Origin of the sequence: Streptomyces ardesiacus, assembly GCF_003112575.1 — a bacterium.
GTDB classification, from domain to species: Bacteria; Actinomycetota; Actinomycetes; order Streptomycetales; family Streptomycetaceae; genus Streptomyces; species Streptomyces ardesiacus.
The window spans coordinates 911,187-966,845 of record NZ_BEWC01000002.1; the positions used below are offsets into that span (position 1 = coordinate 911,187).

Consider the following 55,659-nt stretch of genomic DNA (forward strand, 5'->3'; position numbering starts at 1 on the left):
CATGACACAGACACCGGGTGCCACGGCTAGGGGAAGCGCCATCACCAGATATCTCTTCCGCCGTTCAGGCGGACCACCGCCCCGGCACGGTTCGCACAGCAAGGACCGAAGCCGGACAGCACAACCGGTCGCCGAGCCAGACAGGCCGACGTCCGCTCCAGGGAAGGACCCTTCGTGAGCGACACCACCGATCTGATGGGCGCACGTGTCGAGGAGACCGCTGCCGCGCCCGCCACGGACGCCTCCGCGCCTGCCACCGGTGCCGGCTCCCGGCGGCGCCGCGGTACCGGCCTCGAGGGCATGGTGCTGGCCGAGCTGCAGCAGGTCGCATCCGGCCTCGGCATCAGGGGCACCGCGCGTATGCGCAAGAGCCAGCTGATCGAGGTCATCAAGGAGGCGCAGGCCGCGGGGGGAGCCCCCGCCAAGGCCGCGCCCGCCGCCGCGGACGCCGCCGGCGAGACCAAGCCGAAGCGCCGCAGCACCTCCCGGGCCCGTACGGGCGACGAGGCCCCCGCCGAGAAGGCGGAGCGGGCGGAGAAGGCCGGCAAGTCCGGCAAGAAGGCGGACACGGCGGACGCCGACAAGGCCGCCGCCCAGCAGCAGATCGACATCCCCGGTCAGCCGTCCCCCAAGGTCGACGCCGCCGCCGAGCAGGCCGCGCCCGCCGCCGACGCCCCCTCCGAGCGCCGTCGCCGCCGGGCCACCGCCGACGCGGGCAGCCCGTCCGGCGGCACCGAGACGGTGGCCGTCGAGACCCGCGCCGAGCAGAAGGCCGACGCGTCGGCCCAGCAGCAGGGCCAGGGCCACCAGCAGGGCCAGGGCGACGCCCGTTCCGACGGCGAGGGCGGCGAGGGCCGCCGTCGCGACCGCCGTGACCGGGGCGACCGCAGCGACCGGGGCGACCGCGGTGACCGCGGTGGTCGCGACCGCCGCAACAAGGGCGACGACCAGCAGCAGGCCGGCGGCCGCCAGGACCGCCAGCAGCAGGGCGGCGGCCGTCAGGACCGTCAGCAGCACGACGACGGCTACGACGACGACGGCGGCGGCCGCCGCGGGCGCCGGGGCCGTTACCGGGACCGCCGGGGCCGTCGCGGACGCGACGAGATCCAGGAGCCGCAGATCAACGAGGACGACGTCCTCATCCCGGTCGCCGGCATCCTCGACATCCTCGACAACTACGCGTTCATCCGGACCTCCGGCTACCTGCCCGGTCCCAACGACGTGTACGTCTCCCTCGCCCAGGTCCGCAAGAACGGCCTGCGCAAGGGCGACCACCTCACCGGTGCCGTGCGCCAGCCCAAGGAGGGCGAGCGCCGCGAGAAGTTCAACGCGCTGGTGCGCCTGGACTCGGTCAACGGCATGGCGCCCGAACACGGCCGCGGACGGCCGGAGTTCAACAAGCTGACGCCGCTGTACCCGCAGGACCGCCTGCGCCTGGAGACGGACCCCGGCGTCCTGACCACGCGCATCATCGACCTCGTCGCGCCCATCGGCAAGGGCCAGCGCGGTCTGATCGTGGCCCCGCCGAAGACCGGCAAGACCATGATCATGCAGGCGATCGCCAACGCCATCACGCACAACAACCCCGAGTGCCACCTGATGGTCGTCCTGGTCGACGAGCGTCCGGAAGAGGTCACCGACATGCAGCGGTCGGTCAAGGGCGAGGTCATCTCCTCGACCTTCGACCGCCCGGCCGAGGACCACACCACGGTCGCCGAGCTGGCCATCGAGCGGGCCAAGCGCCTGGTGGAGCTGGGTCACGACGTCGTCGTGCTGCTCGACTCGATCACGCGTCTGGGCCGTGCGTACAACCTCGCCGCCCCGGCCTCCGGCCGCATCCTGTCCGGTGGTGTCGACTCGACCGCCCTGTACCCGCCGAAGCGCTTCTTCGGTGCGGCCCGCAACATCGAGGACGGCGGTTCGCTGACCATCCTCGCCACCGCCCTGGTGGACACCGGGTCCCGCATGGACGAGGTCATCTTCGAGGAGTTCAAGGGCACCGGCAACGCCGAGCTGAAGCTCGACCGCAAGCTCGCCGACAAGCGCATCTTCCCCGCGGTGGACGTCGACGCGTCCGGCACCCGCAAGGAGGAGATCCTGCTCGGCAACGAGGAGCTGGCGGTCACCTGGAAGCTGCGCAGGGTGCTGCACGCCCTCGACCAGCAGCAGGCGATCGAGCTGCTCCTCGACAAGATGAAGCAGACCAAGTCGAACGTCGAGTTCCTGATGCAGATCCAGAAGACGACGCCGACGCCCGGCAACGGCGACTGAGTCACCGCCGGACGGCCCGCCGTACGGAAGAAGTCCCGCTTCGTCACTCGTGTGACGGGGCGGGACTTCTGGCGTACGGGGCTTGTAGGATCAGCGCACTGCAGTGGGGGGGAACGTATTTTCGGATACGCCCACAGGGCGATCAGTGCTGCCTTCACCGGCCCGCGCCCGGGGGCGGTTCTCTCCTGCCTGCGTCTACAGCGACAGGAGATCTGAGTGACATCTACTCCTCGAAGAGCCCGGCTGGCTCTTCCCGCGGCCACCGCCGCACTCGCCCTGTCGGGCGCGGTCCTCGCGGCCGCCCCCGCCCACGCCTCCGGCGGGGCACCCGTCCCGCCCCAGCCGGCCGCCACCGAACGGCCCGCCGGCGCGTCCCCGGCCGAGCTGGCACAGCGGATCCAGGACTCCGCGGCCATCCTCAAGGGGCACACCGCCACCGCCCCCGGCGCGCAGCCGGAGGCCACACCGAGCGCCGGGGCCCCGTCCGGCAGGATCGACCCGAAGATCATCGGCGGCAAGGACGCGTCGATCTCCGAGGCGCCGTGGATGGTGCAGCTGCACTACTACGACGACAAGGGCACCCAGGACCCGGGCGACGACGAGGGCTACTTCTGCGGGGGCACCCTGGTCGCCCCGGCGAAGGTCCTGACCGCCGCGCACTGCGTGTACGGCCTGGACTGGTCGGAGAACGGAGCCGTCCTCGGCGGCACCGCCCAGCTCCCCGACGAAGAAACCGGCGACCTGCACGGCGGCCGGGTGGCCGGCGTGTGGAGCCAGTGGGTCAACCCCACCTACCGGCCGAGCACCACCTCCGGCGGTGACGTCGCGGTGCTCACGCTGAGCGAGGCGCTGCCGTACAAGACGCTGCGGCCCACGACGAGCGACGACACCGCCTCCTACACCAACGGGGCCCCTGCGACGGTCTACGGCTGGGGGCGCACCAGTTCCGCCAGCCAGGAGATCTCGCCGACGCTGAAGAAGGCGACCGTGCCGATGCGCTCGGACGCCTCCTGCACGTCGTACTGGGGCTCCGACTTCGTGCCGGGACAGATGGCCTGCGCCGGCAACCCGGCCTCCGGTCAGGACGCCGGGACGGTCTCCCCGTGCAACGGCGACTCCGGCGGTCCGCTCGTGGTCAACGGCCGGATCGCCGGCGTGGTGTCCTGGGGTGTCGAGGACTGCGTCGCCTCGGGCGCCTACGGCGTCTACGCCAAGGTCAGCTCCTACGTCGCCGAAATCAACTCCCGCGTCGACGACACCGACCTCGACTTCGACGGCCTCGCGGACCTCTTCGCCCGCACCCCGGGCGGCGCGGCGTACGAGTACTACTCGCTCGGCGACCAGTGGCCCTACCTGGGCAACCGCTTCGAGCTCGAGGGCTGGGGCAACCTGAGTCTGGTGCGCCAGGCCGACCTGGACCGCGACTCCTGGCAGGACTACGTGTTCCGTGCCCCGGACGGGGTGCTGTACACGTTCGCGTTCAACGGGGCCGACCGCTACGAGACGATCCGTGTAGGCGGCGGCTGGAACGCGATGAGCGACCTCCGCGTCCCGGGCGACCTCTCCGGCGACGCCCTGCCCGACCTCGTCGCCAAGGACAAGGACGGCGTCCTGTGGCTCTACCCCGGCAAGGGCGACGGCACCTTCGGCAGCCGGGTCCGCGTCGGCGGCGGCTGGTCCACGTACACGATCACCGGCAAGGGCGACTACAACCGCGACGGCAGGCCCGACCTGCTGGCGCGGGACGGCTCGGGCGTCCTGTGGCTGTACCCGGGCACCGGCAAGGCCTCCCCGGCGTTCGGCAGCCCGGTCAGGGTCGGCGGCGGCTGGTCCGTCTACAGCGCCCTCGCCACCGCGGGTGACACCACCGGCGACGGCAGGCCCGACCTGCTGGCCCGCGACACCTCCGGTGTGCTGTGGCTCTACAAGGGCACCGGCAAGTCCGGCACGGCGACGTTCCAGACCCGCGTCCGGGTCGGGGGCGGCTGGAACGCGTTCAACCTCTTCGGCTGAGCGAGCGGTCCCGGCGGGGGCCGCCTCCCTCCCAGGGGGCGGCCCCTTCGCCGTGCCCGGGCCCGTGGCTGCGACCTTCGCCACACGGGGCGCCCCGGACGGCGTCCGCGCCGGTCCGGGGCGGGGCTGGCGGATGCCCAGGTCAGCGGCGCGGGCCACGAACCGGTGAACACGCTCCGTCACCGTTTCCGCACCAGGTCGCCACAGTCCGTTGTGCAACCCTGTCCCGAGTTCCGCCGTCTGAGCTACGGAGGGACCATGGTGAGGAACCGGTGCCAATCCGCTGGAACCGACCGACCCGACCCTGAGCGCAGGGGGTAACCGACCGGACGAACACCGAGGAGCCCATGCCAGCCGAGAACAAGCCGGACCCCGCGATACCCGGCCCCGGCCCGTCCCGCCCCACCGGACCCGGCCACCGGGGCAAGGGGCGCCGACGCAGGCCCAGAACCGGCCGGCGCAAGGCGCTGCTCGTCGCCGCCTGGAGCGCCGCCGGCATCGTGCTCCTCGGGGGCACCGGAGCGGGAGTCCTCTACCTCAAGCTCAACGGCAACCTCAGCAGCGTAAACATCAACCAGGCCCTCGGCGGCGACCGCCCCGCGAAGGCCGACAACGGCTCCGAGAACATCCTGGTCCTCGGCTCCGACACCCGCGCCGGCGGCAACAAGAAGCTCGGCGGCGGCACCGACGACGGCACCGCCCGCTCGGACACCGCGATGATCGTGCACGTCTACAAGGGCCACAAGAAGGCCAGCGTGGTCTCCATCCCGCGCGACACCCTCGTCGACCGCCCCGAGTGCACCGGCACCGGCGGCGACGACCACCCCGCCGCCGACGGCGTCATGTTCAACTCCGCCTACTCCACCGGCGGCGCCGCCTGCGCCGTGAAGACCGTCGAGTCGCTCAGCGGCCTGCGCATGGACCACTACCTGGAGGTCGACTTCGACGGCTTCCAGCACCTCGTCGACGACCTCGGAGGCGTCCAGGTCACCACCAACGAGAACATCAAGGACCCCGACAGCCACCTCGACCTCCGGGCCGGCACCCACCGGCTCGACGGCGAGCAGGCCCTCGGCCTGGTCCGCACCCGGCACGGCGTCGGCGACGGCTCCGACCTCGGCCGCATCCAGCTCCAGCAGGCCTTCGTCAAGGCCCTGGTCCACCAGGTCAAGGACATCGGCCTGCTCGGCAACCCCAAGAAGCTGTACGACATCGCCGACACCGCCACCAAGACCGTCACCACCGACTCCGACCTGGGCTCGGTGAACTCCCTGATGTCCTTCGCGAGCGGCCTGAAGGGCATCGGCCCGGACAAGATGCACATGGTCACCATGCCGGTGGTCTACGACCCCGCCGACGGCAACCGCGTCCTGGTCGAGAAGGACAAGGCCCAGCAGCTCTGGACGGCCCTGAAGAACGACCGCCCGATCCCGGGGTCGGTGACGCGGGGAACGGCGACGGGCGAGGCGAACGGCGTGGTGAACGGCGCCCCGTAAGGGCCCGCGGCCGTGACACGGCGGCTCGGCCGCACGGGCGCGGGCACCCGCCGCCGGCCCGCGGGGAATAGACGGCGCCAACCCCCGGTTTGGGGAGATGGCACCAGTCCTGGCAGACTGGTTCGTCGGCTCCGGTTCACGCTCCCGCATCCCGCGGCGGCGACCCGGCGCCCTCCAGGAACAGTAGGAGACACCTTGAAGCGCGACATCCACCCCGAGTACGTCGAGACGCAGGTGAGCTGCACCTGTGGCGCGTCGTTCACCACCCGCAGCACCATCGAGTCCGGCACCATCCGGGCCGAGGTCTGCTCCGAGTGCCACCCGTTCTACACGGGCAAGCAGAAGATCCTCGACACCGGTGGCCGCGTGGCCCGCTTCGAGGCCCGCTTCGGCAAGGCTGCCGCCGGCTCCAAGAAGTAGCGAGCCTCCAACCGCCGGTCCACGGCCGCATCCCCTGCCCGGGGAGCGCCGGGACCGGCGTTTTTGGTCGCCCGTCTTCCCTTCCCACGCAGTAGCAGGAGCCCAAGATGTTCGAGGCCGTCGAGGAACTCGTCGCCGAGCACGCCGACCTGGAGAAGAAGCTCGCCGATCCGTCGGTCTTCGCCGACCAGGCGAACGCGCGCAAGCTGAACAAGCGGTACGCCGAGCTGACCCCGATCGTCGCCACGTTCCGCTCCTGGAAGCAGACCGGCGACGACATCGAGACCGCGCGCGAACTGGCCGCCGACGACCCGGACTTCGCCGCCGAGGTCAAGGAGCTGGACAAGCAGCGCGAGGAACTCACCGAGAAGCTGCGCCTGCTGCTCGTCCCGCGCGACCCCAGCGACGACAAGGACGTCATCCTCGAGATCAAGGCCGGCGCCGGCGGCGACGAGTCGGCCCTCTTCGCCGGCGACCTGCTGCGCATGTACCTGCGCTACGCGGAGCGGGTCGGCTGGAAGACCGAGATCATCGACTCCACCGAGTCCGAGCTGGGCGGCTACAAGGACGTCCAGGTCGCCGTGAAGACCAAGGGCGGGCAGGGCGCCACCGAGCCCGGGCAGGGCGTGTGGGCGCGGCTCAAGTACGAGGGCGGCGTGCACCGCGTGCAGCGCGTGCCCGCGACCGAGTCCCAGGGGCGGATCCACACCTCGGCGGCGGGCGTCCTCGTGACCCCCGAGGCCGAGGAGATCGACGTCGAGATCAACCCCAACGACCTCCGCATCGACGTCTACCGGTCCTCCGGGCCCGGCGGCCAGTCCGTCAACACCACCGACTCCGCCGTGCGCATCACGCACATCCCCACCGGGGTCGTCGCCTCCTGCCAGAACGAGAAGAGCCAGCTCCAGAACAAGGAGCAGGCGATGCGTATCCTGCGCTCCAGGCTGCTCGCGGCGGCGCAGGAGGAGGCGGAGAAGGAGGCCGCGGACGCCCGGCGCAGCCAGGTCCGCACCGTCGACCGCTCCGAGAAGATCCGCACGTACAACTTCCCGGAGAACCGCATCTCGGACCACCGCGTCGGCTTCAAGGCGTACAACCTGGACCAGGTCCTGGACGGCGACCTCGACTCGGTGATCCAGGCCTGCGTCGACGCGGACTCGGCGGCCAAGCTCGCCGCCGCGTAAGCGCCGCCGTACCACCCGCACCGGACCACAGCTCAGCCCCGGAGGACCAGCGTGCCGCTACATCACGGGGGGCGACCCCCGAGCCCCCGCAGTGTGCTGCTCGCGGAGGTGGCCCAGGCCACCCAGCGGCTGGCCGACGCCGGCGTGCCCTCGCCGCGCACCGACGCGGAGGAGCTCGCGGCGTACCTGCACGGCGTCAAGCGGGGCGAGCTGCACACCGTGCCGGACGCGGACTTCGACGCCCGGTACTGGGAGGTCGTCGCCCGCCGGGAGGCGCGCGAGCCGCTCCAGCACATCACCGGCCGCGCCTACTTCCGCTACCTGGAGCTCCAGGTCGGCCCCGGCGTCTTCGTGCCCCGCCCCGAGACCGAGTCGGTCGTCGGGTGGGCCATAGACGCGGTCCGGGCCATGGACGTCGTCGAGCCCTGCATCGTCGACCTGTGCACCGGCTCGGGCGCCATCGCGCTCGCGCTCGCCCAGGAGGTGCCCCGCTCGCGCGTGTACGCCGTGGAGCTGTCCGAGGACGCCCTGAAGTGGACGCGCAGGAACATGGAGGGGTCCAGGGTCGAACTGCGCCAGGGCGACGCCCTGACCGCCTTCCCGGACCTCGACGGCCAGGTCGACCTCGTCGTCTCCAACCCGCCGTACATCCCGCTCACCGAGTGGGAGTACGTCGCCCCCGAGGCCCGCGACCACGATCCCGAGCTGGCCCTGTTCTCGGGCGAGGACGGTCTCGACCTCATCCGCGGCCTGGAACGCACCGCGCACCGCCTGCTGCGCCCCGGCGGCGTGGTCGTCGTCGAGCACGCCGACACCCAGGGCGGCCAGGTGCCGTGGATCTTCGCCGAGGAGCGGGGCTGGGCCGACGCGGCCGACCACCCCGACCTCAACAACCGGCCCAGGTTCGCCACCGCCCGCAAGGCGCTGCCGTGAACACCCCGACGACTCTCAAACCGCAGTACGTGTACGAGGAGGCCCGCTAAATGGCACGGCGTTACGACACCAACGACGCGACCGACCGAGTGACCGGTCTGCGCGAGGCCGCGTCCGCCGTCCGCCGTGGCGAGCTCGTGGTGCTGCCGACGGACACCGTGTACGGCATCGGCGCCGACGCCTTCTCCGCGGAGGCCGTCGGCGACCTGCTGGAGGCCAAGGGACGGGGCCGCACCATGCCCTCCCCGGTCCTCATCGGCTCGCCCAACACCCTGCACGGCCTGGTCACGGACTTCTCCGAGATGGCCTGGGAACTCGTCGACGCCTTCTGGCCCGGCGCGCTGACCCTGGTCGCCAAGCACCAGCCGTCCCTGCAGTGGGACCTCGGCGAGACCCGCGGCACGGTCGCCGTCCGGATGCCGCTGCACCCCGTCGCCATCGAGCTGCTCACCGAGGTCGGCCCCATGGCCGTCTCCTCGGCCAACCTGACCGGCCACCCCGCCCCCGAGGACTGCGACGCCGCCCAGCGGATGCTCGGCGACTCCGTCTCCGTCTACCTCGACGGCGGCCCCACCCCCGGCAACGTCCCCTCGTCCATCGTCGACGTCACCCGCGAGGTGCCGGTGCTGCTGCGGGCGGGCGCGCTGTCGGCGGAGGAGCTGCGCAAGGTGGTACCCGACCTCGAGGTGGCGAATTGACGGCCCCTGAGACGGGGCGTGGCATAGGCAACGGGGAACGCGCCGCGGAGATCACGACCACGTTCGTGGGCCTTCCGCGCGACAGCTTCCGCATCCTCCACGTCAGCACCGGAAACGTCTGCCGCTCGCCCATCACCGAGCGGCTGACCCGGCACGCGGTGCAGGAGCGGCTCGGCGTGCTCGGCGGCGGCCTGATCGTGGAGAGCGCCGGCACCTGGGGCCACGAGGGCGCCCCCATGGAAGCGAACGCCGAGACCGTCCTCACGGACTTCGGCGCGGACCCGGCCGGGTTCACCGGCCGCGAGCTGCTCGACGAGCACGTGATCCGCGCGGACCTGGTCCTCACCGCGACCCGGGACCACCGCGCCCAGGTCATCTCCATGGGTCACTCGGCGGGCCTGCGCACCTTCACGCTCAAGGAGTTCACCCGCCTGGTGAACGCCATCGACCCGGCGACGCTGCCTCCCCTGGAGGACGGCGTGGTCACCCGCGCACGCGCCCTGGTCCGCGCGGCCGCCGCTCTGCGCGGGTGGCTCCTCGCGCCCACCGCGGAGGCGGACGAGGTCTACGACCCCTACGGCGCCCCGCTGACCTTCTTCCGCTCCATCGGCGACGAGATACACCAGGCGCTGGACCCCGTCGTGACGGCGCTGACGGGGGTCCCCGCGCGGGCGTGAGGCGGCGACGGCCCCCCGGGCGGGTCTCCCGGCCGCGGCGGCGCCGACGGGGGCCCCGCGCGAGCACGGGCCGCAGGCGCGCCCACACCGGGCGGCTTCGCCGGGCCGGGCCTACATTGGTCGTACGTCACCGTCGACGCACGCCCGGAGCGCACCATGTCGGTCACCCACGACATCATCGAGGCCGATGACGGCTCGCTCGGAGTCCTGTCGCGCCAGGATCCCGAGCTGGCCGAGATCCTGTACGCCGAAGGCCGCCGCCAGTCGACGACCCTGCAGCTGATCGCCGCCGAGAACTTCACGTCCCCCGCCGTGCTGGCCGCCCTCGGCTCACCGCTCGCCAACAAGTACGCCGAGGGCTACCCGGCCGCCCGTCACCACGGCGGCTGCGAGATCGTCGACGTCGCCGAGCGGCTGGCCGTCGAACGCGCCCAGGGCCTCTTCGGCGCCGAGCACGCCAACGTGCAGCCCCACTCCGGCTCCTCCGCCGTGCTGGCCGCCTACGCCGCCCTCCTGCGCCCCGGCGACACCGTCCTCGCCCTCGGCCTGCCCCACGGCGGACACCTCACCCACGGTTCGCCCGCGAACTTCTCCGGCCGCTGGTTCGACTTCGTCGGCTACGGCGTGGACGCGGAGACCGGGCTGATCGACTACGACCAGGTGCGCACCCTGGCCCGCGCCCGCCGGCCCAAGGCGATCGTCTGCGGCTCCATCGCCTACCCCCGCCACCTCGACCACGCCGCCTTCCGCGACATCGCCGACGAGGTGGGCGCCTACCTCATCGCGGACGCCGCGCACCCCATCGGGCTCGTCGCCGGGGGAGCGGCGCCCAGCCCGGTGCCGTACGCCGACATCGTCTGCGCCACCACGCACAAGGTGCTGCGCGGACCCCGCGGCGGCATGATCCTGTGCGGGAGCGAACTGGCGGAACGCGTCGACCGGGCCGTCTTCCCGTTCACGCAGGGCGGTGCGCAGATGCACACCATCGCCGCCAAGGCCGTCGCCTTCGGCGAGGCGGCCACCCCCGCGTACGCCGCCTACGCCCACCAGGTGGTCGCCAACGCCCGGGCCCTCGCCGCCCACCTGGCCGCCGAGGGCCTCGTCGTCACCACCGGCGGCACCGACACCCACCTGATCACCGCCGACCCCGCCCCGCTGGGCGTCGACGGGAAGACCGCGCGGGGGCGGCTCGCGGCGGCCGGGATCGTCCTGGACTGCTGCGCGCTGCCGCACGGCGACGCCCGCGGCCTGCGCCTGGGCACGGCGGCGGTCACCACGCAGGGCATGGGGGAGCGGGAGATGCGGGCGGTGGCCACGCTGCTCGCCGGGGTGCTGCGCGGGACGACGGACCCGGCCGCGGCGCGGGCGGACGTACGGGACCTGACCGCGCAATTCCCGCCGTACCCGGACTGAGGACGGGTAGGAGTACGGGCGTACACGGCCACACGTGCAACCATCGTCGCTACCCGTAAGTCCTCCACCGTATGCGTTGCATTGCCAGGCGCATCGCTAGGGTGTGAGGTTGAGGATGGCCAGCGAGACCTGTGGGGAAGCCCGTGCGTGAATACCTGCTGACGCTCTGCATCACGGCCGCGGTGACGTATCTGCTGACAGGGCCGGTACGCAAGTTCGCGATCGTGGCGGGAGCGATGCCGGAGATCCGGGCACGTGACGTGCACCGGGAACCCACTCCGCGGCTCGGCGGGATCGCCATGTTCTTCGGACTCTGCGCCGGCCTGCTGGTCGCCGACCACCTCACCAACCTCAACGAGGTCTTCGAGAAGTCCAACGAGCCGCGCGCCCTGCTCTCCGGAGCCGCCCTGATCTGGCTGATCGGCGTCCTGGACGACAAGTTCGAGATCGACGCCCTGATCAAGCTCGGCGGCCAGATGATCGCCGCCGGCGTGATGGTGGTCCAGGGCCTGACCATCCTGTGGATCCCGGTACCGGGCGTCGGCACGGTCGCGCTCACGCAGTGGCAGGGCACGCTGCTGACGGTGGCCCTCGTCGTCATCACCATCAACGCGGTCAACTTCGTGGACGGCCTGGACGGTCTCGCGGCGGGCATGGTGTGCATCGCCGCGGCGGCGTTCTTCATGTACGCCTACCGGATCTGGTACTCGTACGGCATCGAGGCGGCGGCACCCGCGTCGCTCTTCGCGGCCATCCTCATGGGCATGTGCCTCGGCTTCCTCCCGCACAACATGCACCCGGCCCGGATCTTCATGGGCGACTCCGGGTCGATGCTGATCGGGCTGGTGCTGGCGGCCGGCGCGATCTCGGTCACCGGGCAGGTCGACCCGGACGTGATGAAGCTGTTCTCCGGTTCCGAACGCAACGCCGTGCACCAGATGGTGCCCGTGTACATCCCGTTGCTGATGCCGCTGACCATCATCGCCATCCCGGCCGCCGACCTGATCCTGGCGATCGTGCGCCGCACCTGGCGCGGTCAGTCGCCGTTCGCCGCGGACCGGGGGCACCTGCACCACCGCCTGCTGGAGATCGGGCACTCGCACAGCCGCGCGGTGCTGATCATGTACTTCTTCTCGGCGTTGATCGCCTTCGGCGCGCTCGCCTACTCCGTGAACGCGGCGTCGATGTGGATCGTGCTGAGCGTCGTCTTCCTCAGCGCGATCGGGCTGGTGCTGCTCCTGCTGCCGCGCTTCACCCCGCGCGCCCCCCGCTGGGCGGAGAGCTTCGTCCCGCCGCGCTACCGGCGCCGCAGGGCGGCTGCCGTCCCCGTGAGCGAGGACGGCGGCGCGGCGGTCGCGGACGAGGAGGAGGAGCGCGTCCCGGTCACCGCGGGCGTCTCGGGCGTCAACGGGGCGACCGCGGTCGGGCACCGTACGAGGGGGGTCAGGTAAGGGCGGCAAAACGCCGCATTACCAGACAAGTTGACCCCGTGATGGCACAAACGCGCACGGTCACACTCACGTGTGACAGCAAGCACACCCAGAGGTAAAGACCTCATCAAATAGTTTGTGATACGGTTCACGAGTATCCCCCGGGTAGAGCCCAAGGGCCGTAGTGCGACGGCCTCTTGTAAGTGAGGACCTCGTCCGGCTCGGGGCTACGCTCGTCCATGACGACACCTGCCCCCTGTGTGTTGAAAGCGGAGTTGCCGCCATGCCGTCCAATGACGTCCGGATCCTGCTTCAGGCTGCCGTGCCCACGGCTGCCGTCGGCGCCGTCGCCGCCGTCGTCAGTGCCGTGGTGGCCGGCGGCAAGGGCGCGGTCGGAGCCGTCGTCGCGACCGTGGTGGCGATGCTCTTCATGGGAATCGGGCTCTACGTCCTGCAGCGCACTGCCAGATCGCTTCCGCACCTTTTCCAGGCGATGGGCCTGATGCTCTACGCGGCACAGATCCTGCTGCTGTTCGTCTTCCTCGCCGCGTTCAAGAACACGACGCTGTTCAACCCCCGGTCCTTCGCGATCACTCTGGTCGCCGTCACGCTCGCGTGGATCGCCGCGCAGACGCGGGCGCACATGAAGGCCAAGATCCTCTACGTCGAGCCCGAGTCGTCGACCGAGAAGCCCGAGAAGACGGGCCACTCGTCGTGAGGGGTAGGGCCGGGATAAAGAGGCATGTGAACTCCTGCTATCGTCCGGTGCCAACTGCGGCATCGCGGGCGCGGGCATCCGAGCCGACGCCTGTTGAATCGCGAGGCGAGATGCCCCACTGCCGCCCCCACACCCGAAACACCAGTCCCGTGCCGAACAGCGGCCCCGCGCCGCGCCGACACAACGAGGTTGCCGTATCCATGCGCCACGCTGAAGGAGCCCGCGGTGAGTGCTGACCCGACGCAGGTGCTCGCCTTCGAGACCGACTGCCACATCTTCGACGGCTGTGGCTTCCCGGCTCCCGGCCTGCACTCGTTCCTGTTCGAGCCCCTTTGGGGCGATGCGGACAGCAACCTGTACTTCAACAAGCCGATGCTGCTGGCCCTGCTCGGTTCCATCGTCATCGTCGGCTTCTTCTGGGCGGCCTTCCGCAAGCCGAAGGTCGTGCCGGGCAAGCTGCAGATGGTCGCCGAGACCGGTTACGACTTCATCCGTCGCGGCGTTGTCTACGAGACCATCGGCAAGAAGGAAGGCGAGAAGTACGTCCCGCTGGTCGTCTCGCTCTTCTTCTTCATCTGGATGATGAACCTCTGGTCGATCATCCCGGTCGCCCAGTTCCCGGTGACGTCGATCATCGCCTACCCGGCGGTGCTGGCCCTGATCGTCTACGTCCTCTGGGTCTCCCTGACGTTCAAGCGGCACGGCTTCGTCGGCTTCTTCAAGAACGTCACCGGCTACGACAAGTCCCTGGGCGCTGTTCTGCCGTTGGCCATGCTCATCGAGTTCTTCTCGAACCTGTTGGTGCGGCCCTTCACGCACGCCGTCCGGCTCTTCGCGAACATGTTCGCAGGCCACACGCTGCTGCTGCTCTTCACGATCGCCAGCTGGTACCTGCTGAACGGCGTCGGCATCGCCTACGCCGGGGTCTCGTTCGTGATGACGATCGTCATGACGGCCTTCGAACTCTTCATCCAGGCACTTCAGGCGTACGTCTTCGTGCTCCTCACGTGCACGTACATCCAGGGCGCGCTCGCCGAGCACCACTGAGCGCCCCGCACCACACCCCTGATCGTCCGGTGGCCAACCCCCACCGGTCCGTAAAGAAAAGGAAGAACTGGCATGTCCCAGACCCTTGCCGCTGTTTCCGGCTCGCTCGGCTCCATCGGTTACGGCCTCGCTGCCATCGGCCCCGGCGTCGGCGTCGGCATCATCTTCGGTAACGGCACCCAGGCCCTGGCCCGTCAGCCCGAGGCGGCCGGCCTGATCCGCGCCAACCAGATCCTCGGCTTCGCCTTCTGTGAGGCGCTCGCCCTGATCGGTCTGGTCATGCCGTTCGTCTACGGCAAGTAATCGCGGATCAACTTCCCGCCGACTAGACGAAAGGCAAACCCATGAGCCCGATGCTCCAGATCGCGGCCGAGGAGATGGAGAATCCCCTCGTCCCGCCGATCCCCGAGCTCGTCATCGGCCTGATCGCCTTCGTCATCGTCTTCGGCTTCCTCGCCTGGAAGCTCCTCCCGAACATCAACAAGGTTCTGGAAGAGCGTCGCGAGGCCATCGAGGGCGGTATCGAGAAGGCCGAGGCCGCGCAGACCGAGGCCCAGAGCGTCCTCGAGCAGTACAAGGCCCAGCTCGCCGAGGCCCGGCACGAGGCCGCGCGACTGCGCCAGGAGGCACAGGAGCAGGGCGCCACGCTCATCGCCGAGATGCGCGCGGAAGGCCAGCGGCAGCGTGAGGAGATCATCGCCGCCGGTCACGCCCAGATCCAGGCCGACCGCAAGGCCGCCGCGTCCGCGCTGCGCCAGGACGTCGGCAAGCTGGCCACCGAGCTGGCCGGCAAGCTGGTCGGCGAGTCCCTCGAGGACCACGCCCGCCAGAGCCGTGTGATCGACCGCTTCCTGGACGAGCTGGACGACAAGGCGACGACGGCAGAGGCAACCCGATGAGTGGGATGCACGGAGCGAGCCGCGAGGCTCTTGCCGCCGCACGTGAGCGTCTCGACGCGCTGACGGACTCCACGTCCGTCGACGCCGGCTCGCTCGCCGACGAGCTGGCCGCCGTCACCGCGCTGCTCCACCGCGAGGTGTCGCTGCGTCGGGTCCTCACCGACCCGGCGCAGTCCGGCGAGGCCAAGGCCGAACTCGCCCAGCGTCTCCTCGGCACCCAGGTCAGCGGCACCGCCGTCGACGTGGTGGCCGGCATGGTGCGCTCCCGCTGGTCGCAGTCCCGCGACCTGGTGGACGCGCTGGAGGAGCTGGCGAACATCGCCGACCTCACCGCCGCCCAGAAGCGGAGCCGGCTCGACAACGTGGAGGACGAGCTGTTCCGGTTCGGCCGGATCGTCTCGTCCAGCACGGAGCTGCGCGCCGCGCTCACCAGCCGGTCGGCCACCACCGCGGCCAAGAGCGAGCTGCTGCGCGGCCTGCTCGGCGGCCGGGCGGAGCGGACCACCGAGCGTCTGGTGACGCGCCTTGTCACCGCGCCGCGGGGACGTAGCCTGGAGTCGGGACTCGAGTCCCTGTCCAAGCTCGCCGCCGACCGGCGCGACCGGATGGTCGCCGTGGTCACCTCGGCGGTGCCGCTGAGCGACACGCAGAAGCAGCGCCTCGGCGCGGCCCTCGCGAAGGTCTACGGCCGTCCGATGCACCTCAACCTCGACGTGGACCCCGAGGTCCTCGGCGGGATCCGGGTGCAGGTCGGTGACGAGGTCATCAACGGCTCCGTCGCGGACCGCCTGGAGGACGCCGGCCGCCGTCTGGCGAGCTGACGGCCCCGAGACAACAGCACAGCAAGCAGTAGCAGTACGTACTTACGACGGCCCTGGTTGGGCCGTGCAGAGGATTCACCTCTCATTGGGGGGAGTCCCGACTCGTGGAATACCCCCCAAGTGAAACTTCGGGCCCAACAAGGAGAGCAGGGAACTCAGATGGCGGAGCTCACGATCCGGCCGGAGGAGATCCGGGACGCACTGGAGAACTTCGTCCAGTCGTACAAGCCGGACGCGGCCTCGCGCGAGGAGGTCGGTACGGTCACCCTTGCCGGCGACGGCATCGCGAAGGTCGAGGGCCTGCCCTCGGCCATGGCCAACGAACTGCTGAAGTTCGAGGACGGCACCCTCGGCCTCGCCCTCAACCTCGAGGAGCGCGAGATCGGTGCCATCGTCCTCGGTGAGTTCAGCGGCATCGAGGAGGGGCAGCCGGTCTCGCGTACCGGTGAGGTCCTCTCCGTGGCCGTCGGCGAGGGCTACCTCGGCCGCGTCGTCGACCCGCTCGGCAACGCGATCGACGGCCTCGGCGAGATCGAGACCTCGGGCCGCCGCGCCCTCGAGCTGCAGGCCCCCACGGTCATGCAGCGCAAGTCGGTGCACGAGCCGATGGAGACCGGCTACAAGGCCGTCGACGCCATGACGCCGATCGGCCGCGGCCAGCGTCAGCTCATCATCGGCGACCGCCAGACGGGCAAGACCGCCCTGGCCGTCGACACGATCATCAACCAGCGCGACAACTGGCGTACCGGCGACCCGAACAAGCAGGTCCGCTGCATCTACGTCGCCATCGGCCAGAAGGGCTCCACCATCGCGTCGGTCCGCCGCGCGCTGGAGGAGAACGGCGCGCTGGAGTACACGACCATCGTGGCCGCCCCGGCGTCCGACCCGGCCGGCTTCAAGTACCTGGCGCCGTACACCGGCTCGGCCATCGGCCAGCAGTGGATGTACGAGGGCAAGCACGTCCTGATCATCTTCGACGACCTGTCGAAGCAGGCCGACGCCTACCGCGCCGTGTCGCTGCTGCTGCGCCGCCCGCCGGGCCGCGAGGCCTACCCCGGCGACGTCTTCTACCTGCACTCCCGTCTGCTGGAGCGCTGCGCGAAGCTCTCCGACGACATGGGTGCCGGCTCGATGACCGGTCTGCCGATCGTCGAGACCAAGGCCAACGACGTCTCGGCGTTCATCCCGACCAACGTCATCTCCATCACCGACGGCCAGTGCTTCCTGGAGTCCGACCTGTTCAACGCCGGTCAGCGCCCGGCCCTGAACGTCGGTATCTCGGTCTCCCGCGTCGGTGGCTCCGCCCAGCACAAGGCGATGCGCCAGGTCTCCGGCCGACTGCGCGTGGACCTCGCCCAGTACCGCGAGCTGGAGGCGTTCGCCGCCTTCGGTTCCGACCTGGACGCGGCCTCGAAGGCGCAGCTCGAGCGCGGTCAGCGCATGGTCGAACTGCTCAAGCAGAACCAGTACGAGCCGATGGCCACCGAGGACCAGGTCGTCTCCGTCTGGGCCGGTACCAACGGCAAGATGGACGAGGTGCCGGTCGCCGACATCCGCCGCTTCGAGAAGGAGCTGCTGGAGTACCTGCACCGCCAGGAGCAGGGCCTGATGACCTCCATCAAGGAGGGCGCCAAGATGTCGAACGACACGATCCAGGCCATCGACGACGCCGTCGCCGCGTTCAAGAAGCAGTTCGAGACCTCGGACGGCAAGCTGCTCGGCGAGGACGCCCCGTCCACCGCCAAGTGACGTAAGGAAGGGACCTGACTCATGGGAGCCCAGCTCCGGGTCTACAAGCGTCGCATCCGATCCGTCACCGCGACCAAGAAGATCACCAAGGCGATGGAGATGATCGCCGCCTCGCGCGTCGTCAAGGCGCAGCGCAAGGTGGCGGCCTCCACGCCGTACGCGCAGGAACTGACCCGCGCGGTCACGGCGGTCGGCACCGGGTCGAACACGAAGCACCCGCTCACCACGGAGGCGGAGAACCCGACCCGTGCCGCGGTCCTGCTCCTCACGAGCGACCGCGGTCTGGCCGGCGCCTTCAACTCCAACGCCATCAAGGCGGCGGAGCAGCTCACCGAGCGCCTCGAGCGTGAGGGCCGGCAGGTCGACACGTACATCGTCGGCCGGCGTGGCCTGGCCCACTACAACTTCCGCGAGCGCAAGGTCGCGGAGTCGTTCACGGGCTTCACCGACGAGCCCTCGTACGCGGACGCCAAGCAGGTCGCGGCGCCGCTGATCGAGGCCATCGAGAAGGACACGGCCGACGGCGGCGTGGACGAACTCCACATCGTCTACACCGAGTTCGTCTCGATGATGACGCAGACGGCGGTCGACTCCCGGCTGCTGCCGCTGAGCCTCGACGAGGTGGCCGAGGAGTCGGGCACGAAGGACGAGATCCTTCCGCTGTACGACTTCGAGCCGTCGGCGGAGGACGTCCTCGACGCCCTGCTGCCGCGCTACGTCGAAAGCCGGATCTACAACGCGCTGCTGCAGTCGGCTGCCTCCAAGCACGCCGCCACGCGGCGCGCGATGAAGTCGGCCACCGACAACGCGGGCGAGCTGATCAACACGCTCTCCCGTCTTGCCAACGCGGCCCGCCAGGCCGAAATCACCCAGGAAATCAGCGAGATCGTCGGTGGCGCCAGTGCCCTGGCCGACGCGACCGCGGGGAGTGACAACTAATGACCACCACTGTTGAGACCGCGACGGCCACGGGCCGCGTCGCCCGGGTCATCGGCCCGGTCGTCGACGTGGAGTTCCCCGTCGACGCGATGCCGGACATCTACAACGCGCTGCACGTCGAGGTGGCCGACCCGGCCAAGGAGGGTGAGCTCAAGACGCTGACCCTCGAGGTCGCCCAGCACCTCGGTGACGGCCTGGTCCGCACCATCTCCATGCAGCCCACCGACGGCCTGGTCCGCCAGGCCCCGGTGACCGACACGGGCACGGCCATCTCCGTCCCGGTCGGCGACTTCACCAAGGGCAAGGTGTTCAACACCCTCGGTGAGGTGCTGAACGTCGACGAGCAGTACGACGGTGAGCGCTGGCCGATCCACCGCAAGGCCCCGAACTTCGACGAGCTCGAGTCGAAGACCGAGATGTTCGAGACCGGCGTCAAGGTCATCGACCTGCTGACCCCGTACGTCAAGGGCGGCAAGATCGGTCTGTTCGGCGGCGCCGGCGTCGGCAAGACGGTGCTCATCCAGGAGATGATCTACCGCGTCGCCAACAACCACGACGGTGTCTCCGTGTTCGCCGGTGTCGGTGAGCGCACCCGTGAGGGCAACGACCTCATCGACGAGATGAGCGAGTCGGGCGTCATCGACAAGACCGCGCTGGTCTTCGGTCAGATGGACGAGCCGCCGGGCACCCGTCTGCGCGTCGCGCTGGCCGGCCTGACCATGGCCGAGTACTTCCGTGACGTCCAGAAGCAGGACGTGCTGTTCTTCATCGACAACATCTTCCGCTTCACCCAGGCGGGTTCCGAGGTGTCGACCCTGCTCGGCCGCATGCCCTCCGCGGTGGGCTACCAGCCGAACCTGGCCGACGAGATGGGTCTCCTCCAGGAGCGCATCACCTCGACCCGTGGTCACTCGATCACCTCGATGCAGGCGATCTACGTCCCCGCGGACGACCTGACCGACCCGGCCCCGGCCACCACCTTCGCCCACCTCGACGCGACGACGGTTCTGTCCCGTCCGATCTCCGAGAAGGGCATCTACCCGGCCGTGGACCCGCTGGACTCGACGTCCCGCATCCTCGACCCGCGGTACATCGCGGCGGACCACTACCAGGCCGCGATGCGCGTGAAGAACATCCTGCAGAAGTACAAGGACCTGCAGGACATCATCGCGATCCTCGGTATCGACGAGCTGGGCGAAGAGGACAAGCTCGTCGTCCACCGCGCCCGTCGCGTGGAGCGCTTCCTGTCCCAGAACACCCACGTCGCCAAGCAGTTCACCGGCGTCGACGGGTCGGACGTCCCGCTGGACGAGTCGATCGCGGCCTTCAACGCGATCTGCGACGGCGAGTACGACCACTTCCCGGAGCAGGCGTTCTTCATGTGCGGTGGCATCGAGGACCTGAAGAACAACGCCAAGGAGCTGGGCGTCTCCTGAGCCTCGGCTCACGGTGAGCCGCACGGCTCGCCATCCGGAGGGGGCGGGCGCGTCCCGTCCCCTCCGGCACGCCCCTTAGACTTGTAACCAACACCCGGCTCTCCCGCCGGGTGGTGACCCGAGGAGCCACCTTGGCTGCTGAGCTGCACGTCGCGCTGGTCGCGGCCGACCGAGAGGTCTGGTCCGGCGAGGCCACCCTGGTCGTCGCGCGCACCACGTCCGGCGACATCGGCGTCATGCCCGGTCACCAGCCGCTGCTCGGTGTGCTGGAGTCGGGCCCGGTGACCATCCGTACGAGTGACGGCGGGACGGTCGTCGCCGCGGTGCACGGCGGTTTCATCTCGTTCGCCGACAACAAGCTGTCGCTGCTGGCCGAGACCGCCGAGCTGGCGGACGAGATCGACGTCCACCACGTGGAGCGCGAGCTCGAGCGCGCGAAGGCGGAGGGCGACGCCCACGCCGAGCGCCGCGCGGACGTCCGACTGCGCGCTGCGGCGGGACGCTGATCCACAGCACAGTGCGATAGCGTCATGCCATGACGTCACTCAGCCGCGGCTGGGACCGGAGCCATCCGGACCCGGCCGCGGCTGAGGCAGATCCGGGTGTTTTTTCCGTTCCGTTACCTAGGAGACGAGGAGGTCGGTGTCGATGGCCCTCGCTCTGACTGTGTGCGGAATCGTGGTCGCCCTGGTGGTGATCGGGCTCTTCGTCTTCGGTCTGCGCCGCCGGCTGATCCAGCGATCGGGCGGCACCTTCGACTGCTCCCTGCGCTGGGAGGCCCCCGAGGAGAGCGACGCCGGCGGCAAGGGCTGGGCGTACGGCGTGGCCCGCTACAACGGCGACCGGGTCGAGTGGTACCGGGTGTTCTCGTACTCCCCCCGCCCGCGCCGCGTGCTGGAACGCTCCGCGATCGAGGTGGCCGGCCGCCGGATGCCGGACGGCGAGGAGGAGCTCGCGTTGCTCTCCGACGCCGTGGTCCTGGCCTGTCTGCACCGGGGCACACGGCTCGAACTGGCAATGAGCGAAGACGCGCTGACCGGATTCCTCGCGTGGCTGGAGGCAGCCCCGCCCGGTCAGCGCGTCAACGTCGCTTAGGGCCTGTGGCCCTTCGGGACTACTTCAGACCGCTGTCGATGGCGCTCACCAGCTCGCCGTTGGCGGTGTCGCCGCTGAACTCCCAGAAGAAGGCGCCGCCGAGGCCCTGCTGCTCCGCCCAGTCCATCTTGGACTTGATGGTGGCCGGGGTGTCGTAGGACCACCAGTTGGTGCCGCAGTGGGCGTACGCGGTGCCGGCGACGGTGCCGGTGGACGGGCAGCTGTTCTTGAGGACCTTGTAGTCCTCGATGCCCGCCTCGTAGGTGCCGGCCGCCGGGCCGGTGGCGGTGCCGCCGGGCGCGGACTGCGTGACGCCGGTCCAGCCGCGGCCGTAGAAGCCGATGCCGATCAGGAGCTTGGTGGCCGGCACGCCCTTGGACTTGAACTTCGCCATCGCGTCCGCGGTGGTGAAGCCCTGCTGCGGGATGCCGTTGTACGAGGTCAGCGGCGAGTGCGGGGCGGTCGGGCCCTGCTTGTCCCATGCGCCGAAGAAGTCGTACGTCATCACGTTGTACCAGTTGATGTACTTCGACGCCTCGCCGTAGTCGGCGGCGTCGACCTTGCCGCCCGCCGAGCCGTCGGCGGTGACGGCCGCGGTGATCAGGTAGTCCTGGCCGAACTCGGCGCGCATGGCCTTCATCATGCTGCTGAAGGCGTTGGGGGCGCTGGTCTCGTCACAGCTCAGACCGCAGGCGTTCGGGTACTCCCAGTCCAGGTCGATGCCGTCGAAGACGTCGGCCCAGCGCGGGTCCTCGACCAGGTCGTGACAGGACTTCGCGAACGCGGCCGGGTTCTTCACGGCGTCCGGGAAGCCGCCGGACCAGGTCCAGCCGCCGAAGGAGTAGAGGATCTTGATGTGCGGGTACTTGGCCTTCAGCTTGCGGAGCTGGTTGAAGTTGCCGCGCAGCGGCTGGTCCCAGGTGTCGGCGACGCCGTCGACGGACTGGTCGGCGGTGTACGCCTTGTCGTAGTCGGCGTAGGAGTCGCCGATGGTGCACTTGCCGCCCTGGACGTTGCCGAAGGCGTAGTTGATGTGCGTGATCTTGTCGGCGGAGCCGGAGGTGACCAGGTTCTTCACGTGGTAGTTGCGCCCGTAGACGCCCCAGTTGGTGAAGTAGCCCATCTTGACCTCGGCACCGGGGTTGGGGTTGCCGCCGTCCCCGCCGCCGGTGGTCGTGACCTTCACGGCGCCGCTGACCGGACCGGTCTGGTCGGCGGTGTCGCGGGCCTTGACGGTGTACGAGTAGTCGGTGCCCTTGGTGAGGCCGTTGTCGGTGTAGGTGGTGCCGGTGACGGTGGCGACGGTCGCGCCGTCGCGCAGGACGTCGTAGTTCTTGATGCCCTTGTCGTCGGTGGCCGCCGTCCAGGACAGCTTCACCGAGGTGTCGGTGATGTTGGAGGCGGTGGGCGTGCCGGGCGCCGAGGGGGCCTGGTCGCCGGGGACCGAGCTGCCGTCGCAACTGCCGCCGTTGAGCTTGCAGTTGGCCGGGGAGCCGGGGCCGCTGCCGTTGAAGCCGAAGGAGACCGAGGCGCCGGGGGCGAGCGTCCCGTTCCAGCCGACGTTCTTGGCGGTCCAGTGGTCGCCGGAATTGGTGACGGTGGCGTCCCAGGCGGAAGTGACCTTGGTGCCGGCGGGGAAGTCCCACTCGACGGTCCAGGAGCTGAGCGAGGAGGTGCCGGTGTTCTTCACCGTCCACTGGCCGCCGAAGCCCGAGCCCCAGTCGGAGGTCTTCTGGAAGGTGGCCGTCGCGCTGCCGGCCGCCTGCGCCGGGCTCGCGAGTCCGACCAGTCCGGCGAGGGGGAGCGCCAGGGTCGCTGCGAGCGCCGCGGCCTTGTGTCTGAAGCGCATGTGCGCCTCCTTTTATGGGGATGTTGTCGAGGGCATGACTGAGCCTCATGCCCGCAGTGCGGCGAGAATAGAAAGGTCTGGACCATCGGTCAATAGGTCTGGACCAATGTGACAGCGCGTGGTTGAGGGCGGAACTAGATGCCCAACTCCTGCGCCAGCACCGCCGCTTGCACCCGGCTGCGCAGTCCCAGCTTTCCCAGCAGTCGGCTGACGTGCGTCTTCACCGTGGCCTCCGCCATGTCCAGCCGCGCGGCGACCGCCGCGTTGGACAGACCCTCGCCGAGGCAGGAGAGCACCTCGCGCTCACGCCGCGTCAGGTCCCGCAGCACGGCCGGGTCCGCGGCCGGCTCCCGCACCGGCTTCGCGGCGAACTCGGCGATCAGCCGCCGGGTGACGGCCGGCGCGACGATGCCCTCGCCGCCCGCCACCGTGCGCACGGCCGCGATCAGATCCTTGGCCTCGGTGTTCTTCAGCAGGAACCCGGCGGCCCCCGCCCGCAGTGCCCCGAAGACGTACTCGTCCAGGTCGAAGGTGGTCAGCACCAGCACGTCGGCGAGACCTTCCCCGACCACGATCCGGGTCGCCGACACCCCGTCCAGGCGCGGCATCTGCACGTCCATCAGCACCAGGTCGGGACGCAGCTCGCGGGCCAGTGCCACCGCCTGCTCGCCGTCCGCGGCCTCCCCGGCCACCTCGATGTCGGGTGCGCTGCCCAGGATCAGCACCAGCCCCGCGCGGACGGCGGACTGGTCCTCGGCGACGAGGACGCGGATCATGCGAGATCTCCTTCGGTCAGGGGGAGGGTGGCACGTACGGCCCAGATCCTGTCGCCCGCCGGGCCGGGGCCGGCCGTCGCCCCCGCCTCGAAGGTGCCGTGCAGCAGGGCGGCCCGCTCCCGCATCCCGACGAGACCGGCGCCGGAGCCCGGGGCCCGCGGCGCGTCCCGCTCGCCGCAGGGGCTGGTCACCCGGATCCGCAGGGAACCCTCGTGCCGGTCGAGCCGCACCCGGACGGTGCCCTGCGACGCGTGCTTGAGGGCGTTGGTGAGCGACTCCTGCACGATCCGGTACGCGGCCAGCTCGACCGGCGCGGGCAGGTTCTCGCCGGGGTCCGCGTCCAGGACGACGTCCAGCCCGTTGGCACGGGCGCCGTCGACCAGTGCGCCGAGCCCGTCGAGGGTGGGCGCCGCGGCGGGCTCCGCGTCCCCGCCGTCGTCGCGCAGGATGCCGATCAGGCGGCGCATTTCGGCCAGTCCCGCCACGCTGTTCTCGCGGATCACGCCGAGCGCCTGCCGGGTGGTGTCCGCGTCGTCCAGGGAGAGCGCGGCCGTGGAGTGGATGGCGATCGCGGAGAGGTGGTTGGCGACCATGTCGTGCAGCTCGCGGGCCATCCGGGCGCGCTCCGCCGTCACCGCCTGGACCCGGTCCGTCTCGGCCAGCAGCGCGGTCTGCTCGGCCCGCAGCAGGGCGGCGTCGGCGGCCTCGCGGTGGTTGCGGACGATGAGCCCCGTGGAGGCGGGCGCGAACGACACGATGCCGACGGCGACACCGACGAGCAGCGCCTCGGGCACCCGCCACAGCGCGAACGGCACGACCGTGCCGGCCACGGTGAGCAGCCCCGTGATCCACGGGATGCGGCGGGCCGAGGCGGGCGGACCGTAGAGCACGGCGGCGTACATCAGGTCGGTGTACATGATCACCGTGACCAGGCTGCCCTGCGTGAGCGTGTCCGCGACCAGGGCGGCGGTGCCGATCAGGAGCCCGGTGCGCGGCGCGGCCCGGCGCAGCAGTTCGCAGCCCGCCATGACGGCGAGCGGCGCCAGCAGCGGCCAGCGGCCGTCGAACAGCACGACGGGGTCGTCCGCCCGGCGCACGCCCAGGCCGATGCCCCACAGCAGCAGTCCGCCCAGCAGCCCCGCCGACGCGGCGTACACGTCGAAACGGCGCGGGCGGGGGAGTCGTACGGCCATGCCACCATCCAACACGGACCCCGCCCGGCCCGCCTGATCCCGCGGGAGGGTTGGGCACTGCATCTTTCGATGTACCGGAGGTTCGTCACCCGCGACGACGAACGCGGCGTTTCCCCGCGGGAGCCTGGGAGGGCGAAGGAAGGGAGTGCGTCGTGGTCGTCGCGTTGATCATCGCCTGCGAGGTCGGTTTCTGGGTGCTGCTCGCCCTCGGCCTGGGCGCCCGCTACCTGCTGAAGTGGCGGCGGACCGGTGCGGTCCTGCTGCTGTGCGAGCCCGTGCTGGAACTGGTGCTCTTCGCGGTGACGGCCTGGGACCTCAAGAACGGCGCCGACCCGGGCTGGCAGCACGGTCTGGCCGCGCTGTACATCGGCTACACCGTCGCCTACGGCCACTACACGGTCCGCTGGCTCGACGGCCACGCCGCCCACCGCCTGGCCGGCGGCCCGCCACCGGTCAGGCCCCCGCGCCACGGCATGCCCCGGGCGCGGCACGAGGGCGGACTGTGGCTGCGCACGGTCCTGGGCGCCGCCGTGGCCTACGCGCTGCTCCAGGGCGCCGTCTGGTACGTCGGCGACGACGGCGACACCTCCTCGCTGCGGTCCTTCCAGTGGACGGTGCTGCGCGTCGTCGCCCTCCACGGCCTGATCGCGCTGACGTACCTGATCTGGCCGAAGAGGGGGCCGGCGGGCAGTGCCCCCGAGGGGCGCGGGGAACTGCGCGACCAGCCACGATGAGGCGCCGGGCGACCGACGGCCGTCACGCCCCTGTCCCGGGGGTGCTCAGCGCTCCCCGCCCGGCACCCACAACACGTCGCCGACCTCCTTGTTGGCCACGCGGGCCAGGATGAAGAGGAGGTCGGAGAGGCGGTTCAGATAGGTGGCGGTGAGCGGGTTCATCGTCTCGCCGTGGACCTCCAGCGCCGCCCAGGTGGAGCGCTCCGCCCGGCGGACCACCGTGCACGCCTGGTGCAGCAGGGCCGCGCCGGGGGTGCCGCCGGGGAGGATGAAGGAGCGGAGCTTCTCCACCTCGGTCAGGAAGCGGTCGCAGTCCGCCTCCAGCTTGTCGACGTAGAACTGCTCGACCCGCAGCGGCGGGTACTCCGGGTCCTCCACCACCGGCGTGGACAGGTCCGCGCCCACGTCGAAGAGGTCGTTCTGGACGCGGACGAGGACCTTGGCGACCTCCTCGGACAGGCCGCCGAGAGCGAGGGCGGTGCCGATCACCGCGTTCGCCTCGTTGGCGTCGGCGTACGCGGAGATCCTCGGGTCGGTCTTGGGGACCCGGCTCATGTCGCCGAGGGCGGTGGTGCCCTTGTCGCCGGTGCGGGTGTAGATGCGCGTCAGGTTGACCATGGGGTCAGCGTAGTTACGCCCCGGCGGTCCGGAACACGCGTGTGCCCACCGTCACGGCCAGTGCGGTGAGACCCAGGGCGACGAGGAGGCCGTACAGCATGTGCGCCGTCGCGTAGGAGCCGACGTACGCGTCCCGCACCGCGTCCACCAGGTAGCGGAACGGCATCAGGTGCGAGAGCACGTCCAGCCAGGCCGGCCCGAGCGTCATCGGGAGCATCAGGCCGGACAGCAGCATCGAGGGCATGGTGAGGGCGTTGACCGTGGGCCCGAACTCCTGCGGGGTGCGGACCTTCATCGCCAGCGCGTACGACAGCGAGGCCAGCGACACCGTGAGCAGGACGACGAACGCGAAGCCGATCAGCACGCCGGGCAGCGGCGCGCGCAGGCCCATGGCCCCGGCGGCGAGCACCAGCAGCACCGCCTGGAAGGCGAAGACGGTGGCGTCCCGCAGCACCCGCCCCAGCAGCAGCGCCAGGCGGCTGACGGGAGTCACCCGCATCCGCTCGACCACGCCCTGGCCGTTCTCGATGATGACCGAGAACCCCGCGAAGGACGCGCCGAACAGACCGAGTTGGAGCAGCAGGCCGGGGACCAGCAGCTGCCAGGAGCTGCCCCGCCCGCCGAGCGGCAGGCCGGTCAGCAGCGGGCCGAAGAAGAGCAGGTACAGCAGCGGCATCAGCACGCCGAACAGCAGCGCGAAGCGGGAGCGCAGGGACTGGCGCAGATAGCGGCCGTAGACCAGGCCGGTGTCGTGGAGCAGCATCGGGGATTCCCAGGGGTGCTAGACGGCGACGGGGGCGGCGTCGGCCGCGGGGGCGGTGCGGCCGGTGACGGCCAGGAAGGTGTCCTGGAGGGAGGCGTCGCGGGAGCCGCCGTACTCCCGTTTCAGGGCGGCCGGGGTGCCGTCGGCGACCACCACCCCGCCGTCCACGACCACCAGGCGGTCGGAGAGGGCGTCGGCCTCGTCGAGGTAGTGGGTGGTCAGGAAGACCGTGGTGCCGTGCTCGTCGCGCAGAGCGCGGACCAGGTCCCACAGGTCGGCGCGGCTGCCCGGGTCCAGGCCCGTCGTCGGCTCGTCCAGGAAGAGCACCGCCGGGCGGTGCGTGAGCGCCATCGCGATGTCCAGGCGGCGCCGCTGTCCGCCGGAGAGCGCGCCGCACTTGCGGTCGAGCAGCGCGGAGAGGCCCAGGTCGCGGGCCAGTTCGTCGGCGCGCTCGGCCGCCCGCGCCCTGGACAGCCGGTACAGGCGGCCCTGGGTGACCAGCTCCTCCCGCACGGTGATCTGCGGGTCCACCCCGCCCGACTGCGCCACGTACCCGCACACCGCGCGCACCCCGGCCGGGTCGGTCGCCAGGTCGTGCCCAGCGACGGTGGCCGCGCCGCCGGTGGGGGCGAGCAGGGTCGTGAGCATCCGCAGGGTGGTGGTCTTGCCGGCGCCGTTGGGGCCCAGGAAGCCCAGGATCTCGCCCTCCCGGACGGTGAGGTCGATGCCGCGCACCGCCTCCACCGGACCGCGTCGGGTCGTGAAGGTACGGGCCAGCCCGGCCGTACTGATGATTGCCATGCGTCCCAGAAAAACAGAGTCACTTAAATTTTGCAATGCCCCCAAGTTTTCAGCGGCACCAGTGAGGAGGGCGGGCGCGGCTAGGATGCGGGCATGGCCGAGGGACTCAGGGAACGGAAGAAGCGGCAGACCCGGCAGTACATCTCGGATGTCGCCACGGGGCTGTTCCTGGAGCGCGGCTTCGAGGCCGTGACGGTGGCGGAGGTCGCGGACGCCGCGGACGTCTCCGTCAACACCGTCTACAACTACTTCCCGGCCAAGGAGGACCTGTTCCTCGACCGCTCCAAGGGCGTGGTCGACCGGCTCTCGCGCTGGGTGCGCGGCCGGCGCGGCGGGGAGTCCGCCGCGAGCGCCGTCCTGCGGGAGCTGCGCGAGGAGGTCGAGTCGGTGTCGCCGCGCGTCGGCCTGATGGACGGGTACGCCGCCTTCATGAGGGTCGTCCAGGAGTCGCCCGCCCTGCGGTCCCGGATGTGGGCCATCGGCCAGGAGGTCCTCGCCGACCTGGAGCGGACCCTGCGGGAGGAGACCGGCGCCCCGGCCGAGGACCCGCTGCCCACGCTGATGGCCGGTCAGATCAACTGGCTGCACGGCACGGTGATGACGGAGATCGGCCGGCGCATGGTCGCCGGCGGCAAGCCCCCGGAGGTCTCCCGCGAGGTGCTCCTGCTGCTGGACGAGATGGCGGACCTGCTGAGCGAGAAGGTGCTCAACTACGCCGTACGGGGCGCGGGGTGACACCCGAATGGCACCCCTCGGTGTGACGTCCGTCATTTGAGACGTGACGCGCGTTACTAACCGGTCACACAGCGCCCCACGCCCGCTAATCTCCGGCCGAGAGACGAGAATCAGCGCGTATCAGGGGAGTCGCACAGTGGCACGGAAGCTCGCCGTCATCGGAGCCGGTCTCATGGGATCGGGCATCGCCCAGGTCTCCGCCCAGGCGGGCTGGGACGTCGTCCTGCGCGACGTCACCGACGAGGCGCTGCGGCGCGGCACGGACGGTATCAAGGCCTCCTACGACAAGTTCGTCGCCAAGGGGAAGCTCACCGCCGACGACGCCGGGGCCGCGCTCGGGCGCATCACCGCGACCACCGACCTGGAGGCCGCCGCCGACGCGGACGTCGTCGTCGAGGCCGTCTTCGAGAAGCTGGACGTCAAGCACGAGATCTTCCGTACCCTGGACAAGCTGGTGAAGGACGGGGCGATCCTCGCGTCCAACACCTCCGCCATCCCGATCACCAAGATCGCGGCCGTGACGGAGCGCCCCGAGCGGGTCGTCGGCACCCACTTCTTCTCGCCGGTCCCGATGATGCAGCTGTGCGAGCTGGTGCGGGGCTACAAGACGAGCGACGAAACGCTCGCCACCGCGCGGGAGTTCGCCGAGTCCACCGGCAAGACCTGCATCGTCGTCAACCGCGACGTCGCCGGGTTCGTGACCACCCGTCTCATCTCCGCCCTCGTCGTCGAGGCCGCGAAGCTGTACGAGTCGGGCGTGGCCACCGCCGAGGACATCGACCTCGCCTGCAAGCTGGGCTTCGGCCACGCCATGGGACCGCTGGCCACCGCCGACCTCACGGGCGTCGACATCCTGCTGCACGCCACCGGCAACATCTACACCGAGTCCCAGGACGAGAAGTTCGCCCCGCCGGAGCTGATGCGCCGGATGGTGGACGCCGGTGACATCGGCCGCAAGAGCGGGCAGGGCTTCTACAAGCACTGAGGCCGCACCGGCCCCGGCGAACGTCACACGCCGGGGTGAATTCGGTATCGGTTCGCTTACAGGCGGCAACCTCCGGTCGTTTCGGCCAGTCAGAGGGTGCAACACCTGATATCGCCGAGAGACCACCACGCACGGACGACACGCACGGACGACGAAGACAAGACGCACGCCGGGGAGCGCATATGCACATCAGGGGCGACCACGTCGAGCTGGTCGTCGGGGGCCGCCTCGACGTCCGCAGCGCGGCGGACGCCCGTACGGTCCTGCACTCGGCCGTCGACGACGGAGTCGGCGACCTGGTGCTCGACCTGTCAGAACTGGACTCCTGGGACGCCACCGGTCTCGGCGTGATCATGGGGGCCCACCGGCGGGCCGGCCGCTGCGGCCGGCGCCTCGTGCTGCGCGCCGTGCCGCCGCAGATGCAGCGCCTGCTGGTGGCCACCCGGCTGCACCGGATCCTGGCCATCGAGGGCGGCATCGGTGTGGAGACCCTGCCCCGCGTGTAAGTGAAGGTTCACACCTCCGACACACGCAATCCTCACGAGACCGTGACCTCTCGGACGGCCCGGCACCCCGGACTGTCGGAGATACTGGGCGAAGGTTTAGGGTCTGGCTGCCCGCTGCCTTTGCAAACCCGCCGGCGGGCCCGGACCAGAAGCGACAGCGCGGTGTGCGGCAAGGCCGGGAGGGTGGTCCCTGCCGGGGGCCTGCACACGACGCTTTTGGGGGCTTGAACCAATGGACCCGAACACCCGGGGCCCTGAGGACCACGGCCAAGACGGCGGCCAGCAGACGCCGCGCCCGCGCCCGCCCAGGGACCCGCTCACCTCCGACTTCGGACAGCACGCACCCGCGCTCGCCCGCACCGTGCAACTCGTGTCCGGCGACCTCCTGCTCACCGTGAACCCCGTCGACGGCAGCGAGATCGAGGTCTGCCCGCCCGCAGACCGGCCCGCCCGGCCCGAGAAGCTCACTGCCGCCGAACGCGCCGAGGCGGAGCGCGCCGCACGGCCGCCCGTCCCGCCGGGCCCGGTCCGCACCGTCCTGGGCCTGCTGGCCCGCGAGGACGAACGCGAACGCCTGGTCCGGCTGCTCGCCCGAGGCCGCTCCGTGCGCCTCACCGGCCCCGCCGGCTCCGGCCGCACCAGCCTCCTCGACGTCGTCGCCGAGGACTGCGCGGGCCTCGCGCCCGACGGCGTCGTCCGCCTGAACGGCCACCACCGCACCGCCGACGACCTGCTCCACGACCTCTTCCACGCCGTCCACCACGCGCCCCTGCACCGCCCGGACCGCACCGAACTCCGCGCCCGCCTGCGCGAGGTGGGCGCGGTCGTCGTCCTGGACGACGCCGAGTTCGGCGGCACCGCCCTCGACGAGCTCCTCGACGCCACCCCCGAGTGCGCCTTCCTCATCGGCGCCACCCCGGACGTGCCCGCGCCCTCCGCCGAATCAGGCGTCGAGGAGGTCTTCCTTCCCGGCCTGGACCGCTCGGACGGCGTGGAGCTGCTGGAGCGCGCCGCCGGCCGGACCCTCACCGAGGAGGAGGCCAACTGGGCCGGCGACCTCTGGTTCGAGTCCGAGGGCCTGCCGCTGCGCTTCGTCCAGGCCGGTGCCCTGCTGCGCCGCCGGGACCGGGAGCGGGCCGGCGCCGACGCCGTCGACGAGTTCGGCGTCTTCGCCGACGCCCACCAGGGCGACGACACCCCCTACGAGGCCACCGAGGCCGACGACGACGTGCCCCTGCCGTCCCTCGGCGAGGCCGCCGCGCCCGCACCGCTGCTCGCCTCCCGGTTGAGCGCCTCCGCCCGCGCCACCCTGGAGTTCGCCGTCGCCCTCGGCGGCGAGGTGCCGCACCAGGCGCACCTGCCAGCCCTGGTCGGCGACACCCACGCGGACGCCGCCCTCGGCGAACTGGCCGACTGCGGACTGGTCTCCCCGGTCGGCTCCCGCTACCGGCTGGCCGCCGGGGTGCTCGCCCAACTGGAGAGCGCCGGATACGCCGACGACGTGCCGGAGCGCGCGCGGGCCGCCGCCCAGCACTACGCCTGGTGGGCCGGTCACCCCTCGGTCACCCCCGAGCGGGTCTGCGCGGAGGCCGACGCCGTCCTGGCCGCCCTCGCCGTCCTGGTGCCGGCCACGACCCCGACCGCCGAGGACGAGGACAGCCCGGCCGTCCAGTTGGCCCGCACCGCGGCGCCCGCGTTCGCCGCCGGACTGCACTGGGGCGCCTGGGAACGGGCGCTGCGCTCGGGCACCGAGGCCTCCCGGCTCGCGGGCGACGTCGCCGAACAGGCCTACTTCCATCACGAACTCGGTGTCCTCGCCCTGTGCCAGGACCAGTTGGACCGGGCACGCGCCGAGCTGGAGGCATCCATCGGGCTGCGCGGCGCGCTCTCCGACAAGCGCGGCGCCGTGGCGGGCCGCCGCGCCCTCGCGCTGGTCGCCGACCGCACCGGGGACACCCCGGGCCTGGGCAGCGGCGCGGGCGCCTTCGGCGTACCGGGTGCCGCCGCCGGACTCGGTGCCGCCGGCGCCGGTCTCGGACCGACGGTGGGGGAGGAGGTCCCCGTCGCCCGCACCGAGGAGTCGGTGTCGCCGTCCGCGGGGGTCCCCTCGCCCTTCCCGCCGCTCCAGCCGCCGCCGCAGTCCCCGACCCTCGTCACCCGCCGCGAGCCCGACGAGGAGCCGTCCCGCACGGTCGCCGGCGGCATCAAGGGCTTCGCCCGGCGCAACCTCGTGGCCGCCGGAGCGGGCGCGCTGCTCGTCGCCGTGCTCGGCACGGTGGTGACCCTCGGGGCCACCTCCGAGAACGACGCGGGCGACCCCTCCAACGAGGTCGGCGGCACCCCCTCGGCGAGCCAGGGCGTCGACGACGGCAGCCTGGGCGCGGACCGGCCCTCCGACGACGGCAAGGACCAGCAGGTGACCGGCGGCCCCACCGGCCCGGGCACGGGCACCCCCGGCCCGTCGGACGATCCGCCACCGACGGAGTCCGACGGGCCCTCCGACGAGCCGAGCGACTCCGGGCAGCCCGGCGACCCCGGTTCCGGCGACCCGAGCCGCCCGAGCGACCCGACGACGTCGTCGAAGCCCCCCACCTCGCCGAGCCCGTCGAAGTCGACGCCCACCGACCCCCCGTCGTCGCCCTCGCCCTCGCCGGACGAGTCCGAGACGGAGCCCGACCCGCCGGAGTCCTCGGACCCCGGTACGCCGCCCGAGCCGCCCTCGAACAGCGCCGGCGAGATCACCGGTCCCACGGCCGCCCACTCGCCCGCGGACACCCCGGCCGCCGCCGCGAGCGGCAGCGCGGACCCCGGCACCGGGACAGAAACGCCGGTCCGCTCCGACCCGGAGGCCGGCGGGATCATCTGACCCCGGCCGGTCCGCGACGCACGCAGCAGGGCCGGGTCCGCCCGTCGGACCCGGCCCTGCCCACGTCGTGCGTGACGCCCCCTCAGAACAGCCGCAGCTTGTCGTCCTCGATGCCCCGCAGGGCGTCGTAGTCCAGCACCTGGCAGCCGATGCCGCGGTCCGTGGCGAGCACGCGGGCCTGCGGCTTGATCTCCTGGGCGGCGAACACGCCGCGCACCGGGGCGAGATGCGGGTCGCGGTTCAGCAGTTCCAGGTAGCGCGTGAGCTGTTCCACGCCGTCGATCTCGCCGCGCCGCTTGATCTCGACGGCGACGGTCCCGCCCTGGGCGTCCCGGCACAGGATGTCGACGGGGCCGATGGCGGTCATGTACTCGCGGCGGATGAGCGTGTAGCCCTCGCCCAGGGTCTCGATGCGGTCGGCGAGCAGCTCCTGGAGGTGTGCTTCCACGCCGTCCTTGATCAGGCCGGGATCGACGCCCAGTTCGTGCGAGGAGTCGTGGAGGATCTCCTCCATCGTGATGATGAGCTTCTCGCCCGCCTTGTTGACGACGGTCCAGACACCCTCCTCCTCGCCCGCGCCCTCCTTCAGGGTGCAGGGCGGCGACATCCAGTTGAGGGGCTTGTAGGCCCGGTCGTCGGCGTGGATCGAGACGCTGCCGTCCGCCTTGACCAGGATCAGCCGGGGGGCCGAGGGCAGGTGGGCGGTGAGCCGTCCGGCGTAGTCGACGGAACAGCGGGCGATGACGAGACGCATGGTCGGCAACGCTACTCGACGCGCCCGGCCCGACGCGATTCGCCCGTGCCCCGGCGACCCGCGGCACCCCCGCGCGCTGTCCCACTTCTCCCATTGGCCCCGTTGTGCCCACTGGCCGATTGTGGGCCTACCGGATGGTGTCCATCTGGGCATTCTCCTGGTGCCGTCACGATCGGATGCTTACGGTATTGAACGGGAGGTCGCGAACTGTGTACGCAGCGTGTTCGGAATCGCGTACTCCCTTTACTGTCCGGCAACCCCTGCTGGTCGGGGGTGCGAGAGGAGAACCCATGTCGCTCGACGTCTCACCGGCCCTACTCGAACAGGCCGAGCGAGGCGAGGTCGACGAAGCAGACTTCGTCGACTGCGTCCGGACCTCCCTGCCCTACGCATGGGAGATGATCAGCTCCCTGGTGGCACAGCTGAAGGTCGACGGCGGAGCCTTCGCCGACAACCAGACGCCCCCGCCGGACGAGCAGGCGCGCGGCCAGCTCCTGCGTGCGCTCGCGAGTGACGCCATACGCGGTGCTCTGCAGCGGCACTTCGGTGTGCGGCTCGCCTTCCAGAACTGCCACCGGGTGGCGGTGTTCCCGTTGGACTCCTCCGTCGACGAGACGCTGACCAAGTTCACCTCGGTGCGCAGCCAGTTGCTGAACCAGTCGCCGGAACTGCGCGACTGCTGAGGCACTCCGGAGCGCCCGCTTGCCGCTCCGTACGCGCAAGGTGCAGTTCTTGTGCCGGAGCGGCAAGCTCGCGCCCGTCGGCTCAGCGGAGCTGGGGGAGCACCTCGGTCCCGAGCCGCCGTACGTTCTCCTCGGTCGCCGCGAGGTCTCCCGAGCCCTCGACGAGGAGCGCGAAGCGGGAGATGCCGGTGCGCTCGCCGGTCGCCGCGAGCCGGTCCGCGCACAGCCGGGGCGTGCCCACCGGATGCAGCCCGCAGAGCAGTTCGGTGTACGCGTGCGGGTCGCGCATCCGCCGCTCCCGGCCGTCCACCGTGACATGGGCGCCCAGCCCCTGCCGCAGCCAGCCCGGCATCGCCTTGAGCAGCGTCTCCGCCGCGTCCGGGCGCCGGTCCGCGATCTGGCAGACGCCGGCCGAGACGTGGGCCGCGCCGTGGATCTCCGCCGCCGTCCGCCCGGCGGCGCGGGCGTGGCGGCGCCACAGGGCGACCATCTCCGCCTTCTCCTCGTCCCCGACGTGCATCCCGAGGAGCATCGGCAGCCCCCGCTCGGCCGCCATGCGCACGCTCGACGGCGAGGTGCAGGCGACGACGACCTCCGGGCCCGGCTCCTCGGAGAGGGACTCCGACGGCCGCGGCACGACCGGCACCTCGCGGAAGCGGTAGCGGTCCCCCGAGGCGCCGACGGCCGGTTCGCGCAGCCAGCGCAGCAGCAGGTCGAGCGACTCCGGAAAACCCTCCTCGTAGGCCTCCAGCCCCGCGCCGAACACCTCCAGGTCCACCCACGGGCCGCCGCGGCCGACGCCCAGCGAGAAGCGGCCGCCGCTCGTGACGTGCAGCAGCGCCGCCTGCTCGCCGAGCGCCACGGGGTGGACGGTGGGCAGCACGCTGACCGCGGTGCCGACCCGCAGGCGCCGGGTGCGGCCCAGCAGCAGCGCGGCCAGGGTCACGGCCGACGGACACGTGCCGTACGGCACGAAGTGGTGTTCGGCCAGCCAGGCCGTGTCGAGCCCGGCCTCCTCGGCGACCTCGGCCGAGCGGACCGCGCGGTGCAGCGCTTCCCCCTGGCCCTGGCCCGGGAACTGGGCTCCCAACACGAAACTTCCTACGCGCATTGCCTTTTCCTGCTTCCTCGGCCCCGACGCGGAGCTCCCCCACAGGGCATAACCGCCTGACACGTGCCGAGGACACGGCCGGACGGAGGACTTTGCGGATTGTCTGCAGAATCGGCCGCGGCGGGACGGCCGCCGGGGCCCGCACGGAAGGGGTGTGTGCCGCGTAGGCTGGATGCCGCCCTGCTTCCTGTATAGCTCCGTGAGGTGTCCTGTGTCCCCGCGTCGCAACCGACCCAAGGGAGCCGGTTCCTCCGGCCACAGCGCCGAGGCGGACGGCTCCGGCCGCTACGGCGGATGGCAGTCCTCGGAGAACTGGCAGGGCGAGGACTGGAGCGTCCGGCACGTGGCGGGCGCGAGCGCGCAGGGGAAGTCGTACCGCTGCCCGGGGTGCGACCAGCTCATTCCGGACGGCGTCCCGCACGTGGTGGCCTGGCCCGCGCACGCGGGCGTCGACGACCGCCGGCACTGGCACAAGGCGTGCTGGAACGCGAAGGACCGCCGCACCACCCGGGTGCAGCGGTCCCGTAACGCGCCGAGGTTCTGAAGCCGCCGGCTCTCCTACACGTCCCGCTTCTCCAGCAGCGCGTAGGCGGCGGCGAAGGCGACCGCGGTCACGCCGAGCACGATCCACAGCGGGTCCCAGCCCGAGGGCCCGGAATCGGAGAGCGAGTTGGCGTAGAAAATGCTCATCTGGTTCGGGATCGAGTACTCGAACAGCGCCTGCTGCACGTCCTTGAGCGACTCCGAGAACATGAACAGCGCGATCACCAGCGGGGCGAGCAGGAGGCCGATCATGAGGGTGATGGCGCCCGCCGAGTGCCGGATGATCGAGCCCACGGCCAGCGAGAGCAGCCCGAGCAGCGCGATGTAGAGCGAGACGCCGACGGTGCCCTTCAGCCACTCCGTGCCGGTGGGATCACCGGCGCCGTTGCCCTCCAGCAGGGACACGTGGAACAGCCCGACCACCGTCGCGGACACCAGGGTCACCACGAAGGCGACCAGGAAGAACACGATGCCCTTGGCCGCCAGCACCCGGCCGCGGCTGGGGCAGGCCGTCATGGTCGTGCGGATCATGCCCGTGCCGTACTCCGACGCGGTGGTGAGCACGCCGAGCGTGATCACGCAGATGCTGCCGAGCAGCAGGCCGAAGAAGCCGAGGCTCAGCGCGCTCTCGCCGGCCAGGTCGGAGTCCGAGCTCGCCACCACGGCGCCGGTCAGCAGCCCGATGCCGAGGACCAGCAGGACGAACACGCCCAGCGTCCACATCGTGGAGCGCACCGACCTGATCTTCGTCCACTCGGAGGCCAGCGCGTGCACGAGGGTCGTGCGCACCACCGGGATCGGCGAGGTGTAGGTCGGGTACGGCGAACCGGGCGCCGCCTGCCAGTCGGGCGCGGCCTGCTGCGTCGGGGGCTGGGGGGTGCTCATCGGGCGTCCTCGGGCTTGGTCGGGTCGGTGACGGGCGCGGAGGCGGGCGCCGGGGCGGTGGCGGGCGGTGCGGCGGCGGCGGGCGGCTGGGGCGTCTGCGGCGCAGCCGCCGGCGCCTGCGGCAGGTGCTGCGGGGCCTGCTGGGCCGCGTACGGGTTGGCCGGCTGACCGCCCGGTACCGTGCCGGGCGCCGCCGGGGCGCCGTACGGGCCCGCCGGGGCCTGGCCCGGTGCGCCCTGCGGCGCGGCGAAGGGCTGACCGCCCTGCTGGGGCGGCGGCGGGGCGTACCACCCGGGCTGGCCCTGCCCCGGCACCGGCATCGGCGGCTGCGCGCCGGGCGGCAGGGGCTGCTGGAGGCCGGCCTTCTGGTCGGCGGTCGAGCGGTAGTCCACGGCGCCCTGCGTCATCCGCATGTACGCCTCCTCCAGCGAGGCCTGGTGCGGCGACAGCTCCCACAGCCGTACGTCGGCGCCGTGCGCGATGTCGCTGATCCGGGGGAGGGGGAGGCCGGTCACCCGCAGCGCGCCGTCCTGCTCGGGCAGCACGTGGCCGCCCGCCTCGGTCAGCGCGGAGGTCAGCTTCTCCCGCAGCTGCGGCTCGCTGTCCGGCGTCCGCACGCGGGCGAAGTCGGCGGAGTTGGCCGAGATGAACTCCGTCACGCTCATGTCGGCGAGCAGCTGGCCGCGCCCGATGACGATCAGGTGGTCGGCGGTCAGCGCCATCTCGCTCATCAGGTGCGAGGAGACGAAGACGGTGCGGCCCTCCGCCGCGAGCGCCTTCATCAGGTTGCGCACCCAGTGGATGCCCTCCGGGTCGAGGCCGTTGACCGGCTCGTCGAAGAGCAGCACCTGGGGGTCGCCGAGCAGCGCGGCGGCGATGCCGAGCCGCTGGCCCATGCCGAGGGAGAAGCCCTTGGAACGCCGCCGGGCCACGTCCTGGAGGCCCACCACGCCGAGCACCTCGTCCACCCGGCGGGCCGGGATGCCGGAGAGCTGGGCGAGGCTCAGCAGGTGGTTGCGGGCGGCCCGGCCGCCGTGCACCGCCTTGGCGTCCAGCAGAGCACCGACCTGGCGCGCCGCGTTGGGCAGTTTGCGGTACGGGTGACCGCCGATCGTGACGTGCCCCGCGGTGGGGTTGTCCAGGCCCAGGATCATCCGCATCGTCGTCGACTTGCCCGAGCCGTTGGGCCCGAGGAAGCCGGTGACGGCACCGGGCCGCACCTGGAAGGAGAGGTTGTACACGGCGGTCTTGTCGCCGTATCGCTTGGTCAGGCCGACAGCCTCGATCATGCTCCGCACCCATCGGAAGGTTCAGGGACAGCAGGGCACACGCCCCCGTAAGGGTTAGGAGGATATCCAGGCGCTGACGGTTCCGTTCAAGCCCGGGCAAAATCCGGACCGGCCCGAAGGCGGCCGGTCCGCCTCCTAGGCGTCCCGGTGCCTCAGCACCGCGTACCCGCCGACGAGTGCCGCGATCACCCACAGTGCCATGATCCCGAGCCCGCCCCACGGTCCGTACGGCACGTTGTCGTCGACCGGCGTGACCACCTGCATGATCCGGCTGCCGGCCTGGTCGGGCAGGAACCGGCCGACCTTCCGGGTCGCGGGGACGTTGCCCAGGATGTTGGAGATCAGGAAGAAGAACGGCATCAGGATGCCCAGCGACAGCATGGGGGAGCGCAGCATCGCCGCGACACCCATCGAGAACATCGCGATGAGGGTCATGTAGAGGCCGCCGCCGAACACCGCGCGCAGGACGCCCGGGTCGCCGATCGACGCCCGCAGGTCGCCCAGCATCGCCTGCCCTAGGAAGAAGGTGGCGAAGCTGGTGACCATGCCCACGACCAGGGCCAGCGCGGTCGCCACCGCGACCTTGCCGAACAGGAAGGTGCCGCGCCGCGGCACGGCCGCCAGCGAGGTGCGGATCATGCCGGAACTGTACTCGTTGCCCACGACCAGGACGCCGAACACGATCATCGCGAGCTGGCCGAGGCTCGTGCCGGCGAAGCTGATGAAGGTCGGGTCGAAGGAGAGCTGGTCCCGCCGGCTCATGTCGCTGAACTGGCTCTTGGTCAGGGCCGAGATCAGCATGCCGAGGGCGATGGTGACGACCACGGCCAGGCCCAGCGTCCACACCGTCGACGCCACCGACCGGATCTTGGTCCACTCGGACCGCAGGACCTGTGTCGCCGCCATGCTCAACCCCTCTTCCAGTCGCTGCCCCACTGCTGCCGCGGCGGCTGCCCCGGGGGCTGTTGCTGCTGCGGCGGCACCGCGCCGGGCTGCTGCCCGTCGTGCGCGTGGTACTCCACGGACTCGGCGGTCAACTGCATGAACGCCTCCTCCAGCGAGGCCCGCTGCGGGCTCAGCTCGTGCAGCACGATCTGCTGCCGCGCCGCCAGCTCGCCGACCGCCTCCGACTTGTCGCCGTCCACCTCCAGGACCCCGTCGCCCGCCTCGGCGACCGCGACCCCGGCACCGTGCAGCGCGTCGAGCAACTGCTCGCGCTGCGGGGTGCGGATCCGGACGTAGCTGCGTGAGTTCTCCGCGATGAACTGGGCCATCGAGGTGTCCGCCAGCAGCCTGCCCTGGCCGATGACCACCAGGTGGTCGGCGGTCAGCGCCATCTCGCTCATCAGGTGGGAGGAGACGAAGACCGTACGGCCCTGGGAGGCCAGGGTCTTCATCAGGTTGCGGATCCAGTGGATGCCCTCGGGATCGAGGCCGTTGACCGGCTCGTCGAACATCAGGATCCGCGGGTCGCCCAGGAGCGCGGCGGCGATGCCGAGCCGCTGGCCCATGCCGAGGGAGAAGCCCTTGGTCTTCTTCCGGGCGACCGCCGACAGCCCGACCGTGTCCAGCACCTCGCGCACCCGGCTCGCCGGGATGCCGTTGCTCTGCGCGAGGCACAGCAGGTGGTTGTAGGCGCTGCGCCCGCCGTGCCAGGCCTTCGCCTCCAGGAGCGCGCCGATGTACGTCAGCGGGTCCTTCAGCTCGTCGTAGTGCCTGCCGTCGATCCGCACGTCCCCGGCGGTGGGCCGGTCCAGGCCGAGCACCATCCGCATGGTGGTCGACTTGCCCGCGCCGTTGGGGCCGAGGAAGCCCGTGATGATGCCGGGTCTGACGGTGAAGGAGAGGTTGTTGACCGCCACCTTCTCGCCGTACCGCTTGGTCAGCCCCTCGAGCTCGATCATGGCGCCCACGCTAGAACGGGACGAGGCCCGCTGCCACCCCAGTGACAACGGGCCTCGCTCTTCTTCGTACATATGCGGCAGGCGCACGCCCTCGCGCGGGCGCCGGCCGCGTCAGCGGGACTGCTGGGCGGGCACCCCGCGGGAGACCGACTCGTCCTCGACCGCCGGGGCGGCGGCCACCGCGGCACCGGTGAGCGACGCCAGCATCTCGCGCACGTTGGTGAGCTGCGCGTTGATGGAGTCGCGGCGGTTGGTGAGGGCGGCCAGCTCGCGCTCGGACTCCGAACGGATCCGGTCGGCCTTGGCGTTGGCGTCGGCCACGATGTCCTCGGACTGGCGCTGCGCCGTCTCCACGGTCTGGCGGGCCCGGCGCTCGGCGTCCGTGCGCAGCTTCTCCGCCTCCAGGCGGAGCTGCTCCGCGCGGTGCTCGATCTCCGCGAGCCGCTTCTCGGCCTTGGCCTGACGGGAGGCCAGGTCGCGCTCGGACTGCTCGCGGCGCTTGGCGAGGTTCGTCTCGAAGTCGGCGGCGGCCTGCGCGGCCTTCGCGCGGGTCTCCTCGAAGAGCGCGTCCGCCTCGTCGCGCTTGGACTGCGCGTCCTTCTGCGCCTCGGAACGCAGCTGGGAGGCGTCGCCCTTGGCCTTCTCGACGATCCGGACGCCCTCGTCCTCGGCCTTGGCCTTGCGCTCGGCGGCGTACGACTCCGCGTCGTTGCGCACCTGCTGGGCGGCCGACTCGGCGAGCTCGCGGTGCTGCTCCGCCGCGCGCCGGGCCTCCTCGCGCAGGTCCTTCGCCTCTTCCTCGGCGAGCCGCAGGATCTTCTCGACCCGGGCACCGAGACCGGCGTACGACGGCTCGGCGTCGTTGACCTGGGCCTGGGCGTTCTGGGTCTCGAGGTGGAGTTCCTCGATGCGCTTTTCCAGAGCGGTGATGCGGGAGTGAGCGCTGTCACGGTCGGAGACGAGCTTGGCGATGTAGTCGTCCACCTGAGCGCGGTCGTACCCACGCCGCACGTGCTCGAAGCCGTAGGGGGAAGTGTCGCTCATGGGGTTCCTGTCGAAAGAGACCGGGTGAGGTGATAGAGGGAATCCTAGGCGCCAATGCGGTGTGTCATCGAGCGGATGCACGTTTGATACGGAGAATGACACCTCTTTTGAGTGGCTGACCCATGGATGGCTTGCCAAAGCTCCGGGCAGTGGTCCCGACGGGACCCGGCCAAAGATCTCCAGCAGACACCCAAATCCCCTCGAATGCTAGCCGTCTGACGACTTGCCACCCGAACGTGGGGCGCCCACCGTCGCTCCGGCCTTCACCCCGTTGTCCTTCGCGCCCCCGGGCGCCTCGAACGACTCCAGCGCCTCCAGGACGTCCTGCACCCGGGAGATCTCCGCGTTGATGTCCTCGCGGCGCCGGACCAGCACCTCCAGCTCGCGCTTGCCCTCGTCGACCGTGCGCCGGGCCTCGCGGACCGCCTCGGCCTTCAGCTCCTCGGCCTCGCGGACCAGGGTGGCCTTCTTCTGCTCGGCCTCCTTGAGCAGCCCCTCGGCCTTCTTGACGGCGGCGATGCGCACCTTGCCGGCCTCGGAGTTGGCCTCCGACACCAGCTCCTTCGCCTTCGCCTCCGCCTTGGCGAGCTGCTCCTCGGCGGCCTTGATGAGCGCGTCGCAGCGGTCGCCGGCCGACTTCATGGTCTCGGCGGCCTCGCGACGGGCCCGCTCGTGCAGCTCCTCGATCTCGGAGGTGAGCCGCTCGCGCAGCTCCTCCGCACGCTCCCTTATGGCGGTCGCGTCCCGGCGGGCGCCGACCAGCAGCTCGTCGGCGTCCGTACGGGCCTTCTCCACCCGGGTGTTGCCCTCGACCGTCGCCTCCTGGACGATCCGGTCGGCCTCCGCGCGGGCCGCGCCGACCATCGTGTCGGCCTGCGACTCGGCGTCCGCGGTGGTCTTCTGGGCCTGCTGCTGCGCCTCGGTGAGCAGCTTGTCGGCCTCCGCCGCGGTCTCCGTGATGAGGGTGTCGACCTGCTCGGCCGCCTCCGAACGCCGCTTGTTGGCGTCCTTGCGGGCCTCGTCGAGGGTCCGCTCGGCCTCCTCGCGCGCGGCCGTGGTGACCCGCTCCGCCTCCGCGGCCGCCTCGGCCCTGACCCGCTCCGCCTCGGCGCGGATCCGCTGCGCGTGCTGCTGGGCGGAGCCGACCGTGTCGGCGGCCTCGGCCCGCAGCCGCTCCGCCTCCCCGGTGGCCTCCGAGACCACCTGCTCGGCCCGGGCGCCCGCCTCGGCGCGGACCCGCTCGGCCTCGTCCGCCGCCTCGGTGGTGACGCGCTCCGCCTCGGCGAGGGTCTCCGTGCGGAGCCGGTCGGTCTCGGCCGCCGTCTCCGTGGTCAGCCGCTCCGCCTCGGAACGCGCCTCGGTGATCAGGGTGTCCGCCTGCGTCGCCGCGTCGGACCGGATGCGGTTGGCGTCCTCGCGGGCGTCCGCCCGGGTGCGCGAGGCGGACTGCTCCGCCTCGGCGATGGCGTCGGAGGCCTCCGTGCGCACCCGCTGGGCGTGCTCGTTGACGTCCGTGCGGATCCGTTCGGCCTCCGCGACGGCCTCGGACACCGTCCGCTCGGCCAGCGCCTTGGCCGCCTCCGTCTCCTCCTGCGCCTCGCGCCGCAGACGCCCGGCGTCCTCGCTCGCCCGCTCCCGCTCCGCGTAGGCGTCGGCGCGGACCCGGTCCGCCTCCTCCTGGGCCTCCTGCCGGGTGCGCTCGGCCGCGTGCTCGGCGGCGCTGCGCAGCCCGGCGATCTCCTCCTGGGCCTGCTCGTGCAGCCCCGCGACGGACTCCCGGACCTGCTGCGCGTGCTGTTCGGCGGCGGACACCATCTCGGTGGCGCGCCGGTCGGCCTCCTCGACCAGCCGGACCGCCTCGGCCTGCGCCTCCTCCACGCGGTTGCGCGCCGAGGCCAGCAGCTCCTCGCTCTGCTCGCGGGCCTGCTTGCGCTCCTGGTCGGCCTCCTGCCGGGCCGAGCCGAGCAGCTCCTCCGCCTCGCGGCGGCGCCGGGCGGCCTCCTCCTGGGCGGCGGCCAGCGCCTCCGAGGCCTCCGCGGCGAGGCGCTCGGCGGCGCTCTGCGCCTCCGCCCGCACCCGGTCGGCGCTCTCCTGCGCCTCCGACTTCAGCCGCTCCGCCTCGCTCGCCGCCTCCGAACGCAGCCGTACGGCGACGGCCTCGCCCTCCGCGCGGGAGGCGGACGCGTCCGCCGCGGCCTCGGTGCGCAGCCGCTCGGCCTCCGTCTCGGCCTGCTGCTGGAGCATACGGATGCGCTCCGCGGCCTCCGCGCGCAGCCGCTCGCTCTCCTCGGCGGCCTCGCGGCGGATCCGCTCGCCCTCCTCGCGGGCCTCGCTGAGCGCCTCCTCGGCGGCGGTGCGGCGCTCCTCGGCCTCGGTGTGCAGCCGCGTCAGCTCCTCGGCGGCCTCCGCCTGCCGGGCCTCGACGGCGCGCTCGGTCTCCTCGCGCAGCTCGCGGGCGGCCCGCTCGGCCTCCGCCTGCAGCTCCTCCACCCGCTCGGCGGCCTCCGCGCGGTGGCGCTCGGCCTCCGCGCGGGTGCGCTCCAGGGTCTCCTCGGCCTGCCGGCGCAGCGTCGTCGCCCGCTCGATGGCCTCGGTGCGGACCTTCTCGCTGTCCGCCGTCGCGGTCTGCCGCAGCTCGTCCGCGTCCGCCTTGGCCTTGGCGAGCAGCTCCTCGGCGGTCTTGGCCGCCTCCTCGATCTGCGCCACGGCCTCCTTGCGGGCCTCGGCGCGGATCTTCTCGCCCTCTTCGACCGCGTCGGCCCGCAGCTGCTCGGCCTCGCCGCGCAGCCGGCGCGCCTCCTCCTGCAGCTCGACCGTCTTGGCGCGGTACTCCTTGGTGTCGTCCTTGGCCGCACCCTTGAGCTGCTCGGCGATGTCGTGCGCCTCGCCGCGCAGCCGGTCCGCCTCGGCCTCTGCCTCGGAGCGGATCCGCTCGGCCTCCTCGGTGGCGGCCTTCGTGGTGCGCTTGGCGTCCTCCGACGCCTTGTTCAGCACGTCCTCGGCGGTCTTGGCCGCCTTGGAGAGCTGGGTGGCCGACTCCTCGGCGGTGATCGTACGGGCCTTCTCGACGGCCTCGGCGAGGATCCGCTCGGCCTCGGCCCGGGCGTCGGCGACGACCTGCTCGGCCTCGGACCGGGTGTTCTCGGCGTCCTTGGTGGCCTCGCCCACCAGCCGGGCGACCTGCTCCTTGGCGGTGCGGGTGCGCTGCTCGTTGGTCGCCTCGGCGCTCGACAGCGCCTTGGCCGCGGCCTCCTCGGCCTCGGTGACCACCTTCTCGGCCTCGGCCTGCGCCTTGCGCAGCGCCTCCTCGGCCTCGGCCATGCGCCGCTCGGCGGCCCGGCTCAGCTCCTGGGCCTCGCGGCGGGCGGACTCCGACTCGCTGGCGGTGGAGCTGCGCAACCGCTCCGCGTGGTCGGTGGCCTCCTGCGCCTGCGTGGAGGCGGCGTTCAGCAGCCGCTCCGCGTCGGTGCGGGCCCGGCGCAGGATCTGCTCGGCCTCCGCGCGGGCGCTCTCCGCCTCGCTGCGCAGCCGCTGACGGGCCTCGGCGGTCAGCCGCTCGGCCTCCGCGCGGGCCGCGCTCATGGCCTGCTCGGCCTCCGCGCGGGACTCGTCGAGCAGCCGGCGGGCCTGCTGCTCGGTGCGGGCGCGCAGCTGCTCCGCCCACGCCACGTTCTCGTTGACGTGCGACTCGACGGTCTGCCGGCGCTCGGCCAGCTCCTGGTCGAGCTGCTGGCGGCGGGTCACCGCCTCCTGGTGCAGCTCGGCCTGGAGACGGGCGGCCTGCTCGGCGTGCTCCTGGAGGATCCGCTGCGTCTGCGCGCGGGCCTGGCTCAGCTCCCGCTCCGCGTCCGCGCGGAGCTGGTCGGCCTGCGTCTGCGCGTTGCGCAGCAACTGCTCGGCCTGGTACCCGATGTCGCCGCCGTCGAAGGCGGGCCGGGACATGATGGTGCGCCGCGCCTCGTGCAGCTTGGCGCGCAGCACCTCGACCTGGTAGCCGAGGTCCTCGGCGTGCTGGATCGCCTTTTCCCGCTCGGTCTTCAGCCGCTTCATCTCGGCCTCGAACCGAGAGAGGTGGTCGACGTCAGCCGCCGGCTCTCGCTCCTGGCTCTCGTAGCCCCGCACTGCGCGGTCCCATCCGTCCCCTGGTCGCAAATCTTCCCGAACGAGCTCCGTCCGTACGCCGGACGGTGCCCCCGGGGAATGGTGTCAGATCAACGGCGGAGCATGTGCTGCTGCCCCGTCGCCGACCCCCCGAAACACGACCCCGGCGGTCCCGGCGCCCAAGACGACAGGACCGGGTCACCCTGGACTGAGCGGCGACCGCAGCCAACCCTACCGGCCCCTATGTACGAGGGTCAGTGCTCAGGTGACTCAACAGGCGCCGAAGTGACCAGTTCTGTCAGGACGCCATGGCAGTCCTTGGGGTGGAGGAAGGTGATCCGCGACCCCATCGAACCGCGCCGGGGCTCGTCGTACAGAACGCGCACGCCCTTGTCCCGGATGTCCGCGGCGTCCGCGTCCACGTCGGCCGTGCCGAACGCGATGTGGTGGACGCCCTCGCCGTTCTTCGCGAGCCACTTGCCGACCGCGGAGTCCTCGCGGGTCGGCTCCAGGAGCTGGAGGTAGGAGGCGCCGCCGTCCGAGGTGCCGTTGATCCTGAGCATGGCCTCCCGGACCCCCTGCTCCTCGTTGACCTCGGTGTGGAACACCTCGAAGCCGTACGTGGCACGGTAGAACTCGACGGTGGTGTCCAGGTCGCGGCAGGCGATTCCGATGTGGTCGATTCGCGTCAGCATGGATTCAGTGCAGCGCTCCCCGGGCGGTTACGCAACGTGCGCGCGATCACACCGACCGCCGGGTGACGGGCGGCATACCGCTCAGTACATTCAAGTAAACCCTCGTTCACTCCGCGGCCTGTGCGGGCCGGAAAAGGGGATCGCAGCCCATGTCTTCTGCAGCTTCTGGAACGTCCTCCGGTACGAACGGCACGACGTCCGTCGTCGTCGCGGGTGCGCGCACCCCGATGGGGCGGCTGCTCGGCTCCCTGAAGTCCTTCTCCGGGGCCGACCTCGGCGGCTTCGCGATCAAGGCCGCCCTCGACCGCGCGGGGATCGGCGGCGACCAGGTCCAGTACGTGATCATGGGGCAGGTGCTCCAGGCCGGCGCCGGGCAGATCCCGGCCCGCCAGGCCGCCGTCAAGGCCGGCATCCCGATGAGCGTCCCGGCGCTCACGATCAACAAGGTCTGCCTCTCCGGCCTCGACGCCATCGCACTCGCCGACCAGCTCATTCGCGCGGGTGAATTCGACGTGGTCGTCGCCGGCGGCCAGGAGTCCATGACCAATGCCCCGCACCTGCTCCCCAAGTCCCGCGAGGGCTACAAGTACGGCGCGATCGAGATGATCGACGCCATGGCGTACGACGGTCTGACCGACTCCTTCGAGAACATCGCCATGGGCGAGTCCACGGAGAAGCACAACACCCGGCTCGGCATCGGGCGCGCCGCCCAGGACGAGATCGCCGCCCTGTCCCACCAGCGCGCCGCCGCCGCCCAGAAGAACGGGGTCTTCGACGCCGAGATCACCCCGGTCGAGATCCCGCAGCGCAAGGGCGACCCGGTGCTGTTCAGCAAGGACGAGGGCATCCGCGGCGACACCACCGCCGAGTCGCTGGCCAGGCTCCGCCCGGCCTTCGCCAAGGACGGCACGATCACCGCCGGCTCCTCCTCGCAGATCTCCGACGGCGCGGCGGCCGTGGTCGTCATGAGCCGGGCCAAGGCCGAGGAACTGGGCCTGGAGTGGATCGCGGAGATCGGCGCGCACGGCAACGTCGCGGGCCCCGACAACTCTTTGCAGTCGCAGCCGTCGAACGCCATCCGGCACGCCCTGAAGAAGGAGGGCCTGACCGTCGGCGACCTGGACCTCATCGAGATCAACGAGGCGTTCGCGGCCGTCGCCGTCCAGTCAATGAAGGACCTCGGTGTTTCCACCGAAAAGGTGAACGTCAACGGCGGTGCCATCGCCCTCGGTCACCCGATCGGCATGTCCGGCGCCCGTCTGGTGCTGCACCTGGCGCTGGAACTGAAGCGGCGCGGCGGCGGCGTCGGCGCGGCGGCGCTGTGCGGCGGCGGCGGTCAGGGCGACGCGCTGATCGTGCGGGTCCCCGGGGCCTGACCCCAGAGTCACGAGTTTTCACCGAGCGGAGCTGAACGGAGCTGTGATGCAGGACGTCTCCTCACTGGTGGCCCAGGCCCGAGAAGGCCGGCCGCGGGCCGTGGCCCGGCTGATCTCCCTCGTGGAGGGGGCGTCCCCGCAGCTCAGGGAGGTCATGGAGGCCCTCGCGCCGCTCACGGGCAACGCGTACGTCGTCGGCCTGACCGGCTCGCCGGGCGTCGGCAAGTCGACGTCCACCTCGGCGCTGGTGACGGCCTACCGCAAGCAGGGCAGGCGGGTCGGCGTCCTCGCCGTCGACCCGTCCTCGCCCTTCTCCGGCGGCGCGCTGCTCGGCGACCGGGTGCGGATGTCGGAGCACGCCTCCGACCCGGGCGTCTACATCCGCTCGATGGCGACCCGCGGCCACCTCGGCGGCCTCGCCTGGGCCGCGCCGCAGGCGATCCGCGTGCTCGACGCGGCCGGGTGCGACGTGGTCCTCGTCGAGACGGTGGGCGTGGGCCAGTCGGAGGTCGAGATCGCCTCCCAGGCCGACACCTCCGTCGTCCTGCTCGCCCCCGGGATGGGCGACGGCATCCAGGCCGCCAAGGCCGGAATCCTGGAGATCGGCGACGTCTACGTCGTCAACAAGGCGGACCGGGACGGTGCCGACGCCACCGCCCGCGAGCTGAACCACATGCTGGGCCTCGGCGAGGCGCGCGCCGCCGGCGACTGGCGCCCGCCCATCGTCAAGACCGTCGCCGCACGCGGCGAGGGCGTCGACGAGGTCGTCGAGGCGCTGGAGAAGCACCGCGCGTGGATGGAGGAGCGGGACGTCCTCGCCGAACGGCGCCGTGCCCGTGCGGCCCGCGAGGTGGAGACGATCGCCGTCACGACGCTGCGGGAGCGCATCGGCGACCTGCACGGCGACCGGCGCCTGGGCGCCCTCGCGGAGCGCATCGTCGCCGGGGAACTGGACCCGTACCGGGCGGCGGACGAACTGGTGGCGGGGCTGACACGGGGCTGACGCGGGCCGAGCGGGCGGGGCCGGTGAACGGCCTCGCCGGAAAATCCTCCCGGAGGGGAGATTCCACGGGCTAAGGTGACGCGCATGTTCCTCCTCTTGGCATAGGGCCCGCCCCGCACGCGACCGCCGTGTCCGGCCGTCGCGCGCATCGGCGTCCCCTCGTTGCCTTCCCGTTGAGGAACCCTTCGCGTGTCCACGCCCCTGCCGCGGCCCTCGTACGCCGCCGTGCTCCGTGTCCCCCATGCCCGCCGCACGTTCGCGGCCGCCCTCGTCGGGCGGCTGTCCTACGGCACGGTCTCCCTCGCCCTGATGCTCTCCCTGACCCGGTCCACCGGGTCGTACGCCGTGGCCGGTCTGGTCATGGCGCTCTTCGGCGCCATGGGCGTTCTCCTGTCCCCCTACCGGGCCACCCTCGTCGACCGGCACGGTCCGCGCAGGGCGCTCCTGCCCATGGCCCTGCTGTACGCGGCGCTGCTCTGCGTGCTGGCGGCGGCCTGCCGGCGGCCGGGCACGCCCGAGGCCGTCCTCGCGGTGCTCGCCGCGCTCGCGGGCGCCTGCCCGCCCCCGCTCGGCCCCACGATGCGCGCGGTGTGGGCGGAACTGCTGCCCGACCGCGCCCTGCTCCAGCGCGCCTACAGCCTGGACGGCGTCGCCGAGGAACTGCTCTTCGTCTCCGGCCCGCTGCTGGTCGGCGCCGTCGTCGCCGTCGCCCCGCCGACCGCCGGCGTCGTGCTCAGCGCGGTGCTGGTGGCGGTCGGCACCCTCGCCTTCGTCACCTCCGCGACGACCGCCGCGCTGCGTCCGGCGGGGCGGGAGAAGGGCGAGGACGCCGTACCCGGGGGCGGGGCCACCGGGCAGGCCCGCGCCCTGCTGCAGCCGGTCGTCGTCGCGGCGGGCGTCGGCGTCTCGGTGAGCGCCGTCGACCTCCTCGTCGTCGCCTACGCGGGGGAGCGCGGCCTCGGGGACGGCGCCGTCGCCTGGGTGCTCGCGGCACTGTCCGTGGGCAGCGCGGTCGGCGGTCTCGCCAACGGCGCCGTCGCCTGGACGTCCCCCACCCGCGCCCGGCTCCCGTTCTTCGCGGCCGGACTCGGCCTCTGCCTCGCCGCCGCGGGCCTCGCCCCCGGTCTCGGCACGCTGCTCCCGGCCGTCATGTGCGCGGGCCTGTTCGTCGCCCCGGCGCTGACCACCGCCTACCTCATCGCCGACGAGAGCGCGGCGCCCGGGTTCCGGGTCCGGGCGGGCACGTGGTGCAACACCGCGGTCAACGCCGGGAGTTCGGCCGGGGCAGCCGCCGTGGGGCTGTTGGTGGAGCGGCTGCCCCTGCCGGTGTGCTTCGCCCTTTCCGGCGCGGTCGCCGCGGCGGCGGCCCTGGTGCCGGGGCCGGTCAGTCGTCGTCGGAGCCGTGCGCGTCGTGCGCGTCGTCCGCGTCCTCCCCGTCACGAGAGTCGTGCCGGTCGTGCGAGCGGTCGGCCGTGACCTTGCCCGTCCTCGCGTCGACCCGCCACTCCCGCTCGCCCTTGCCGGAGGCGTACGTCTCGACCTCCCAGGCGGGCCTGCCGTCGCCGTAGTGACCGTCCTCGTCCAGCTCGACCGAGGTCACGGTCCCGTGTCCCGCCGCGGCGCGCGCGGCCGCGGCGGCGTCGACGGAGGTGCCCTTGAGCGCCGCGCGCACCTCGGCGGTGTCGTCCTCGTCGTCGTCCCGCTCCGAGCCGAGGACCTTGCCGGTGACCGCGTCGACCTGGACGTCGTGCCAGGTGCCGTCGCCCGCGAGGACGTCGACCTCCCAGGCCGCGCGCTCCCGGCGGTCGTCGGCGTCGCCGCGGTCGCCGTCGTCGTCGTCCTCGTCGTCCAGCTCGGCGGAGACGGCGGTGCCCGGGGTGTCCGCCAGCGCGGCGGCGAGGGCGTCGGCCGCCGTGACCTCCGCCGAGGCGGCGCGGGCCCCGTCCTCGCGGTCGTCGTCGCGGTCGTCGGCCTCGTCCCGTACGCCGCCGTCGTCCGGCACGCTCACGTCCGCGCGGGGCGCGGTGCCCCGCCCGTCGTCCCCCGTCGTCGCCAGAGCCGTCGCCGTACCGCCTCCGGCCAGCGCGGCGGCGGCCAGGGCGGCGATCACGATCTTGCGCTTCATGCGGTTCCCTCCGAGTCGTCGGACATCGTCCACAGTCCAGTGGTTCCAGTGGTTCTCGACGTACTCACTGTCGGTGGCCGACGCTGAGGCCGAGCTGAAGCCGCCTGAAGCGATCTTCAGCTGCGCTTTGCCACTCTTGACGCATGCGCCTGTTGATCGTGGAGGACGAGAAGCGCCTCGCCGTGTCGCTCGCCAAGGGCCTCACCGCCGAGGGATACGCCGTGGACGTCGTCCACGACGGCCTGGAGGGACTGCACCGGGCCGGCGAGGGCGTCTACGACCTCGTCATCCTCGACATCATGCTGCCCGGCCTCAACGGCTACCGGGTCTGCGCCGCCCTGCGCGCCGCCGGGCACGACGTACCGATCCTGATGCTCACCGCCAAGGACGGCGAGTACGACGAGGCCGAGGGCCTGGACACGGGCGCCGACGACTACCTCACCAAGCCCTTCTCGTACGTCGTCCTCGTCGCCCGTGTGAAGGCCCTGCTGCGGCGGCGGGGCGCCGGGGCCTCGCCCGTCCACGTCCACGGCGACCTCAGGGTCGACACCGCGGCCCGCCGGGTGTTCCTCGGCGAGGACGAGGTCACCCTCACCGCCAAGGAGTTCGCGGTCCTGGAGCAGCTCGTGGTGCGGGCCGGGCAGGTGGTCTCCAAGGCGGAGATCCTGGAGCACGTCTGGGACTTCGCCTACGACGGCGACCCCAACATCGTCGAGGTGTACGTCAGCGCGCTCAGGCGCAAGCTGCGCGCCGGGCTCATCCGCACCGTGCGCGGCGCCGGCTACCGGCTGGACACCGGCCGGTGAGCCGCCTCTTCGGCTCCGTGCGGGCCCGCGCCACGCTGGCCGCGACCCTCGTGGTCGCCGTCGCACTCGTCGCGGCCGGCACCGCCGTGCTGCTGTCCCTGCGCTCCAACCTGCTCGGCGAGGCGGGCACCCAGGCCGAGCGCTCGGCGCGGGACGTGGCGACCTCGCTGGCCGTCGGAACGCGGTACCCGGAACTGAACCTGGACGACGACGAACGCCCCGTGCAGGTCGTCGACGAGGCGGGCACCCTGGTCGCCGCCACCGAGGACCTGGACCGGATCACCGGCACCGGCGTCGACGCGGTGAGACCCGTGCACGGCACCGCGGACGACACCGACGACGGCAACCCGGACGACGACGACACCGACGCGTCGCTGGAGGCGGGGGAGATCGGCGAGCCGGCCACCGTCGGCGACGGCACCGCGACCATCGACGGCGACACGGAGGACTACCGCTTCGTCGCCGTCCCCGTGGAGACCCGCGCCGGCGACCGGCTCACCGTCTACGCCGGTGCCCCGCTCTCGGCCGAACACGGCGCCGTGAACACCGCGCTCACGGTGATGCTGATCGGCTTCCCGCTGCTGCTCGCGGTCGTCGCATGGGTGACCTGGCTGGTCACCCGGCGCGCGCTGCGCCCGGTGGAGGGCATCCGGCGGGAGATGGCCGCGATCACCGCCAGTGAGGACCTGGCCCGCCGCGTCCCGGTGCCCGGCACCCACGACGAGGTGGCCCGGCTCGCCTCGACCACCAACGAGACGCTGGCCGCGCTGGAGTCCTCGGTGGAGCGCCAGCGCCGGTTCGTCGCCGACGCCTCGCACGAGCTGCGCAGCCCGATCGCCTCGCTGCGCACCCAGCTGGAGGTGGCCGCCGCCCACCCCGAACTGCTGGATCTCGACGGCGCCGTGGAGGACACCGTGCGGCTCCAGCGGCTCGCCGCCGACCTGCTGCTGCTGGCCAGGCTGGACGCGGGGGAGCGGCCCGCCGACGGCCGGGTCGACCTGGCCGCCCTCGCGCGGGAGGCCGCCGGGGGACGGGCGGGGGTGAGTGTGCGGGTCGGCGACGAGGGCCCGGTGGGCGTGGCCGGATCGCGGGGGCAGCTGGGGCGGGTGCTGGCCAATCTGCTGGACAACGCCCAGCGGCACGCGCGCTCGGCGGTGGAGGTGTCCGTGCGCCGGGACGGGGACGTGGCGGTGGTCGCCGTGGCCGACGACGGCGAGGGGGTGCCGGCCGCCGACCGGGAGCGGATCTTCGAGCGCTTCGTGCGGCTCGACGCGGCCCGCAGCCGCGACGACGGCGGGGCCGGTCTCGGGCTGGCCATCGCCCGCGACGTCGCCGTACGCCACGGCGGCACGCTCACGGTGCACGACGCGCCGGCAGGCGGCGCCCTGTTCGAGCTCCGCCTGCCGGGTGCCCGTGCCTGAGCGGGCTCAGGGGGACGTGGTCAGGGACGTCCCCGCTGTCCGCGCAGGTGCTCGGCGATGGGCCTGAGCGCCTTGTCCAGCTCCGTCAGGTCCTCCGGGGCCAGCAGGTCGATGAAGTGCCTGCGGACGGAGGCCACGTGGTGCGGGGCGACCTTGCGCATGGTCTCCAGGCCGTGCTCGGTGAGGACGGCGAAGAGCCCGCGGCGGTCGGACTCGCAGTTCTCCCGCCGGACCAGGTTCGCGTTCTCCATGCGGGTGATCTGGTGGGAGAGGCGGCTCTTGGACTGCATCGTGGCGGTGGCCAGGTCGCTCATCCGCATCCTGTCGTCCTCCGACTCGGAGAGGTTCACCAGGATCTCGTAGTCGTTCATTGTCAGGCCGAACGGCTGCAGGTCCTTCTCGAGCTGGTGCGTCAACAGCCTGTTGACCTCCAGGTGGGTGCGCCAGGCACACTGCTCCGTATCGGTCAGCCAGCGAGTGGCCGTCTCGGTCTCCATGAATGAAGTCTACCTAAAAGGTTGAAAGGCGAACTAGTGAGGGGTTTTCCGTGACGGTGACGGTGCGCACGCGTTCGATGTCACACTCCGCAGATTACCGCTCACAGCCCGAAGCGGCGTTGGAGGTCCCCCAGCTGTCCGGGAAGCCCCGGTCCCCCCGAGCGGCCTCCCTGCGCTCCGGAAGCGCCGCCTCCGGGCACCCCGGCCTGCTGCGGCGGAGCCCCCACGTCCTGCTCCGCCATCAGCACCTCGCTCGACTGCAGCAGCACCGTCCCCGCCCCCACGAACTCGAACTGGTGCTCCTCCCCGGAGGCCCCGCCGAGCCCCGTCATCGCACGTAGACCGCCCAGCAGGCCGGTCAAGTACCCGTGGTCGTAGTGGTGGCACGGGGACGGGCAGTCGGCCCAGCCGACCAGGGCCTGCGGGTCGACCCGGATCGGCGGTTCCATGAACACCACCGGACCGTTGGAGGCGGCCACGAACTTCCCGGTCCCGATCAGCGTCAGGAAGCCCGGCACGATCGACTGCTTGAGCGCGAGGCTTGGCTGAAAAGCGAGCAGGTTGCCCGAGCGAATGGTCAGATTGCCGTCTTCCAGGTCGTACGAGTTCACGTCGAAGGCCCGGTCGGCGAGGAGCATCTTGCCCGAGCCCTCCGCCACGACCCAGTCGCTCGCGTGCAGAGGCGAATGGAACGACGTGCGCACCAGACGGTCCAGCCGGCCGTGCCCGATCCCGTGGAAATCGATCGCCCCGTAGTAGGCGATCATCTTCCCCTTCTGCAGGAACCACTGGCTCCCCTTGAGCTCCACACAGAAGGTGTACGCGTTGACGTTGTCGTCGGCCGGCAGTGTCGCCGGGTCGTGGTGGACCGTGCTCACAGCTTCTCCTCCGAGGCCTGGACGAACACCGTGCCGCTGCCGCTCAGCTCCAGCTGGAACGCCTCGCCGGAGCCGCGCCCGACCATGTCCCGCCAGCCCAGGGCCGTGGAGAGTCTGTTGCGCACGTCGCCGTGGTGGGCGACGTAGGCCTGCGGATCGACGTGGACCGGACGCTGCGGGGTGATGGGCACCTCGAAGACCCCGCCGTGGGCCATCACGGCCACCGCGCCGTGGCCCCTGAGGGACGTGGTGAACAGCCCCTGCCCGCTCACCTGGCCCCGCACCATGCCCATGACCCCGCCCTGCGAGCCCAGGAACACGGTGCTCTGCTCCAGGCTGCCCTCGAAGGCGAGCAGGCGGTCCGCCTCCACGTACAGCGTGTCACCCGAAAGGTTGATCACCTGGACGTGGTGGCCGCCGTGCCCGAAGAAGACGGTGCCGCTGCCCTCCACGGTCATCAGCGGTGTGTCCTCGTTGGCCACCCGGCGGCCGATCATCGACATGACACCGCCCTGTCCGCCGCGCAGGTTGGGGGTGAAGGACACCTCGCCCCGGTAGGCGAGCATCGCCCCGCGCTGGCTGAACAGCCGCTGTCCGGGAGTGACGGTCGCCCGGACCATCTTGGAGTTGATCTCGTCGAAGGCCATCTCACACATCCCCCGCGATCGTGTTCCGCTCGCTCGGCTGCACGTACACCAGTCCGTCGCCCTCGAAGCGGATCTGGAAGGCCTCCCCGCCGCCCTCCCCGAACAGCGTGCGGAAGCTCACCCCCGACTGGAAGGACTGCCGCAGGTCCCCCTGGTGCGCGACGTAGGCCCCCGGGTCGACGGTCAGCGGGTACTGCGGGCCGACCCGGAGCACCACCGCGGGGCCGTCGGACATGATCGCCGCCTGGCCGTGGCCCTCGACCGTCGTGGTGAACAGCCCGTTGCCCTGCGAGGCACCGCGCGCTCCCGTGAAACTGGTGCCGGTCCGCAGACCGGCGTCGGCCGCCAGGAAATTGCTCGACTCGACGTACAGCTTGTCGCCCCGGAGGGCCACGAGGTTGATCTCCGAGGCCCGGTCCGCGAACCAGCAGGTCCCCCGCCCCTTCACCTCCATCACCGTCATCTGCTCGCCGGTGATCCGCCGGGTCACCATCCCCCGGATCCCCTCACCGCCGCCGGTCAGCTTCTTGAAGGTCATCTCCCCGTCGTACGCGACCATCGAGCCGTTCTTCGCCTTCACGGCGTCTCCGGTCATGTCGACGGCGAGGACCTTGCTGCCTTGAAGTCGGAACATCGCCACGTTGTGAAAGTAGCCCCGCGACGGGTGGACGGAACAGGGCCCACGGGTGGAGACCGACCCTGAGTCCACCCCTTGGGGCGCTGTTTGCCACAATGGGCGGACGATTGTGCTTCCGTTCACAAGGCGGAGCGCACGTGCCACCCGCACCGTCAGCGACCTCCTCCCTCCGAAGGTGACCCGTGGACCTCAAGA

53 protein-coding genes (1 of these 53 cut by a window edge) are annotated in these 55,659 nt (G+C 71.8%); 33 read left to right on the forward strand and 20 right to left on the reverse strand.

Annotated elements, in window-relative coordinates:
• Positions 1 to 174: 174 nt before the first annotated feature.
• The 20 genes from rho (at position 175) to Sdi02f_RS11300 (ending at position 21,239) form a co-directional block, all read left to right on the forward strand.
• Positions 175 to 2,271 carry a transcription termination factor Rho gene (gene rho / locus Sdi02f_RS11205; protein WP_108933188.1) on the forward strand — a complete coding sequence of 699 codons (2,097 nt, stop codon included), beginning with the start codon at positions 175 to 177 and terminating at the stop codon, positions 2,269 to 2,271.
• A gap of 216 nt (positions 2,272 to 2,487) precedes the next feature.
• Positions 2,488 to 4,284, forward strand: a complete 1,797-nt coding sequence (locus Sdi02f_RS11210) for a trypsin-like serine protease (protein ID WP_053637553.1) — start codon at positions 2,488 to 2,490, stop codon at positions 4,282 to 4,284.
• A gap of 347 nt (positions 4,285 to 4,631) precedes the next feature.
• A complete protein-coding gene (locus tag Sdi02f_RS11215; RefSeq protein ID WP_108933189.1) occupies positions 4,632 to 5,780 on the forward strand; it encodes an LCP family protein in 1,149 nt (382 codons plus the stop codon).
• A 195-nt stretch (positions 5,781 to 5,975) separates the two neighbouring features.
• Positions 5,976 to 6,200 (forward strand): 50S ribosomal protein L31, encoded by a 225-nt coding sequence (gene rpmE / locus Sdi02f_RS11220; protein WP_019326867.1) that lies wholly within the window; start codon positions 5,976 to 5,978, stop codon positions 6,198 to 6,200.
• A gap of 107 nt (positions 6,201 to 6,307) precedes the next feature.
• Positions 6,308 to 7,384, forward strand: a complete 1,077-nt coding sequence (gene prfA, locus Sdi02f_RS11225) for a peptide chain release factor 1 (protein ID WP_030402743.1) — start codon at positions 6,308 to 6,310, stop codon at positions 7,382 to 7,384.
• Between the two features lie 93 nt (positions 7,385 to 7,477).
• Positions 7,478 to 8,317 (forward strand): peptide chain release factor N(5)-glutamine methyltransferase, encoded by an 840-nt coding sequence (gene prmC / locus Sdi02f_RS11230; protein ID WP_030402742.1) that lies wholly within the window; start codon positions 7,478 to 7,480, stop codon positions 8,315 to 8,317.
• A 50-nt stretch (positions 8,318 to 8,367) separates the two neighbouring features.
• Positions 8,368 to 9,015, forward strand: a complete 648-nt coding sequence (locus Sdi02f_RS11235) for an L-threonylcarbamoyladenylate synthase (RefSeq protein ID WP_030402741.1) — start codon at positions 8,368 to 8,370, stop codon at positions 9,013 to 9,015.
• Positions 9,012 to 9,692 (forward strand): arsenate reductase/protein-tyrosine-phosphatase family protein, encoded by a 681-nt coding sequence (locus Sdi02f_RS11240; RefSeq protein WP_030402740.1) that lies wholly within the window; start codon positions 9,012 to 9,014, stop codon positions 9,690 to 9,692. The genes Sdi02f_RS11235 and Sdi02f_RS11240 overlap by 4 nt, the downstream gene beginning before the upstream one ends.
• A gap of 156 nt (positions 9,693 to 9,848) precedes the next feature.
• Positions 9,849 to 11,105 carry a serine hydroxymethyltransferase gene (glyA, locus tag Sdi02f_RS11245; RefSeq protein ID WP_030402739.1) on the forward strand — a complete coding sequence of 419 codons (1,257 nt, stop codon included), beginning with the start codon at positions 9,849 to 9,851 and terminating at the stop codon, positions 11,103 to 11,105.
• A gap of 143 nt (positions 11,106 to 11,248) precedes the next feature.
• Complete coding sequence (locus tag Sdi02f_RS11250) at positions 11,249 to 12,556, forward strand: MraY family glycosyltransferase (protein ID WP_030402738.1); 1,308 nt, start codon at positions 11,249 to 11,251, stop codon at positions 12,554 to 12,556.
• Positions 12,557 to 12,818: 262 nt separating this feature from the next.
• Positions 12,819 to 13,253, forward strand: coding sequence for a Cg1360 family ATP-synthase-associated protein (locus Sdi02f_RS11255; RefSeq protein ID WP_030402737.1), 435 nt, complete (start codon positions 12,819 to 12,821; stop codon positions 13,251 to 13,253).
• A gap of 225 nt (positions 13,254 to 13,478) precedes the next feature.
• Positions 13,479 to 14,300 carry a F0F1 ATP synthase subunit A gene (gene atpB / locus Sdi02f_RS11260; RefSeq protein WP_031082739.1) on the forward strand — a complete coding sequence of 274 codons (822 nt, stop codon included), beginning with the start codon at positions 13,479 to 13,481 and terminating at the stop codon, positions 14,298 to 14,300.
• 72 nt (positions 14,301 to 14,372) lie between these two features.
• On the forward strand, positions 14,373 to 14,603 hold the full coding sequence (gene atpE, locus Sdi02f_RS11265) for an ATP synthase F0 subunit C (protein ID WP_024884520.1): 231 nt from the start codon (positions 14,373 to 14,375) through the stop codon (positions 14,601 to 14,603).
• Between the two features lie 41 nt (positions 14,604 to 14,644).
• A complete protein-coding gene (locus Sdi02f_RS11270; RefSeq protein ID WP_031082743.1) occupies positions 14,645 to 15,199 on the forward strand; it encodes a F0F1 ATP synthase subunit B in 555 nt (184 codons plus the stop codon).
• Positions 15,200 to 15,204: 5 nt separating this feature from the next.
• Entirely contained in the window at positions 15,205 to 16,020 is an 816-nt protein-coding gene (locus Sdi02f_RS11275) for a F0F1 ATP synthase subunit delta (RefSeq protein WP_030402733.1), read from the forward strand.
• Positions 16,021 to 16,179: 159 nt separating this feature from the next.
• Complete coding sequence (gene atpA, locus Sdi02f_RS11280; protein WP_031184748.1) at positions 16,180 to 17,769, forward strand: F0F1 ATP synthase subunit alpha; 1,590 nt, start codon at positions 16,180 to 16,182, stop codon at positions 17,767 to 17,769.
• A 21-nt stretch (positions 17,770 to 17,790) separates the two neighbouring features.
• Complete coding sequence (locus tag Sdi02f_RS11285; protein WP_030402731.1) at positions 17,791 to 18,708, forward strand: F0F1 ATP synthase subunit gamma; 918 nt, start codon at positions 17,791 to 17,793, stop codon at positions 18,706 to 18,708.
• A complete protein-coding gene (atpD, locus tag Sdi02f_RS11290; RefSeq protein ID WP_030402730.1) occupies positions 18,708 to 20,144 on the forward strand; it encodes a F0F1 ATP synthase subunit beta in 1,437 nt (478 codons plus the stop codon). The genes Sdi02f_RS11285 and atpD overlap by 1 nt, the downstream gene beginning before the upstream one ends.
• A 131-nt stretch (positions 20,145 to 20,275) precedes the next feature.
• On the forward strand, positions 20,276 to 20,650 hold the full coding sequence (locus tag Sdi02f_RS11295) for a F0F1 ATP synthase subunit epsilon (protein WP_030402729.1): 375 nt from the start codon (positions 20,276 to 20,278) through the stop codon (positions 20,648 to 20,650).
• Positions 20,651 to 20,792: 142 nt separating this feature from the next.
• The gene (locus Sdi02f_RS11300) at positions 20,793 to 21,239 is read left to right on the forward strand and encodes a DUF2550 domain-containing protein (RefSeq protein WP_030402728.1); all 447 of its coding nucleotides are present in this window, start codon (positions 20,793 to 20,795) and stop codon (positions 21,237 to 21,239) included.
• Positions 21,240 to 21,258: 19 nt separating this feature from the next.
• On the opposite strand, the gene Sdi02f_RS11305 is transcribed toward Sdi02f_RS11300, so the two are convergent.
• The 3 genes from Sdi02f_RS11305 to Sdi02f_RS11315 form a co-directional block, all read right to left on the reverse strand.
• Positions 21,259 to 23,088 carry a glycoside hydrolase family 18 chitinase gene (locus Sdi02f_RS11305; protein WP_030402727.1) on the reverse strand — a complete coding sequence of 610 codons (1,830 nt, stop codon included), beginning with the start codon at positions 23,086 to 23,088 and terminating at the stop codon, positions 21,259 to 21,261.
• Positions 23,089 to 23,222: 134 nt separating this feature from the next.
• The gene (locus tag Sdi02f_RS11310) at positions 23,223 to 23,864 is read right to left on the reverse strand and encodes a response regulator (RefSeq protein WP_031082746.1); all 642 of its coding nucleotides are present in this window, start codon (positions 23,862 to 23,864) and stop codon (positions 23,223 to 23,225) included.
• Positions 23,861 to 25,057: a sensor histidine kinase gene (locus Sdi02f_RS11315; protein ID WP_030402725.1), complete on the reverse strand. Its 1,197-nt coding sequence runs from the start codon at positions 25,055 to 25,057 to the stop codon at positions 23,861 to 23,863. Before Sdi02f_RS11315 ends, Sdi02f_RS11310 begins: the two co-directional genes overlap by 4 nt.
• Before the next feature lie 152 nt (positions 25,058 to 25,209).
• Between Sdi02f_RS11315 and Sdi02f_RS11320 the strand changes: the two genes are divergently transcribed.
• Entirely contained in the window at positions 25,210 to 25,791 is a 582-nt protein-coding gene (locus tag Sdi02f_RS11320) for a hypothetical protein (protein WP_108933190.1), read from the forward strand.
• A 45-nt stretch (positions 25,792 to 25,836) separates the two neighbouring features.
• On the opposite strand, the gene Sdi02f_RS11325 is transcribed toward Sdi02f_RS11320, so the two are convergent.
• From Sdi02f_RS11325 to Sdi02f_RS11335, 3 genes are read right to left on the reverse strand one after another with little or no spacing between them, the layout of a single operon-like run.
• Complete coding sequence (locus Sdi02f_RS11325; protein WP_030402723.1) at positions 25,837 to 26,409, reverse strand: cob(I)yrinic acid a,c-diamide adenosyltransferase; 573 nt, start codon at positions 26,407 to 26,409, stop codon at positions 25,837 to 25,839.
• Between the two features lie 13 nt (positions 26,410 to 26,422).
• On the reverse strand, positions 26,423 to 27,172 hold the full coding sequence (locus Sdi02f_RS11330; RefSeq protein ID WP_108933191.1) for an ABC transporter permease: 750 nt from the start codon (positions 27,170 to 27,172) through the stop codon (positions 26,423 to 26,425).
• A gap of 18 nt (positions 27,173 to 27,190) precedes the next feature.
• On the reverse strand, positions 27,191 to 27,973 hold the full coding sequence (locus tag Sdi02f_RS11335) for an ABC transporter ATP-binding protein (protein ID WP_031082751.1): 783 nt from the start codon (positions 27,971 to 27,973) through the stop codon (positions 27,191 to 27,193).
• Between the two features lie 93 nt (positions 27,974 to 28,066).
• Here Sdi02f_RS11335 and Sdi02f_RS11340 point away from each other — a divergent pair, with 93 nt between their 5' ends.
• The 4 genes from Sdi02f_RS11340 to Sdi02f_RS11355 all read left to right on the forward strand — a co-directional run bounded on the left by Sdi02f_RS11340 (position 28,067) and on the right by Sdi02f_RS11355 (position 33,065).
• Positions 28,067 to 28,708 (forward strand): TetR/AcrR family transcriptional regulator, encoded by a 642-nt coding sequence (locus Sdi02f_RS11340; protein WP_030402720.1) that lies wholly within the window; start codon positions 28,067 to 28,069, stop codon positions 28,706 to 28,708.
• Between the two features lie 136 nt (positions 28,709 to 28,844).
• Positions 28,845 to 29,693, forward strand: a complete 849-nt coding sequence (locus Sdi02f_RS11345) for a 3-hydroxyacyl-CoA dehydrogenase family protein (protein ID WP_031082755.1) — start codon at positions 28,845 to 28,847, stop codon at positions 29,691 to 29,693.
• A 182-nt stretch (positions 29,694 to 29,875) separates the two neighbouring features.
• The gene (locus Sdi02f_RS11350) at positions 29,876 to 30,199 is read left to right on the forward strand and encodes an STAS domain-containing protein (protein WP_030402718.1); all 324 of its coding nucleotides are present in this window, start codon (positions 29,876 to 29,878) and stop codon (positions 30,197 to 30,199) included.
• A gap of 232 nt (positions 30,200 to 30,431) precedes the next feature.
• Positions 30,432 to 33,065, forward strand: coding sequence for an ATP-binding protein (locus tag Sdi02f_RS11355; protein WP_108933192.1), 2,634 nt, complete (start codon positions 30,432 to 30,434; stop codon positions 33,063 to 33,065).
• Positions 33,066 to 33,147: 82 nt separating this feature from the next.
• Here Sdi02f_RS11355 and nucS read toward each other — a convergent pair whose 3' ends face one another.
• On the reverse strand, positions 33,148 to 33,819 hold the full coding sequence (gene nucS / locus Sdi02f_RS11360) for an endonuclease NucS (RefSeq protein ID WP_030402716.1): 672 nt from the start codon (positions 33,817 to 33,819) through the stop codon (positions 33,148 to 33,150).
• Positions 33,820 to 34,109: 290 nt separating this feature from the next.
• Between nucS and Sdi02f_RS11365 the strand changes: the two genes are divergently transcribed.
• Positions 34,110 to 34,502, forward strand: coding sequence for an SCO5389 family protein (locus tag Sdi02f_RS11365; protein ID WP_030402715.1), 393 nt, complete (start codon positions 34,110 to 34,112; stop codon positions 34,500 to 34,502).
• Between the two features lie 82 nt (positions 34,503 to 34,584).
• On the opposite strand, the gene Sdi02f_RS11370 is transcribed toward Sdi02f_RS11365, so the two are convergent.
• Positions 34,585 to 35,613: an LLM class flavin-dependent oxidoreductase gene (locus Sdi02f_RS11370; protein WP_030402714.1), complete on the reverse strand. Its 1,029-nt coding sequence runs from the start codon at positions 35,611 to 35,613 to the stop codon at positions 34,585 to 34,587.
• A gap of 211 nt (positions 35,614 to 35,824) precedes the next feature.
• Here Sdi02f_RS11370 and Sdi02f_RS11375 point away from each other — a divergent pair, with 211 nt between their 5' ends.
• Positions 35,825 to 36,157, forward strand: a complete 333-nt coding sequence (locus tag Sdi02f_RS11375; RefSeq protein ID WP_030402713.1) for an Rv1322 family protein — start codon at positions 35,825 to 35,827, stop codon at positions 36,155 to 36,157.
• 14 nt (positions 36,158 to 36,171) lie between these two features.
• On the opposite strand, the gene Sdi02f_RS11380 is transcribed toward Sdi02f_RS11375, so the two are convergent.
• From Sdi02f_RS11380 to mce, 7 genes are all read right to left on the reverse strand, one after another.
• Positions 36,172 to 37,041 carry an ABC transporter permease gene (locus tag Sdi02f_RS11380; RefSeq protein ID WP_031082762.1) on the reverse strand — a complete coding sequence of 290 codons (870 nt, stop codon included), beginning with the start codon at positions 37,039 to 37,041 and terminating at the stop codon, positions 36,172 to 36,174.
• Positions 37,038 to 38,330 (reverse strand): ABC transporter ATP-binding protein, encoded by a 1,293-nt coding sequence (locus Sdi02f_RS11385; protein ID WP_031184741.1) that lies wholly within the window; start codon positions 38,328 to 38,330, stop codon positions 37,038 to 37,040. Before Sdi02f_RS11385 ends, Sdi02f_RS11380 begins: the two co-directional genes overlap by 4 nt.
• 135 nt (positions 38,331 to 38,465) lie before the next feature.
• Positions 38,466 to 39,236, reverse strand: a complete 771-nt coding sequence (locus tag Sdi02f_RS11390) for an ABC transporter permease (protein ID WP_030402710.1) — start codon at positions 39,234 to 39,236, stop codon at positions 38,466 to 38,468.
• 2 nt (positions 39,237 to 39,238) lie between these two features.
• Positions 39,239 to 40,234 (reverse strand): ABC transporter ATP-binding protein, encoded by a 996-nt coding sequence (locus Sdi02f_RS11395; protein WP_030402709.1) that lies wholly within the window; start codon positions 40,232 to 40,234, stop codon positions 39,239 to 39,241.
• Between the two features lie 111 nt (positions 40,235 to 40,345).
• Positions 40,346 to 41,278 (reverse strand): coiled-coil domain-containing protein, encoded by a 933-nt coding sequence (locus tag Sdi02f_RS11400; RefSeq protein WP_030402708.1) that lies wholly within the window; start codon positions 41,276 to 41,278, stop codon positions 40,346 to 40,348.
• 207 nt (positions 41,279 to 41,485) lie between these two features.
• A complete protein-coding gene (gene scy / locus Sdi02f_RS11405) occupies positions 41,486 to 45,400 on the reverse strand; it encodes a polarized growth protein Scy (RefSeq protein ID WP_108933193.1) in 3,915 nt (1,304 codons plus the stop codon).
• 233 nt (positions 45,401 to 45,633) lie between these two features.
• The gene (gene mce / locus Sdi02f_RS11410; protein WP_030402706.1) at positions 45,634 to 46,074 is read right to left on the reverse strand and encodes a methylmalonyl-CoA epimerase; all 441 of its coding nucleotides are present in this window, start codon (positions 46,072 to 46,074) and stop codon (positions 45,634 to 45,636) included.
• A 149-nt stretch (positions 46,075 to 46,223) separates the two neighbouring features.
• Here mce and Sdi02f_RS11415 point away from each other — a divergent pair, with 149 nt between their 5' ends.
• The 3 genes from Sdi02f_RS11415 to Sdi02f_RS11425 all read left to right on the forward strand — a co-directional run bounded on the left by Sdi02f_RS11415 (position 46,224) and on the right by Sdi02f_RS11425 (position 49,929).
• The gene (locus tag Sdi02f_RS11415; RefSeq protein WP_063788206.1) at positions 46,224 to 47,450 is read left to right on the forward strand and encodes an acetyl-CoA C-acetyltransferase; all 1,227 of its coding nucleotides are present in this window, start codon (positions 46,224 to 46,226) and stop codon (positions 47,448 to 47,450) included.
• Positions 47,451 to 47,496: 46 nt separating this feature from the next.
• On the forward strand, positions 47,497 to 48,453 hold the full coding sequence (meaB, locus tag Sdi02f_RS11420) for a methylmalonyl Co-A mutase-associated GTPase MeaB (protein ID WP_030402704.1): 957 nt from the start codon (positions 47,497 to 47,499) through the stop codon (positions 48,451 to 48,453).
• A 189-nt stretch (positions 48,454 to 48,642) separates the two neighbouring features.
• Positions 48,643 to 49,929, forward strand: a complete 1,287-nt coding sequence (locus tag Sdi02f_RS11425) for an MFS transporter (RefSeq protein ID WP_108933194.1) — start codon at positions 48,643 to 48,645, stop codon at positions 49,927 to 49,929.
• Here Sdi02f_RS11425 and Sdi02f_RS11430 read toward each other — a convergent pair.
• Complete coding sequence (locus Sdi02f_RS11430) at positions 49,838 to 50,578, reverse strand: PepSY domain-containing protein (protein WP_108933195.1); 741 nt, start codon at positions 50,576 to 50,578, stop codon at positions 49,838 to 49,840. The two genes, Sdi02f_RS11425 and Sdi02f_RS11430, sit on opposite strands and share 92 nt — an antisense overlap.
• A 143-nt stretch (positions 50,579 to 50,721) precedes the next feature.
• Here Sdi02f_RS11430 and Sdi02f_RS11435 point away from each other — a divergent pair, with 143 nt between their 5' ends.
• Both Sdi02f_RS11435 and Sdi02f_RS11440 read left to right on the forward strand, forming a co-directional pair.
• A complete protein-coding gene (locus Sdi02f_RS11435; RefSeq protein ID WP_053637560.1) occupies positions 50,722 to 51,384 on the forward strand; it encodes a response regulator transcription factor in 663 nt (220 codons plus the stop codon).
• Entirely contained in the window at positions 51,381 to 52,805 is a 1,425-nt protein-coding gene (locus tag Sdi02f_RS11440; RefSeq protein WP_030402700.1) for a sensor histidine kinase, read from the forward strand. The genes Sdi02f_RS11435 and Sdi02f_RS11440 overlap by 4 nt, the downstream gene beginning before the upstream one ends.
• Positions 52,806 to 52,825: 20 nt before the next feature.
• On the opposite strand, the gene Sdi02f_RS11445 is transcribed toward Sdi02f_RS11440, so the two are convergent.
• The 4 genes from Sdi02f_RS11445 to Sdi02f_RS11460 form a co-directional block, all read right to left on the reverse strand.
• Positions 52,826 to 53,302 carry a MarR family winged helix-turn-helix transcriptional regulator gene (locus Sdi02f_RS11445; RefSeq protein ID WP_030402699.1) on the reverse strand — a complete coding sequence of 159 codons (477 nt, stop codon included), beginning with the start codon at positions 53,300 to 53,302 and terminating at the stop codon, positions 52,826 to 52,828.
• Between the two features lie 101 nt (positions 53,303 to 53,403).
• Positions 53,404 to 54,180, reverse strand: coding sequence for an AIM24 family protein (locus Sdi02f_RS11450; protein WP_030402698.1), 777 nt, complete (start codon positions 54,178 to 54,180; stop codon positions 53,404 to 53,406).
• Entirely contained in the window at positions 54,177 to 54,827 is a 651-nt protein-coding gene (locus tag Sdi02f_RS11455) for an AIM24 family protein (protein WP_031082779.1), read from the reverse strand. Before Sdi02f_RS11455 ends, Sdi02f_RS11450 begins: the two co-directional genes overlap by 4 nt.
• A 1-nt stretch (position 54,828) precedes the next feature.
• Positions 54,829 to 55,461 (reverse strand): AIM24 family protein, encoded by a 633-nt coding sequence (locus Sdi02f_RS11460; protein ID WP_030402696.1) that lies wholly within the window; start codon positions 55,459 to 55,461, stop codon positions 54,829 to 54,831.
• A gap of 185 nt (positions 55,462 to 55,646) precedes the next feature.
• Here Sdi02f_RS11460 and Sdi02f_RS11465 point away from each other — a divergent pair, with 185 nt between their 5' ends.
• Positions 55,647 to 55,659, forward strand: the start of a protein-coding gene (locus Sdi02f_RS11465; protein WP_030402695.1) for a DUF3817 domain-containing protein. Its footprint extends 332 nt past the window's final position; only the first 13 of its 345 coding nucleotides appear in the window; its start codon is at positions 55,647 to 55,649; its stop codon lies beyond the right edge, outside the window.

What these genes read in the sequence shown, in the direction of transcription:
- Sdi02f_RS11275 (WP_030402733.1), top strand. Translation starts at nt 15,205, where the DNA reads ATGCACGGAGCGAGCCGCGAGGCTCTTGCCGCCGCACGTGAGCGTCTC.
- Sdi02f_RS11300 (WP_030402728.1), top strand. Translation starts at nt 20,793, where the DNA reads ATGGCCCTCGCTCTGACTGTGTGCGGAATCGTGGTCGCCCTGGTGGTG.
- Sdi02f_RS11380 (WP_031082762.1), bottom strand. Translation starts at nt 37,041, where the DNA reads ATGAGCACCCCCCAGCCCCCGACGCAGCAGGCCGCGCCCGACTGGCAG.
- Sdi02f_RS11335 (WP_031082751.1), bottom strand. Translation starts at nt 27,973, where the DNA reads ATGGCAATCATCAGTACGGCCGGGCTGGCCCGTACCTTCACGACCCGA.
- atpD (WP_030402730.1), top strand. Translation starts at nt 18,708, where the DNA reads ATGACCACCACTGTTGAGACCGCGACGGCCACGGGCCGCGTCGCCCGG.
- Sdi02f_RS11255 (WP_030402737.1), top strand. Translation starts at nt 12,819, where the DNA reads ATGCCGTCCAATGACGTCCGGATCCTGCTTCAGGCTGCCGTGCCCACG.
- mce (WP_030402706.1), bottom strand. Translation starts at nt 46,074, where the DNA reads ATGCTGACGCGAATCGACCACATCGGAATCGCCTGCCGCGACCTGGAC.
- Sdi02f_RS11340 (WP_030402720.1), top strand. Translation starts at nt 28,067, where the DNA reads ATGGCCGAGGGACTCAGGGAACGGAAGAAGCGGCAGACCCGGCAGTAC.
- Sdi02f_RS11430 (WP_108933195.1), bottom strand. Translation starts at nt 50,578, where the DNA reads ATGAAGCGCAAGATCGTGATCGCCGCCCTGGCCGCCGCCGCGCTGGCC.
- Sdi02f_RS11325 (WP_030402723.1), bottom strand. Translation starts at nt 26,409, where the DNA reads ATGGTCAACCTGACGCGCATCTACACCCGCACCGGCGACAAGGGCACC.
- Sdi02f_RS11285 (WP_030402731.1), top strand. Translation starts at nt 17,791, where the DNA reads ATGGGAGCCCAGCTCCGGGTCTACAAGCGTCGCATCCGATCCGTCACC.
- Sdi02f_RS11395 (WP_030402709.1), bottom strand. Translation starts at nt 40,234, where the DNA reads ATGATCGAGCTCGAGGGGCTGACCAAGCGGTACGGCGAGAAGGTGGCG.
- Sdi02f_RS11460 (WP_030402696.1), bottom strand. Translation starts at nt 55,461, where the DNA reads ATGTTCCGACTTCAAGGCAGCAAGGTCCTCGCCGTCGACATGACCGGA.
- Sdi02f_RS11270 (WP_031082743.1), top strand. Translation starts at nt 14,645, where the DNA reads ATGAGCCCGATGCTCCAGATCGCGGCCGAGGAGATGGAGAATCCCCTC.
- Sdi02f_RS11330 (WP_108933191.1), bottom strand. Translation starts at nt 27,172, where the DNA reads ATGCTGCTCCACGACACCGGCCTGGTCTACGGCCGCTATCTGCGCCAG.
- Sdi02f_RS11435 (WP_053637560.1), top strand. Translation starts at nt 50,722, where the DNA reads ATGCGCCTGTTGATCGTGGAGGACGAGAAGCGCCTCGCCGTGTCGCTC.
- prfA (WP_030402743.1), top strand. Translation starts at nt 6,308, where the DNA reads ATGTTCGAGGCCGTCGAGGAACTCGTCGCCGAGCACGCCGACCTGGAG.
- Sdi02f_RS11385 (WP_031184741.1), bottom strand. Translation starts at nt 38,330, where the DNA reads ATGATCGAGGCTGTCGGCCTGACCAAGCGATACGGCGACAAGACCGCC.
- Sdi02f_RS11445 (WP_030402699.1), bottom strand. Translation starts at nt 53,302, where the DNA reads ATGGAGACCGAGACGGCCACTCGCTGGCTGACCGATACGGAGCAGTGT.
- Sdi02f_RS11370 (WP_030402714.1), bottom strand. Translation starts at nt 35,613, where the DNA reads ATGCGCGTAGGAAGTTTCGTGTTGGGAGCCCAGTTCCCGGGCCAGGGC.
- atpA (WP_031184748.1), top strand. Translation starts at nt 16,180, where the DNA reads ATGGCGGAGCTCACGATCCGGCCGGAGGAGATCCGGGACGCACTGGAG.
- Sdi02f_RS11350 (WP_030402718.1), top strand. Translation starts at nt 29,876, where the DNA reads ATGCACATCAGGGGCGACCACGTCGAGCTGGTCGTCGGGGGCCGCCTC.
- Sdi02f_RS11305 (WP_030402727.1), bottom strand. Translation starts at nt 23,088, where the DNA reads ATGCGCTTCAGACACAAGGCCGCGGCGCTCGCAGCGACCCTGGCGCTC.
- Sdi02f_RS11455 (WP_031082779.1), bottom strand. Translation starts at nt 54,827, where the DNA reads ATGGCCTTCGACGAGATCAACTCCAAGATGGTCCGGGCGACCGTCACT.
- Sdi02f_RS11415 (WP_063788206.1), top strand. Translation starts at nt 46,224, where the DNA reads ATGTCTTCTGCAGCTTCTGGAACGTCCTCCGGTACGAACGGCACGACG.
- Sdi02f_RS11390 (WP_030402710.1), bottom strand. Translation starts at nt 39,236, where the DNA reads ATGGCGGCGACACAGGTCCTGCGGTCCGAGTGGACCAAGATCCGGTCG.
- Sdi02f_RS11355 (WP_108933192.1), top strand. Translation starts at nt 30,432, where the DNA reads ATGGACCCGAACACCCGGGGCCCTGAGGACCACGGCCAAGACGGCGGC.
- glyA (WP_030402739.1), top strand. Translation starts at nt 9,849, where the DNA reads ATGTCGGTCACCCACGACATCATCGAGGCCGATGACGGCTCGCTCGGA.
- Sdi02f_RS11400 (WP_030402708.1), bottom strand. Translation starts at nt 41,278, where the DNA reads ATGAGCGACACTTCCCCCTACGGCTTCGAGCACGTGCGGCGTGGGTAC.
- meaB (WP_030402704.1), top strand. Translation starts at nt 47,497, where the DNA reads ATGCAGGACGTCTCCTCACTGGTGGCCCAGGCCCGAGAAGGCCGGCCG.
- nucS (WP_030402716.1), bottom strand. Translation starts at nt 33,819, where the DNA reads ATGCGTCTCGTCATCGCCCGCTGTTCCGTCGACTACGCCGGACGGCTC.
- Sdi02f_RS11235 (WP_030402741.1), top strand. Translation starts at nt 8,368, where the DNA reads ATGGCACGGCGTTACGACACCAACGACGCGACCGACCGAGTGACCGGT.
- Sdi02f_RS11365 (WP_030402715.1), top strand. Translation starts at nt 34,110, where the DNA reads ATGTCGCTCGACGTCTCACCGGCCCTACTCGAACAGGCCGAGCGAGGC.
- Sdi02f_RS11310 (WP_031082746.1), bottom strand. Translation starts at nt 23,864, where the DNA reads ATGATCCGCGTCCTCGTCGCCGAGGACCAGTCCGCCGTCCGCGCGGGG.
- atpE (WP_024884520.1), top strand. Translation starts at nt 14,373, where the DNA reads ATGTCCCAGACCCTTGCCGCTGTTTCCGGCTCGCTCGGCTCCATCGGT.
- Sdi02f_RS11215 (WP_108933189.1), top strand. Translation starts at nt 4,632, where the DNA reads ATGCCAGCCGAGAACAAGCCGGACCCCGCGATACCCGGCCCCGGCCCG.
- Sdi02f_RS11315 (WP_030402725.1), bottom strand. Translation starts at nt 25,057, where the DNA reads ATGGCCGTACGACTCCCCCGCCCGCGCCGTTTCGACGTGTACGCCGCG.